The organism is Jidongwangia harbinensis (assembly GCF_020216025.1).
In the GTDB taxonomy this organism is placed as follows: domain Bacteria; phylum Actinomycetota; class Actinomycetes; order Mycobacteriales; family Micromonosporaceae; genus Actinoplanes; species Actinoplanes harbinensis.
In genome coordinates this window covers 114,347-170,271 of the sequence record NZ_JAIWNC010000012.1, presented here as the reverse complement: position 1 = coordinate 170,271, position 55,925 = coordinate 114,347, and the positions used below count along the sequence as shown (strand labels likewise).

Sequence of the window (55,925 nt, the reverse complement as noted above, 5' to 3'; positions counted from 1 at the left end):
GGTGGCCGACTTCGCCGCGTCGATCACCCCGCCCGGCTGGTCCAACTCGCTCGGCCAGAAGCTCGTGCAGCTCGCCATGCCCGGTGTGCCCGACGTCTACCAGGGCACCGAGCTGTGGGACTACTCGCTGGTCGACCCGGACAACCGCCGGCCGGTGGACTTCGCCGCCCGGCGCGAGCTGCTGCGCCGGATCGACGACGGCTGGCTGCCGCCGGTGGACGAGACCGGCGCCGCCAAGCTCCTGGTCGCCAGCCGTACGCTGCGGCTGCGCCGGCAGCGGCCGGAACTGTTCACCGGGTACCGCCCGCTCTTCGCCGAGGGCCGGGTCGGCGAACACGTGCTCGCGTTCGACCGCGGCGGCGTGGTCGCGGTCGCCACCCGGCTGCCGGTCGGATTGTCACGGCACGGTGGCTGGCACGACACCACGCTGACACTCGACGGCCACACCTGGACGGAAGTCTTCACGAACACCAGCTACGGCGGTAACCGTCTGGCCGTGGCGGAACTGCTGCACTCGTACCCCGTGGCATTGCTGGTGAAGGAATGACGACCTTCGAAGTCTGGGTGCCGGAGAAGACGGTCCAGCTCCGCCTCGACGGGCAGGACCACGACATGGAACGCGGCGACGACGGCTGGTGGCGGCTCGACGTGCCGTCCGCCGGGCCGGGCACCGACTACGCGTACGTGTTACCGGATGGCGACACGCCGCTACCCGACCCGCGCTCGCTGTGGCAGCCTGAGGGCGTGCACGGATCCAGCCGGGTCTATGACCATTCGTCCTTCACCTGGTCGGACGACGCCTGGACCGGCCGTCAGCTGCCCGGCTCGGTGCTCTACGAGATGCACGTCGGCACGTTCACCCTCCAGGGCACGTTCGACGCCGCGATCGCGCGCCTCGACCACCTCGTCGACCTCGGTGTCGACCTGGTCGAACTGTTGCCGGTCAACGCGTTCAACGGCGAATACAACTGGGGGTACGACGGCGTCTGCTGGTACGCGCCGCACGAGGCGTACGGCGGACCGGACGGCCTGAAACGCTTCGTCGACGCGGCCCACGCCAAGGGCCTCGGCGTGGTGCTCGACGTGGTGTACAACCACTTCGGCCCGAGCGGGGCGTACGCGCCGATGTTCGCGCCGTACCTGAGCGCCTCCGGCAGCAACCCGTGGGGCGCCGCGGTGAACCTGGACGGGCCCCGGTCCGACGAGGTCCGCCGCTACATCATCGACAGCATGCTGGGCTGGCTGCGCGACTACCACATCGACGCGCTGCGCCTGGACGCCGTGCACGCGCTGGTCGACGAGACCGCCGTCCACCTGCTCGAACAGATGGCCGTCGAGGTGGAGAGCCTGTCGGTGCACCTGGGCCGGCCGCTGTCGCTGATCGCCGAGTCGGACCTCAACGACCCGACCCTGATCACGCCGCGCGAGGCGGGCGGGTACGGCCTGCACGGCCAGTGGGACGACGACGTGCACCACGCGCTGCACACCCTGCTCACCGGCGAGCGCCAGGGCTACTACGGCGACTTCGGCTCGCTGGAGTGCCTGGAGACCGTGCTGACCGGGGCGTTCTTCCACGCCGGCACGTGGTCCAGCTTCCGTCAGCGCCGGCACGGCCGCCCGGTGGACCGCACCCGGGTGCCCGGGCACCGCTTCGTGGCGTACCTGCAGAACCACGACCAGATCGGCAACCGGGCGGTCGGCGACCGGCTGTCCGCCTCGCTGTCGCCCGGCCTGCTGCGGGTCGGGGCCACGCTGCTGCTCACCTCGCCGTTCACGCCGATGCTGTTCATGGGCGAGGAGTGGGCGGCCAGCAACCCGTGGCAGTTCTTCACCAGCCACCCCGAACCGGACCTGGCCGACGCGGTCCGCACCGGCCGGCGCCGCGAGTTCGCGTCCCACGGCTGGGCCGAGACCGAGGTGCCCGACCCGCAGGACCCGGCCACGTTCGCCCGGTCCAAGCTGGACTGGTCCGAGGTCGACAAGCCCGGGCACGCCGAGATCCTCGACCTGTACAAGCGGCTGATCGCGCTGCGCCGCAGCCACCCCGACCTGTCCGACCCGCGGCTGGACCGGGTCGAGGTGTGGCACGGCGACCAGTACGTGGTGATGCGCCGCGGCGGGTGCGCGGTGGCGGCGAACCTGGCGTCCACGCCGCAGACGGTGAGCCTGCGCGCCACGCCCAGCAAGGTGCTGCTCGCCACCGGGCCGGGCGTGGTGCTGCAACGGGACCGGGTCGAGCTGCCGCCCGAGTCGGCCGTCGTGGTGCGCTGCCGCTGACCGCCGGCCGGCCGGCGGTGGCCGGTTGGGCCGGGCCGGTTGGGCCGGGCCGGCGCGGTCAGCGACGGGTGAACGCCCGGGCCACCTGGTCCGGGTCGGCATCCGCCGGACGGGCGCCACGCCACCGCTGGCCGATCCGGTACGCGAACGCCCGTACCCCGTGGATCGCCCCGGAAGGATGCAGGTCCGGGGTGGTGTTCCGGATCGGGTCGAACGCCAGCGCGGCGTCCGTCCCGGCGGGCAGCGGCGAGTCCAACGTGACCCGGCCGAACGGGCGGTCGTCCGCGGACAGCACGAGCCGCGCGCCGTCCCGCGCGGCCGCCGCCACCACCGACTCCAGCGTCCGGCCCCACGGAGCGCCGTCCGGATCCGGCTGGGCGGCGAGATAGACCTTGCGCCGGGACCCGGTGCGGTACGCCATGATCGAGCCGTACCAGGTGTCGAACGTGGGCCGGGGCACCGGAACGTGCCGCGACCACCGGCCCCGGCCGGCGGTCGACCACAGCAGGTCCCGCCGCTGCCCGGCGCCCGGGCCGTGCACGCGCAACGCCAGGCCGAGCACGTCCGCGCGGCCCGGGCGGGTGCCGGCGCCCTTGGACACCCGTACCGTCACCGGATGCCGGCCCGGCCGGTCGATCAACGCGGAGCCGGTCGGCTCACCGGCGCCCCAGACGTCCAGCAGCCCGCTGAACGAGCGGCCGTCGGGATGCAGGAAACGGCGGTGCCGGGACCGTGCCACCCGCACCCCCAGGGCGGTCGCGGCGGCGGTCGCGGCGAGGGCGACGACAGGTTTCACGACATCGGCGTACCCCTGATCCGGCGGCGGCAACCCGAAACCATGGCCGGCATGGGCCAGGATGGAGGTCGTGTGGGGGCGGAAGAAGAAAAAGCGCCGGAGCCGGTCGAAAGGCCGCTGGTACGACAACTGCGACTGCGACCTGCCGTGCTGCGACTTCGGGCTGCTGTCCACCGCGATGCTGCTGGTCGGCCGGCTCGGCCCGGCGGACCGGGCGGTGCTCGCGGCGATCCGCGGATACCGGCGCGGAATCTCGCCGCGTATCCCGGTGCGCTGCCGCTTCGAGCCGTCGTGCAGCACGTACGGGCTCGAGGCGGTGCAGCGCTACGGGGCCCGGCGTGGTCTGCGGCTCGCCGCGGCGCGGCTGCGGCGGTGCCGGCCGGGGGTGCCGTACGGGACGATCGACGGGGTTCCGTGACGCTGGTGTTCCACGGGTACAGCAGCGCGTGGGGTGCCGGGGACAAAGGGTTGGCGGAGAGGGGTGCGGCCCGTGGACGAGGCGAACGGTGGCCGGTCGCCGGCCGGGCCGATCCGGCGGATCTGGCCGGTGCGGCGCCGGGGCGCGGCCGACGACCTGCCGGCGCCCGCGGAGGTCGCCGCGCCCGAGGACATCGCGGTGCGCGACATCGCCGCCGCCGAGGCCGCGGACCGGCTTCCGGCCCCCGAGCCGGAGCCGTACCAGGAGGAGCCGCCGCCCCGGATGAACCTGGCCGCGGTCCGGCTGGGAGCGCTCGGGCTGGCGCTCGTACTCACCGTCGCGCTCACGCTGGCCCACCTGTTCGTCGGCGGCCCGCCGTCGGTCGCCCAGTTGCGCGCCGAGGCCGGCGTGGACGGGTGGGCGAAGCTCGCCATCGGGGTCAAGGACGACCAGCCCGGCGTCGGGTTCTGGAGTCCAGGAGCGAAATCCTGGTCGGGCTTCGACATCGACATCGCGTACATGATCGCGGAGGACCTCGGGTTCCGCCGGGCCGAGGTGCAGTTCTTCGCGATCGAGAGCGAGGACCGGGTCCGGATGCAGGCCACCGACTCCAACGGCAAGCGGGTGCCGGTGCAGATGGTGATCGCCAGCTACAGCATCACCCCGGATCGGGTGGCGCTACCGGGGGTGCGGTTCTCGGCGCCGTACCTCTACACCGAACAATCGGTCATCACGCTCAAGGGCGGCCGGCCCATCTCCTCCCTGGACGACCTCGACGGCCGCACGGTGTGCACGCTGTCCGCGTCCACGAGCGAGGCCGCGCCGGGGCGGGCCGGCGCCACGGTGCGCCGCAAGAACCGGATCAGCGACTGCATCGCGGCCCTGCGCAAGCGCGAGGTCGACGCGGTCTCCACCGACGCCGCGATCCTGGCGGGCTACAAGGCACAGCATGACGAGGAATTCGACCACTGGGACCTGGGCATCGACGACATCGAGGCGTGGGGCGTCAACACCGGCGAGAACGAGGCGCTGCGCGACCTGGTCGACCTGACGCTGTACCGGTCGCTCAAGGACCCGGCCGACGACCGCTGGGAGACGGCGTACCAGACACGTTTCGCGGCGCTCGAGACGAAGCAGCCGCGCGTCCCGATCGCCCAGGCCCAGCAACCGGACGTGCCGCGCCCCGACGTGCGGCAGCTGCCCTGGGAGAACGTCCTGCCGTGACCGACATCTACGTCAAGGGCGGCGGGATCCCGCCCCGGCGCCGGCGGGCCCAGCTGAACTGGCTGCTCACCGTGCTGCCCGCGTTCCCGCTGGCGCTGCTCGTCCTCCGGCTGTGGTACCTGAGCCGCCAGGACCTGCCGACGATGCTGCTGCTGGTGCAGTACGTGAACCCGCTCGGCATGATCAGCGCCCTGTTCATCACGCTGATCTGGACCGTACCGGCGGTCATCCTGGTGATGCGGGTGCTCGGCGGCATCCTGCTGGTCAGCACGCCCACCGAGGCGGGCCGTTCGCTGCTCGCGGTGACCGCGCTGCGGATGCCGGACTGGGTGGTGCTGGTCGCCGCGGTGCTGGCCGGGTTCACCTGGCAGCTGCGCCTGCTGCCGGTGCTGCTCATGCTCGTGGTGTCCATCATGGGCCTGACCGCGGTGCAACGGTTCCACGCCGAGCGCCTGCTGATGCTCTGGATCACCGTCGGCGTGCCGATTCTGGTGGGCGCGCTGGTCTGGTGGTTCATGTGGCCGGGCGTCCGGGACGCGCTGGCGGCCGGCGAGATCGGCACCGCGCTGCTGCTCGGCCTGCCGCCGCTGCTCGGCCCGCTGCTCACCGGGCCGGTGCCGCCGTGGGCCGCCCGTTTCGCCACGCACTGGCCGGCCGTGGGCGCGGCGCTGGTCGCCCCGATCGTGGTCGGCGTGGTGTTCCTGCGCGCGCCGGTGCTGCCGGACAGCGCGGTCGAGGTGGGCCCGCGGAACGGACCGGTGCAGGTGATCCGCGGGCAACTCATCGCGGTCGACGACACCTCCACCACCGTGCTGCGCCGCGGCGGCGAGGTCACGTTCGTACCCAACGACGAACTGCGCTCCAAGACGCTCTGCCCGCAGCCGGTCCGACCGCCGGACAGCGTCGTGACGGTCCGCGGATGGCCGGTCGAGGCGTCCGCACTGGAGTGGGTGGCACCCACCCGCCGGACCGCGGCCGTCGACCCGCGTTGCCTCGGCCGTCCCCGACAACCGGCCTGACGTGCACTGACAACGTTTTCACTGACGCCATCTGCGGCGCGCCGCATACCACGTGCAGACAGGGTGGACCGGACCTGGCAGGCTGCACGCCATGACCTTGCACCTGCGGTGGGCGGCTGTCACCGACCAAGGACACGTCCGGAGCACCAACCAGGACTGTTTCTACGCCGGTGAGCGACTTCTGGTGGTCGCGGACGGCATGGGCGGGATGGCCGCCGGTGACGTCGCCAGCCGCATCGCGGTCGACGCCATGGTGTCGCTGGACGTGGCGATCGACAACGAGCACCAGATGGACGCGCTGCACAAAGCGCTGGAAGTGGCGAACGGCCGGATCGCCGAGAAGGTCGCCGGAGAGCCCGCCCTGCAGGGCATGGGCACCACGCTGACCGCGGTGATCTTCTCCGGCGAGCGGGCGGCACTGGCCCACGTCGGCGACTCCCGGGCCTACCTTCTGCGCGACGGACGGCTCAACCAGCTCACCAAGGACGACACCTACGTCCAGATGCTCGTCGACCAGGGCCTGATCCGGCCCGAGGAGGCGGCCGGGCACCCGCGGCGCGCGGTGGTCACGCAGGCGCTGCAGGGCGAGCCGGTCTCCCCGTCGTACGTCATCGTGGAGCCCGAGCCCGGCGACCGCTGGCTGCTGTGCAGCGACGGCCTCACCACCGTGGTGCCGCCGGAGCACATCGAGGGCGAGATGCTCGCCCAGCCGGACCCGCAGACCTGCGCCGACCGGCTGCTCGACCTGGCGCTGCAGGGCGGCGGACCGGACAACATCACGGTGATCGTCGCGGACCTGCTGCCCGGCGACTGAGTCGCTCCGGCGCGCCACCCGTCCGGGCCACTTGCCGAAAGGGCAGGCTGCGGTACCTTACTCCGGTCGCGGACCGGCGAGCCGCGGCCCAGCTGCGATGTTCCGCACCGCGCTGGTGTTCCACTGGAGCGCTCCACTGGTACACCAGCGCCGGATACGGCCGTCCCCGCGGTCACGGACCCTCCAGCTGCCGACGACTCTCAGCGGGCGGTGATGACGACGGGACGGCAACTCACGGTGCGCCTGCCCGTGACGCTGGCGCTGGTCGCCGCCGTCATCGCGGTGGGCGAGACCGCCGTCCCGGCCGGCTCCGCCCAGCGGCTCTACATCGACACCGCCCAGTTCCTGGCGGGCGCGGCCGCGGCGGCCATCTGCCTGGCCACCGCACACCGCCACGGTACGGTCGGACGGCTGTGGCGGCGCTGCCTCGGGGCCGGTCTCACCGGGTGGGCGGTGCAGCGCCTCTGGTGGGTGGTGCAGGACGTCCTCGACCCCGACCGGTCCACCACGGCCACCAACGCCGACGTCGGGTTCCTGGTCCTGCCGTTCGGTGTGCTGCTGGCGCTGCTGGCCGGCGCCGCGGCGGCACCCCGTCCGGTGCCCACGTCCAGCCGGCGGGACCTCGTCGTGCTGGTCATCGACAGCGTGATGATCGCCGCGTCGCTGGTGGCGCTGGTCTGGTCCACCGTGCCGGGGCGGCTGTTCCAGCAGGCCGGGGACAGCCCGTACACGGTCGGCGTCGCGGCCGCGTACCCGCTCGCCGACCTCGTGCTCGTCACCATGGCCGTGTTGCTGCTGATCACCCGGCCGACGGTGCCCGGGGTCCGTACCGTGCTCCAGCTGATCATCGCCGCGCTGCTGGCCTTCGGCGTCTCCGACACCGTCCGGCTGCTCCAGGTGCCCGGCGAGGCGATGACGCCGGTGCAGTCCGCCGGCTTCGTACTCGGCGCCGCCCTGATGGGCCTCGCCGCCCTGCACCCGCCGCTGCCCGCCGGCGAACCGGTGAACCGGGGCGCCGACGCCGAGTGGATGCACCTGCTGCTGCCGTACGTGCCGGTGATCGCCACCGGTGTGGTGATCGCGGTACGCACCGGCACCGGCCGCCCGCTCAACTCGTACGAGGCGTACCTCGGGTGGCTCGGCCTGGGGCTGGTGGTGGCCCGGCAGATGTTCACCATCGTCGACAACACGGTCCTGCTCGCCCGGGTGTCCGAGGGGCAGCAGCGGCTGCGCCATCAGGCGTACCACGACCCGCTCACCGGGCTGGCGAACCGGGCGCTGTTCCACGAGCGGCTGGTCGGCGCGCTCGAGGCGCAACGCCGGGACGGCCGGCCGGTCGCCCTGCTCTTCGCCGACCTGGACGACTTCAAACTCATCAACGACAGCTTCGGGCACGCCATCGGGGACCGGCTGCTGCGCGCCATCGGCGAACGGTTGGTCGGCTGCGTACCTCCGGACGATCTGGTGGCCCGGCTCGGCGGCGACGAGTTCGCGGTGCTGCTGGAACACCATCCGGCCGAGGCCGAGCCGACCGGGCACCGGATGCTGGCCGCGCTGCGCCACCCGTTCGTCATCGACGGCCACACCGTCGGCGTCGGCGCCAGCATCGGCCTGGTGGTGCCCGAACCGTCCGACCGCACCCTCGACGCCGACACGCTGCTCCGGCGCGCCGACGCCGCGATGTACGCGAGCAAGCGGCACGGCAAGGGCACCCTGGCCCGGTACGCCGGCGGCGCCGACGGAGGCCCGCACGTCGATCTGCCGCACCTGCTCGCCCAGGCGCTGGCCGGCAGTCCCGCGGCCGCCGGGTTCGAGGTGTACTACCAGCCGATCGTGCGTTTCTCCGACGGTGCCACGGTGGCCGTCGAAGCCCTGGCCCGCTGGACCGATCCGGTGGTCGGCCCGGTCGACCCCGACGTGTTCGTCACGGTCGCCGAACGGACCGGACTGGTCGCCGCGATCGACGACTTCGTGCTGGACCGGGCGTGTGCCGACGCGGCGACGCTGGCCAACACGTACGGGCGGCCGATCGACGTGCACGTCAACGTGTCCGCGGCCCGGCTCGGCCAGGACGGCCTGGAGGACGCGGTTCTCCGGGCCGTCGAGCGGCACGCGGTACACCCGTCCCGGCTGGTCGTGGAGATCACCGAGACCCGCCGCATTCCCGACCTGCCCCGCGCGGCCACGGTGGCGGCGCGACTGCGCGCGTACGGGGTGCGGATCGCCCTGGACGACTTCGGCAGCGGTTACAACGCGCTGGCGCAGCTGCACTCGCTGCCGGTGGACATCGTCAAGCTCGACTCCACCCTCACCGACGTGGACATCGCGCCGGAACGGGCCGGCGTGCTGCTGCGGTCGGTGGTGGGGATCTGCGCGGACCTGAACGTGGCGGTGGTCGCCGAGGGCATCGAGACGCCCGGGCGGGGGCGGGCGCTGGCGAAGCTCGGGTGTCACTTCGGGCAGGGGTACCTGTTCGGCCAGCCGGTGCCCGTCCACCAGCTGGTGGGGACGAAACGGGGTGAGGTGCCGTGGGCGCCGGCGCCGCGTTCACACACCGAAGGCGCTCACACCTAGCCTCCTAGGATGGGCGGGGGTGTGTGCGGCGTTTCGCGCGGCGGGGGCGTGCTGGCCGCGAGCCGGCACTTCGACGCGGAGCCGTGACGCGGGGCGAGCCGGCGGCGTGGGGAGTTGTGGTGCGCTGGGTGCCCGAACTTCGCACGGCGGGTGGACGTTCGGGCGGCGTGTTGAACTGTGGTGCGCTGGGTGGCTGAACTTCGCACGGCGGTTGGGCGTTCGGGTGGCGTGGGGAGTTGTGGTGCGGTGGGTGGCTGAACTTCGCACGGCGGTTGGGCGTCCGGGCCGCGTGTTGAACTGTGGTGCGCTGGGTGCCCGAACTTCGCACGGCGGGTGTAGGCGTCCGAGCGGCGTGGGGAACTGTGGTGCGCTGCGCGCCTCGGCTCGACACGGGTGGTTGGCCGGCGCTGACTTCACGCGGTCAGGCGCGCCGATCTTGTGGACTTCGGGTCGCCATGTGGACCACAGCTGCGCAACATCGCCGCTCACCGCCAACAGCCTGATCACCCGGCCGCGAAGGACGACAGTGCGCGAAAGGATGTGGGACAGGGCGGGCGGCACGTGAGCGGGCGGTGCCTGGAGGCCGGCGGTGCCTGCGGGCGGACAGCGCGGGCGAGCGGTGCGGGCGCGAAAGGGGGTGGGCGGGTGCGCGTCGGCCGTGCGGGAGACTGGCCGGGTGTTGATCGCTGCGGACGCTCTGCCGGATCTGCCCGTGCGGGAGGTGCTGCCGGCCGTGGTCGGGGCCCTCGCCGACGCCGGGGTGGCGGTGCTGGTGGCGCCGCCGGGGACCGGGAAGACCACGCTGGTGCCGCCGGCTCTGGCGGGTGGGCCGCGGGCGCGGGTGGTGGTGGCCGAGCCGCGGCGGGTGGCCGCCCGGGCCGCCGCCCGGCGGATGGCTGACCTGGTGGGTGAGCCGGTCGGGGGCCGGATCGGGTACGCCGTCCGCGGTGACCGCCGGGTGTCCCGGGACACCGAGGTCGAGGTGGTGACCACCGGCGTGCTGGTACGCCGGTTGCAGCGGGACCCGGAGCTGGCGGGTACCGCGGTGGTGATCCTGGACGAGTGCCACGAGAGGCATCTCGACTCCGATCTGGCGCTGGCGTTCCTGATCGAGGTACGCGCCGCGCTCCGGCCCGATCTGCGGGTGCTCGCCACGTCGGCGACGGCCGAGTCGGAGCGTCTGGCGGATCTGCTCGGCGGGACGGAGCCGGCCCCGGTGGTGACCGCGTTCGCGCGGACGTACCCGGTGGAGGTGGTCTGGTCCCCGCCGCCGGCACCGGTGGCGCCGCCGCACGGGCTGCGGGTCGATCCGCGGCTGCTCGACCATGTCGCCGCGACCGTGCGGCGGGCGCTCGCGGACGGGGACGTGCTGGCGTTCCTGCCCGGGGCGGGGGAGATCGCGGCGGTGGCCGGGCGGCTGCACGGCGTCGACGCGGACGTGGTGTCGTTGCACGGGCGGCAGTCGGGCAGTGTGCAGGACGCGGCGCTGCGTCCCGGGCCGCGGCGGCGGGTGGTGCTGGCCACGGCGGTGGCGGAGAGCAGCCTGACCGTGCCGGGCGTGCGGGCCGTGGTGGACGCGGGGCTGAGCCGGGTGCCGCGGATGGATCACACCCGAGGGCTGGGGGCGCTGGTCACGGTGCCGGTGTCGCGGGCCGCGGCGGAGCAGCGCGCCGGTCGGGCCGGGCGGGAGGCGCCGGGGCGGGCGTACCGGTGCTGGTCGGCGGCGCAGCACGAGCGGCTGCCGGCGCGGCCGGAGCCGGAGATTGCGGCGGCGGATCTGACCGGGTTCGTGCTGGATCTCGCGCTGTGGGGGCATCCGGACGGGCGCGGGCTCAGCCTGCCGGACGCGCCGCCGGCCGGTGCGCTGCAGACCGCGCTCGGCACGCTGCGCGATCTGGGCGCGGTGGATTCCGGCGGGCGGGTGACGGCGCGCGGGCGGGCGCTCGCCGACGTCGGCCTGCATCCGCGCCTGGCCCGGGCACTGCTGGACGGCGCGGACGCGGTGGGTGCGCGGCGGGCGGCCGAGGTGGTGGCGCTGCTGGACGACACCCGGGCGGCCGGGGACGACCTGGTCGCGGTATGGCGGCGGGCCCGCAACGACCGCGACGGGGCATGGCGCGCAGAGGTACGACGGCTGACCGAGGCCCTGAACCGGGGCGGCGCGGACCGGGGTGGCGCGGATCGGGGTGGCGCGGACCGGGGTGGCGCGGATCGAGGTGGCGCGGACCGGGGCGGCGCGGACCGAGGTGGCGCGGACCGGGGCGGCGCGGACCGAGGTGGCGCGGATCGAGGTGGCGCGGATCGAGGTGGCGCGGATCGGGGTGGCGCGGACCGGGGTGGCGCGGATCGAGGTGGCGCGGACCGGGGTGGCGCGGACCGGGGTGGCGCGGATCGGGGTGGCGCGGATCGGGGTGGCGCGGATCGGGGTGGCGCGGATCGGGGTGAAGGCAGCGGCGACCGGGGTGGCTGGAGTGATGATCTGGCGGCGGGGCTGGTGGTGGGGCTCGCGTACCCGGAGCGGGTGGCGCGGGTGCGGGATCCGGGCGGGTCGGCGTACCTCATGGTGGGTGGGACCGCCGCGGAGCTGGCGCCGGGCAGCGGCCTGGCCGGGACGCCCTGGCTGGCCGTGGCGGACGCGGACCGCGCGGCCGGGGCACGCACCGCGCGGATCCGCAGTGCCGCGCCGCTGGACGAGGCGACCGCGCTCCAGGCCGCGGCGACGTTACGCACCGCCGGCAGCGAGATCGGCTGGGTGGACGGTGACGTGGTGGCGCGGTCGGTACGACGGCTGGGCTCGATCGTGCTGGCGGAACGGCGGCTCGACGACCCGGACCCGGCGTCGGTGCGGGCGGCGTTGCTGGACGGGTTGCGCCGGGACGGGTTGTCGTTGCTGAGCTGGAGCCGGGCGGCGACCGAGGTGCGGGAGCGGATGGCGTTCGCCCGGGCGGCGCTGGGCGAGCCGTGGCCGGCGGTGGACGACGACGCGCTGCTCGACGCGGCCGGTGACTGGCTGCCGTTGGACCGGGCGCGGCGGCGGGCCGACCTGGCGCGGATCGACGTGGTGTCGGCGCTGCGGCGGTTGCTGCCGTGGTCGGTGGCCGGGCGGCTGGACGAGGTGGCGCCGGAACGGCTGCCGGTGCCGAGCGGGTCGCGGGTGCGGGTGGACTACGCCGATCCGGCGGCGCCGGTGCTGGCGGTGAAGGTGCAGGAGGCGTTCGGGTGGCGGGCGGCGCCGCGGCTGGCCGACGGGCGGGTGCCGGTGCTGCTGCACCTGCTGTCGCCGGCCGGGCGGCCGGTGGCGGTGACCCGGGACCTGGCGTCGTTCTGGGCGGTCGGGTATCCGCAGGTGCGGGCGGAGTTGCGGGGGCGGTACCCGAAGCATCCGTGGCCGGAGGATCCGACCACGGCCGAGCCGACCCGGCGGACCAACCGGCGCGCCCGCTGACCGGAGAAATGTCCGGCGAAGGGGTGCGTGGCACGGCGACGGTTTGCTTGACTTGATCGGCGACGAGGGGGTGGGCGTGGATCAGGTGGAGGCGTTCAACTCGGCTCCCGCCGAACGGCTGCGCGCCGACCTGCACGCCTGCTGTGCGGCCGCGGGGTGGGGCGCCGCGATCGAGACGGGCCGGCCGTACCCGTCGCGTACCGCGATCGTGGCCGCGGCCGACGCGGCGTCGCGCGGGCTGAGCTGGGCCGAGGTGCTGGACGGGCTGTCCGCGCATCCCCGGATCGGGGAGCGGGCGACCGGCGGGTCGGCCGACGCGGCCTGGTCCCGGCGCGAGCAGTCGGCCGCGGCGAGCAGCGCCGACGAGACCACCGCGGCGGCGCTGGTGGCGGCGAACCGGGCGTACGAGCAACGGTTCGGGCATGTGTTCCTGATCTTCGCGAGCGGGCGGAGCAGTGCCGAGATCCTGGCCGCGGCGACCGAGCGGCTGGGCCACGACGAGGCCACCGAGCGGGCGGTGGTGGCCGACGAGCTCCGCAAGATCGCCCTGCTGCGGCTGGAGAGGTTGCTGGATGCCGGCGGTTGAGGGGACGGAAGCGGCGTTGATCTCGACGCACATCCTCGACACCGTGACCGGTGATCCGGCGCGCGAGGTGTACGTGCGGCTGGAACGGCACGACACCGGCGGCTGGCGGACCGTCGGCGAGGGACGCACCGACGACGACGGCCGGCTGCGGTTCCAGGTGCCGCTGCACGACTGGCAGGCCGGCGGCTACCGGCTGCTGTTCTACGTGGAGCCGTACCTCGGTGGCGGGGCCTTCTTCCCGGAGATCACGGTGGCCTTCCACGTGCATGATCCGGACCGGCACTACCACGTGCCGCTGCTGCTGAGCCGGTACGGCTACACCACCTACCGAGGGAGTTGACGCGTGGCGATCGTGCTGGGCCCGAACCGGTACGGCAAGGCGGAGGTGCGGCTGGTCCGGGTCACCCGGGACGGCGACACGCACCACCTGGCGGACCTGACCGTCGGCATCGCGCTCGCCGGTGACCTGGCCGCCACCCACCAGCGGGGCGACAACAGCGGGGTGCTGCCCACCGACACCATGAAGAACACGGTGTACGCGTTCGCCAAGGAGCACGGGGTGGCCGAGCCGGAGTCGTTCGCGCTGCGGCTGGCCCGGCACTTCGTCGCGGACCAGGCGCAGGTGCACACCGCCCGGGTGTCGGTGGAGGCGTACGGCTGGGACCGGCTGGGCCCGCACTCGTTCCAGCGGCAGGGCTCCTGGACCCGCACCTGCACGGTCACCCACGGCGGCGACGGCACCCAGGTGGTCACCGGGATCACCGGCCTGGTGCTGCTGAACACGACCGCGAGCGAATTCCACGGGTACGTGACGGACCGATACACCACGCTGCCAGAGACCACCGACCGCATCCTGGCGACCGCGGTGGACGCCCGCTGGCGGCACCTGACCGACGCCGCACCGTGGGACGATTCGTTCCGCGGTGCCCGGGACGCGCTGGTGGCCGGGTTCGTCGACACGTACAGCTATTCGCTGCAGCAGACCCTGTACGCCATGGGCACCCGGCTGCTGACCGACCGGCCGGAGATCGCCGAGGTGCGGCTGACCCTGCCGAACAAGCACCACTACCCGGTCGACCTGGCACCGTTCGGGCAGGACAACGCCGGCGAGGTGTTCCTGGCCGGCGACCGGCCGTACGGGCTGATCGAGGGCACCGTGACCCGCGACGACGCGCCGCCGGCCAGTGCGGAGTGGTACCTGTGATCCTGATCGAGAACGTCACGGTGGCCACCATGGACGCGGCCGGCACCGAGTACGCCGACGGCCACGTGGTGATCGGCGACGACGGGCGGATCGTCGCGGTCGGCTCCGGGCACGCCGGCCGGTACCGCGGGTCGCTGCGCCAGGTCGACGGCACCGGCTGCCTGCTCACCCCCGGCCTGGTGAACACCCACCACCACCTCTACCAGTGGGCCACCCGGGGGCTGGCGCTGGACGAGACGCTGTTCGGCTGGCTCACCACGCTGTACCCGGTGTGGGGCCGGCTGGACGCCGAGGTGGTGGGCGCCGCGGCCGGCGCCGGACTCGGCTGGCTGGCGCTGTCCGGCTGCACCACCAGCATGGACCACCACTACGTGTTCCCCCGCGACGGTGGCGACGTGCTGGCCGCCGAGATCGAGGCGGCCGGGCGGATCGGGCTGCGGTTCCACCCCACCCGCGGCTCGATGGACCTGGGCCGCTCCGACGGTGGCCTGCCGCCGGACCACGTGGTGGAGGACACCGACGCGGCGCTGGCCGCGACGGAGGCGGCGATCGACCGCTGGCACGACCCGTCGCCGGACTCGATGCTGCGGATCGCGGTGGCGCCGTGCTCGCCGTTCTCGGTGACGTCCCGGCTGATGAGCGAGGCCGCGACGCTGGCGCGCCGCCGGGGCGTGCGGCTGCACACCCACCTCGCCGAGACCGACGACGAGGAGGACTTCTGCCGGTCCCGGTTCGGCTGCACCCCGGTGGAGTACGCGGAGAGCCTCGGCTGGCTCGGCGACGACGTGTGGCTGGCCCACGGCGTGCACCTGGGCGACGACGCGATCGCCCGGCTCGGCGCCACCGGCACCGGCGTGGCGCACTGTCCCAGCTCCAACGCCCGGCTCGGGGCCGGCCTGGCACGGGTCCGGGAACTGCTGGACGCGGGGGTGCCGGTGGGACTCGGCGTGGACGGCGCCGCCTCCCAGGAGGTGTCGCACCTGGGCGCGGAGCTGCGGCAGGCGCTGTACACGGCCCGGCTGCGCGGCGGCCCGACGGCGATGACCGCCCGGGAGGCGCTCCGGCTCGGCACCGTCGGCGGCGCCCGCTGCCTGGGACGGGACGCCGACCTCGGCTCGCTGGAGGTGGGCAAGCTGGGCGACGTGGTGCTGTGGCGGCTGGACGGCCTGGGCCACGACGGCATCGACGACAAGGTGGCGGCGCTGGTGTTCGGCCCGCCGGCCCCGGTGGAGCTGGCGCTGGTCGGCGGCCGGCCGGTGGTGGAACGCGGCGAGCTGGTGCACGCCGACAGCGAGACGCTCGCCCGGGAGGCCCGGCGCGCGCACCGCCGCCTGCTGCGCTGACGCCCCTGCCGGAGTCCGTCCCGACCGTTACGGTGAGGGCATGCCGTGCGAGGGGAGCCGTTGGCCGTGACCGAGATCCTGTCCGAGGAGGCCGTGTCGTTCGTCGCCGATCTGAACCGGCGGTTCCGCCCTCGCCGCGACGAGCTGCTCGCCGCCCGCGCCGAGCGCCGGGCCCACATCGCGAACGGCGGCCGCCTCGACTTCCGGCCCGAGACGGCCGAGATCCGGGCCGGCGACTGGACCGTCCCGGCCGCCCCGGCCGACCTCACCGACCGGCGGGTGGAGATCACCGGCCCGACCGAGCGCAAGATGACGATCAACGCGCTCAACTCCGGTGCCAAGGTGTGGCTGGCCGACCTGGAGGACGCCAACACCCCGCACTGGGCCAACGTGGTCGACGGCCAGCAGAACCTGTACGACGCGGTCCGCCGCACCGTCACGCTGCAGACACCGCAGAAGACGTACGAGCTGAACGGCGGCCCGTACCCGACGATCGTGATGCGTCCCCGCGGCTGGCACCTGGACGAGCGGCACCTGCCGGTGGACGGCAGCCCCGCGGTGGGCGCGCTGGTCGACTTCGGGCTGTACTTCTTCCACAACGCCCGGGAACTGCTGGAGCGCGGCAGCGGCCCGTACCTCTACCTGCCGAAAATGGAGTCGCACCACGAGGCCGCACTGTGGAACGACGTGTTCACCCACGCGCAGCAGGCGCTCGGCATCCCGGTCGGCACCATCCGCGCGACCGTGCTGATCGAGACCATCCCGGCCGCGTTCGAGATGGACGAGATCCTGTACGCGCTGCGCCCGCACGTCTCCGGGCTGAACGCCGGCCGGTGGGACTACCTGTTCAGCATCATCAAGTACTTCCGCGACAACCCGGCCATGGTGCTGCCGGACCGGGCGTCGGTGACCATGACCGCGCCGTTCATGCGCGCGTACACCGAACTGCTGGTCTCCACCTGTCACCGGCGCGGCGCGTTCGCCATGGGCGGCATGGCCGCCTTCATCCCCAGCCGCCGCGACCCGCAGGTCAACGAGGTGGCCCTGGGCAAGGTCCGGGAGGACAAGGAACGCGAGGCCGCCGACGGCTTCGACGGCTCCTGGGTGGCGCACCCCGACCTGGTGCCGGTGTGCCGGGAGATCTTCGACCGGGTGCTCGGCGACCGGCCGAACCAGCTCGACCGGCGCCGCGACGACGTCTCGGTGGACGCCGCCCGGCTGCTCGACGTGGCGGCGACCGGCGGCGCGGTGACCGCGGCCGGGCTGCGCTCGAACGTGTCGGTGGCCCTGCAGTATCTGGAGGCGTGGCTGCGCGGCAACGGTGCGGTGGCGATCAACAACCTGATGGAGGACGCGGCCACCGCGGAGATCTCCCGGTCCCAGGTGTGGCAGTGGATCCACAACGGGGTACGCCTGGACGACGGCACCGAGGTCACCGCGGACCTGGTGACCCGCATCGAGGACGAGGAACTCGCCGCGATCCGGGCGGCGATCGGTGACGAGGCGTGGGCGGGCAGCCGGTTCGACGACGCCCGCAAACTGTTCGAGCGGGTGGCGCTCGTGGACGACTTCGCGGAGTTCCTCACCACCGCCGCCTACGACTCGATCAATTGATGCGGCTCCACGAGACCGACTACGCGGACCTGGACGCCCGGCTCGCCGACCACGACGCGTTCCTGGCCCGCCGCTATCCGGGGGAGCGGCCCGGCCGGCAGCCGGTGCACACCGTCTACGTGCCGGCCGACCGGGTCACCCCCGACCTGCTGGACGTGTGGCGCGCGGACGCGCTGGCCGCGATGGACCGGCAGCCGTTCCCGTTCGACGGCGCCGACCGGGTGCGCGCGAAACTGCGCCGGGAGCCGATCGAGGATCTGCGGATCGACCTGGAGGACGGGTACGGCGTCCGGGACGACGCCACCGAGGACGCCGCGGTGAAGGCCGCCGCCGCCGCGCTCCACGAGGGCGTCCGGCCGCCGTTCGTGGGGCTGCGGATCAAGTCGCTGGAACCGTCCACCCGGCGGCGGGCGCTGCGTACCCTCGACCTGTTCCTCAGCTGCTACGCCGACGAGTTCACCGTCACGCTGCCCAAGGTGAGCGGCCCGGACCAGGTCGCCGCGATGGTCACGCTCTGCGAGAAACTCGAGCGGGGGTACGGCCTGAGCGCCGGCACCCTGCGCTTCGAGATCCAGGTGGAGCTGCCCAGCGCCGTGCTCGCCGCGGACGGCACGGCCACGGTCGCCACGCTGATCACCGCGGCCGGCGGGCGCTGCACCGGCCTGCACTTCGGCACGTACGACTACACCGCGGCGGCCGGGGTGGCGGCCGCGTACCAGGCCATGGACCATCCGGCGGCCGACCACGCGAAGGCGGTGATGCAGGCCGCGGCGGCGCAGACCGGTGTGCGGCTCAGCGACGGCTCCACGAACATCCTGCCGGTCGGCACGGACACCGAGGTGCTGGACGCGTGGCGGCTGCACCACCGGCTGGTCCGCCGGCACCTGGAACGCGGCTTCTACCAGGGCTGGGACCTGCACCCGGCGCAGCTGCCCACCCGGTACGCGGCGACGTACGGGTTCTTCGCCGACGGCCGGGACGCCGCGGTCACCCGGCTGCGGCGCTACCTGGACCGGCGGTCCGGCGGGATCGCGGACGAGCCGGCCACCGCCCGCGCGCTGGCCGGCTACCTGCTGCGCGGCCTGGACTGCGGCGCCCTGGACGACGTGGGCTTCCCCCGCGAGGACCTGCTGGCGCTGGCGTGACGGTGGTGTGCCAGTGGAGCGCTCCACTGGTACACCACGGCTGTTCTCCGGCCGCCATGACGACCGTGGTGTTCCACTGACGAAACCTGCCGGAACCCCGCCGGGGACTAGGCTCGGCGCATGGCCGACCTCGTCCTGCGGTCCCGCCGGGTCATCGCCCTCGACGGCGAACGCCCGGCCGCGGTCGCCGTCACCGACGGCCGGATCGTCGCCGTCGAGTCCTACGGCGCGCCGATCGACGCGGCCGAAGACGTCGACCTGGGCGAGCTCGCGCTGCTGCCCGGCCTGGTCGACACGCACGTGCACGTCAACGAGCCGGGCCGCACCGAGTGGGAGGGGTTCGCCACCGCCACCCGGGCCGCAGCGGCGGGCGGCGTCACCACCATCGTGGACATGCCGCTGAACAGCCTGCCGCCCACGGTCGACACCGAGGCGCTGCGGATCAAGCAGGCGGCGGCGGCCGGGCAGTGCCACGTCGACGTCGGCTTCTGGGGCGGCGTGATCCCGGGCAACGCGGGCGCGCTGCCGGGGCTGCACGACGCCGGCGTGTTCGGGTTCAAGGCGTTCCTGGCCGACTCCGGGGTGCCCGAGTTCCCGCCGGTGGATCCGGATCAGCTCGCCGACGCGCTGGCCGCGGTGGACGCGCTGTTCGTGGTGCACGCCGAGGACCCGTACCACCTGCATCAGGCCGCCTCGTCCCGCGCGTACCCGGACTTTCTCGCCTCCCGCCCGCCGGACGCCGAGCAGGCCGCGGTCGCGACCGCGATCGACGCGGCCCGCACCGCGGGCGCCCGGGTGCACATCCTGCACCTGTCGTCGGCCGCCGCGCTGCCGGTGCTGGCCGCGGCCCGGGCCCAGGGGGTACGGGTCACCGCCGAGACCTGCCCGCACTATCTGACCCTGGACGCCGCGCGGATCCCGGCCGGCGCCACCGAGTTCAAGTGCTGTCCGCCGATCCGGGACGCCGCGAACGCGGACCGGCTCTGGGCGGCGCTGGCCGACGGGCTGATCACCTGCGTGGTCAGCGACCACTCACCGTGCACGCCGGAGCTGAAGCGGCGCGACACCGGTGACTTCGCGGCCGCCTGGGGCGGCATCGCCTCGGTGCAGCTGGGCCTGCCGGTGATCTGGACCGAGGCCCGGCGGCGCGGTCACGGCCTGGCCGACGTGGTGCGCTGGATGGCCCGCCGCCCGGCCGACCTGGTCGGGCTCGCGGGCAAGGGCCGGCTCGCGGTGGGGGCCGACGCCGACCTGGTGGCGTTCGACCCGGACGGCACGTTCACGGTCGACCCGCACCGGCTGCACCACCGCAATCCGGTCACCCCGTACGCCGGGGCGCGGCTGAGCGGCGTGGTGCACACGACGTGGCTGCGCGGCCGGCCGGTGACCGGCGCCGACCCGCGCGGGCGGCTGCTCGTCCGGGAGGCGTGATGGACGAGTTCACCCTGCTGCCGGACCTGGCGTCGCGGGCGCTCGGCGGCGGCGTGGTCCATGCCGACGACGAGTTCTTCGCGGCCGCCGACCATCTGGTGGAGCCGGCCGCGCCGACGTTCACGCCGCAGACCTTCGGGCACAAGGGCCAGGTGTACGACGGGTGGGAGACCCGCCGCCGCCGGCAACCCGGGCACGACACCGCGATCGTCCGGCTCGGCGCGCCCGGGGTGGTGCGCGGCGTGGACATCGACACCGCGTTCTTCACCGGCAACTACCCGCCGTACGCCGCGGTGGACGGCTGCGCCCTGGACGGGTACCCGGACGCGGCCCGCCTCCGGGACGCGGACTGGGTGCCGCTGGTGCCCCGCTCGCCGCTGGCCGGGGACAGCCGCAACCTGTTCGGCGTCGACGTGCCGCGCCGGTTCACCCACGTCCGGCTCACCATCTTCCCGGACGGCGGCGTGGCCCGGTTGCGGGTGCACGGCGACGTGCTGCCCGACCCGGCGCTGCTTCCGCCGGTCTTCGACGTGGCCGCGCTGGAACACGGCGCCCGGATCGCCGGCTGCAGCAACATGTTCTACGGCCACCCGCAACGCATGCTGATGCCCGGCCTGGCCCGGTCCATGGGCGACGGCTGGGAGACCGCCCGCCGCCGCGACGACGGCAACGACTGGGTGCTGGTGCGGCTGGCCGTGCCGGCCGTGATCGGGTTCGCCGACCTGGACACCAGCCACTTCAAGGGCAACGCGCCGGGGCGGGCGTCGCTGCGCGGGGTGGACGAGCGCGACGGCGGGCTGGACGATCCGCGGCGCTGGTTCGATCTGCTGCCGGAGACGCCGCTGGTGCCGGACACCCGGCACCGGTTCCCGCTGCCGGCCGCGCCGGCCGCCACCCACGTGCGGCTGGACATCTTCCCGGACGGCGGCATGGCCCGCCTGCGCCTGCTCGGTCACCCCGACGACGCGGGTGCGGCGGCCTGGCGCGAGCAGTTCACCGCGTACTCCGGCGGCTGATCCCGCCCGCGGTCCACCGGGCCCGCGCCGGACACGTTACGGTCTGCGGCGTGGGTCGCATCGTGACAATGGTTCTGGTCGACGACACCGGCGTGCTGCTGGGTGCCCTGCCACCGCTGGAGGTGGAGGTGCCCTGGTGGCAGGAGATCGGTGACGTGGTCGCGGCGGTCCGCGCCCGGGACGGCCTGGACGTGCAGGTGCTGCGGGTGCTCGACGGCGTCGGGGAGCTGCGGCCCGCGGCCGGCGGCCGGGTCACCTATCTGGCGCAGACCGGCGGCAACCCGGGCGTCGGCCTGGAACCCGCCGACGTGGACCTCTCTCCGCAGCCGCTGCGGGCGGCGTACGCGAAGCCCGGCGGGCCGGCCGCGTCGATCGGCTGGGCGGTCTCCGCGCTGGCCGCCCTCGGGGTGCCCGGCGCCACCGCGACCCAGCACCGCACCTGGAACCTGTCGGCGATCTGGCGGCTCGACGCGGGCGGCGCGCCGGTCGCCTGGATCAAGCAGGTGCCGGCGTTCTTCGGGCACGAACCGGCCGCGCTGGGCCTGGTCGCCGGCGCCGCGCCCGGCCTGGTGCCGCCGCTGCTGGCGGCCGGCGACGAGGGCCGGATGCTGCTCGCCCACGTGCCCGGCGCGGACGGCTACGGCGCCGGCGCCGACGTGTGCACCCGGATCGCCCAGCTCTTCCATCCGGTGCAGGTGCACTTCGCCGACCGGATCGCCGACCTGTTCGCGGCTGGGGTGCCGGACGCGCGACTGCGCGCGGAGCCGTTCGCCCGGGTCGCCGAGCCGTACCTGGACGACATCGACGGACTGCGGGAGCTGATCGCCGACCTGCCCCGGCGGCTCGACGCGGTGGCCGCGTGCGGGCTGCCCGACACGCTGGTGCACGGCGACCTGCACCCCGGCAACGCCCGGCTGGACGGCGCCGGCGTGGTGCTCATGGACTGGGGCGACTGCACGGTCGGGCACCCGGCGCACGACATCCTCCGGGTGACCGGCGAGCTCGCCGACGCCGAGGCGCGCACCCTGGTCGCGGAGTGGGCGTCCTGGTGGCGCGCCGCCGTGCCGGGCAGCGACCCGGAGCGCGCGGTCGAGCTGATGCGGCCGGTCGCCGCGCTGCGCAGCGCCCAGGTGTACGCGGACTTCCTGGCCGCCATCGAACCCGCCGAGCACACCTACCACGCCGCCGACGTGCCGGAGCGACTGAGCGCCGCGGTCGCCGCGGCCCTACCGTAAGCCCATGGGCGACCTCCGGCAGGGCTACGTCGAGCAGATCCGGCGCGACGGCGCGACGGTGTCCGAGGCGCTCGCCGGCGCGTTCGCCACGGTGCCCCGGGAGGCGTTCGTCGCGGACGGGTTCCAGCGTCGCGACGGCACCTGGGTGGTGCCCGGCGACCCGGACTTCCTGCCCACCGTCTACACCGACGAGGTGCTGGTCACCAAGGTCGACGGCCGGATCCCGGTGAGCTCCTCCAGCCAGCCGTCGCTGATGGCGATCATGCTGGAGTCGCTGGACGTCCGGCCCGGCGCGCGGGTCCTGGAGATCGGCGCGGGCACCGGCTACAACGCCGCGCTGCTGGCCTCGCTGGGCGCGGTGGTGACGAGCGTGGACGTGCAGGAGGACGTGGCCGACCGGGCGCGGGCGGCGCTGGCCCGGACCGGGATCAGCGGGGTACGCGTGGTGCACGGCGACGGCTACGCGGGCGCGCCCGGGTACCGCTTCGACCGGGTGGTGGTCACGGTCGGTGTGGCCGGGCTGTCCCCGCACTGGCTGGCCCAGCTGGAGCCGGACGGCCTGGCGGTGGTCCCGGTCGAGCACGCCGGCACCCATCCGGTGCTGGCCGCCCGCGGCCCGGCGGACGGCCCGGTCACCGCCCGGGTGATCTGTCCCTCCGGTTTCATGAGCGCGGCCGGCCCGCTGACCGCCGCGCACCCGCACACCCATCCGGCGCCGGCCACCGCCGGGACGCTGCCCGGCTTCACCCCGGTCGCCCGGCCGCGGTGGAAGCGCCCGCTGGACGCCCTGGCCTACCGCGACCTGTGGTATGCGGCCGGTGTCTGGCACCGCCGGGCCACGCACGCCGCCGTGCCGGGATCCGAGCACAGCTGCCTCGCGCTGCTCGACGCCGACCGCACCGGCGGTGCCGCGATCCTGCCGGACGGCTCGGTGCTGGCCGGCGGACCGTCCGCGGACCGGTTCGCCGCCGACGCCGCGGACCTGCTGGACCGGTGGATCGCGGCCGGCCGGCCGGCCATGCAGTCCTGGACCATCGACATGGACCTGGCCGGGCAGGACGACGCACCGATCTGGGCGCCGGCCCGGTGGACGCTCGACCCCCGCTGAGCCCACCCGCGGCGGAAAACCCATGCAAGTTCTTTAGCTGAGCCCACCCGCGGCGGAAAACCCATGCAAGTTCTTTAGCTGAGCCCACCCGCGGCGGAAAACCCATGCAAGTTCTTTACATAAGCCCCGGCCGTCACGCGGTGGCCCGCAGGTACGCCAGCACGGCCAGCACCCGGCGGTTGGTGTCCTCGGTGGGCGGCAGGTCGAGCTTCGCCAGGATGTTGCCGACGTGCTTGCCGACCGCGGCCTCCGTGACGAACAGCGCCGCGGCGATCGCCGAGTTGGACCGGCCCTCCGCCACCAGCGTGAGGACCTGGCGTTCCCGGGCGGACAGCGGGTCCAGCGGGTCACCGGACCGGCGCAGCAGCCGGCGTACCACCTCGGGGTCCAGCACGGTGCCGCCGGCCCGTACCGCCCGCAGCGCCGCGACGAACTCCGCCACGTCCGCGACCCGGTCCTTGAGCAGGTAGCCCACGCCGCGGCCGGCGCCGGTGGCGAGCAGCGCGTCGGCGTACTCCGGTTGCACGTACTGGCTCAGCACCACCACCGGCCGGTCCGGACGCGCCGTGCGCACCGCCACCGCGGCCCGCAGCCCCTCGTCGGTCCAGGCCGGCGGCATCCGGATGTCGGTGACCACCAGGTCGGGGTCGTGCGCGTCGACCGCGGCGAGCAACGCCCCGGCGTCACCGACCGCCGCCACCACGGTGCAGCCGAACCGGGCCAGCACCCCGGTCAGGCCCTCGCGCAGCAGCACGCCGTCCTCGGCCAGCACCACCCGGGTCAGCTCCGGCACGGCAGCTCCACCCGGACCAGCGTGCCCCCGCCCGCCGGGGTGGCCAGCAGCAGCCGCCCGCCGACCGCCGCCACCCGGTCCGCCAGCCCGGTCAGCCCGGTGCCCGCCGCCGGGTCCGCGCCGCCCCGGCCGTCGTCGGCGACCTGCAGCGTCAGGAGGTCGCCGGTCCACTCCACCCGTACCTCGGCGCGGGACGCGCCGGCGTGCTTGGCCACGTTGCCCAGCGCCTCCGAGGCGACGTAGTACGCGGTCGCCTCGACGAGTTCCGGTGGCCGGCTGACCGTCTGCGGGCCCACCACGGTCACCGGCACCGGCGACTGGGCGGCCAGTTCGCGCAGAGCCGGCAGCAGGCCGACGTCGGCCAGGATCTGCGGGCGGATGCCGTGCACCAGGTCGCGCAGCACCACCATCAGCTCCTTCGCCTGGGTGTGCGCCCGGGTCAGCGGCTCGGCCGCGGGGGAGTCCGCCGGCAGGTCCACCCGGGCCATCCCGAGGTGCAGGGTGAGGCTGGTGAGCCGGTGCTGGGCGCCGTCGTGCAGGTCCCGCTCGATGCGCCGGCGTTCCGTCTCGAACGCGTCCACCAGCCGGGCCCGCGACCGGGTCACCTCCCGCACGTCGGTGCCGTACCCGTCGCCCAGCAGCGCGTGCGCGACGGCGCGCTGGCCGGCCGCGGTCAGCCCGGCCAGGTAGGCGAGCGGCGCGAGCAGGAGCAGCCCCAGCAGCGCGACCGGTACGGACTCGACGACGCCGGTGATCTCGACCGGGCCCAGTTGGAACCGGGCCGCGCCGATCGCGGCGAACAGCGGGCTGCCGAGGAACCCGGCGACCAGCAGCGCGGCCAGGCCCAGCACGCCGTACCAGGCCGGCACCGCCACCGCCAGGAACAACCCGTACAGCACCTCCCGCCAGGTGGCCGCCTCGGCGTAGCGCAGCCGCAGCCAGGCGATCGGGTCGGCGGGGGCGGGCAGGTGTGCGGTGGCCGGCGGCCGGTCGCCCAGGAACTCCAGGCGGCGGCGTTCCAGCGCGGCCAGCGGCACCGCGACGAGCGGCCCGAAGCCGATCAGCAGGGCCGCCCCGACCGCCATCAGCACCAGCACCGGCGGATCCGGGAACCGGCCGGCGCGCACGTCGGTGGCGGCGACCAGCCACGGCAGTCCGAGCGGCCAGACCACGGCCGCGAACGGCGCCGCGACCACCGCCGTGGTGAGCAGGTATCCGAGGCTGCGCCACGGCCACCCCGAGATCAGGAAGCGGCGCCGGCGCAGCGCGGAGGCGAGATTCGACATGCCCGGAACGGTGCCAGCGTCCGGGCCGGCCGGACAGCCGTCGAGGTGTAGTCCTCGGGTGGGCCTGGCACTACCTTTTTCCCATGACGACCACCACGGTGCGGGCCGCCCGCGAGTGGCTGCGCGAGCGCGGCGCGGAACGGATCGGGCACGCCGGCGGCAGCCTCCTCGACCATCTCGGCCGGGTGCACGACCGGATGGCGGCGCTCGGCCTGGACCCGGACGTGCGGCTGGCCGGGCTCACCCACGCCGCGTACGGGACCGACGGCTTCGGAGTCACGCTGCTCGACCCGGCCGACCGGGCGGTGCTGCGCGCGCTGATCGGCACCGACGCCGAGGAACACGTCTACCGGTACGGCGGCTGCGACCGCGGCCGGACCTGGCGGGCGCTGGGCGGTACCGGCCTGGTGCGCAGCCGCTTCACCGGCCACATCGAGTCGCCCGCCGCCCCGGCCCTGCGCGCCTTCGCCGACCTGTGCATCGTCAACGAACTGGACGTGATGACGCACGACCCGGTGCTGCGGGCGAAGCACGCCGGCCACCTCCGCGGCCTGTTCGCCGGCTGGGCGGCACTGGCGTCGCCCAGCGTGACCGCGGAGGCCCGGCGGGTGCTGGGCTGAGCGTCACCAGGTGCCCGCGCGGCGGGCCCGCCACGGCCGGCCGTCCGGGTCGTAGATCAGCCGGTACGCCGGGACCGCCCAGAGCCGCTGGTACCACGGCAGCGGCTCGGTCTCGTGTGGCACCAGCCGCCCCGGCGGGCGGGGACCGGTGCGGCCGCCCGCGTGCCAGTCCCGCAGCGCGTCCGCGGAGGCGCTGACCGTGCGTACCGCGGTCTCCGGGTCCACCAGGTCCGCGTCGTCGGTGTGGTCCAGGTGCTCGCGCATCAACTCCAGCCGCAGGTCACGGGCGAAGCGGCGGGCGCCGTCGCCGAGCCCGGCCGGATCGGCCGGCGCCCGCTCGTCGCGGGTGTCGTCGAGCACCGCGGAGGACAGTTCGCTGTCGTGGGTCCAGGACCGCCGGTTGAAGTTGTCGCTGCCCACGCTCACCCACACGTCGTCGACGACACAGACCTTCGCGTGTACGTACACCGGCGTGCCCGCGTGGTTCTCCACGTCGAAGACGTGCACCCGCTCCGGTGCCGCCCGCCGGCACAGGCTGATCGCCTCCTCCCGCCCCACCTGGTTCGGCGGCAGCGCGAACCGGCCGTCCACGTCCGGGTACCGCGGCACCACCGCGATCAGGTGCAGCTCCGGGTTGGCCCGCAGGGCGTCCGCGAACAGCTGCGCCACCTCCGACGACCAGAGGTACTGATCCTCCAGGTAGATCAGCCGCCGGGCGCGCTTGATCGCCTTGGTGTAGCCGCGCGCCACGGTCTGCTCACCGAGCGGCGCGAAGCCGTAGCGTGGCCGCATCGCCGGATAGGTCCGCAGCACCTGGATGTGGTGCGGCCCGCACGGCGGCGGGTCCGGCGGCTGCGGCGGCAACCGGTCCGCGTGCATGTCGGCGTGCCGCAGCTTGTCCTGCACCGTGGAGATCGGGCCGTGCTGGTCCAGCGGGGTAGGATCGCACCAGCGTTCCCGGAACGTCAGGTCCAGCGCGCCGACCACCGGCCCGCGCAACGCCAGCTGCACGTCGTGCCAGGGCGGGTGCGGACCGTACGCCTTCGCCATGGTCACCGGCTGCCGGTCGCCGTGATGGTCGGCGTCGTCCCGCCGGCTGTGACACAGGTCGATGCCCCCGGCGAACGCGATGTCCCGCTCCGGGTCGTTCGGGCGCCGCAGGATCACCAGCTTCTGGTGGTGTGAACCGCCGCGCCGGACCCGCTGATCGAGCAGCACCTCACCGCCGGCCGCCCGGACGTCGTCGCCGAGCGTGCGGTTCTCCTCCTCGCTGTACTGCAACTTGTCGACGTGCGAACGCCACAGCAGGCCCTTGACCACGACCCCGCGCTTGGCGGCCGCGGCGAAGAGTTCCGCGACGGTCGGCCCGTCGTCCCGCATCTTCTCGTCCGGGTCGCCCCGCCAGTCGGTGAAGAAGAGGTGGTCGCCTTCACCCAGGCTTTCCACTTCCGACACCAGGCGGTCGAAATACGTTCTACCGTGAATCAGAGGTTCGGCCGTGTTTCCCGCGGACCACGTGGGTATGGAGGAGTCCGGGTTGCCACGCTCCTCCGCGGTGAGGAACCAGTCCTGCAGCGGCACGGGCAGCCCCTTCGAGGTCGACGACGCCCTCACGGTATGCCCCACCAGGCCTCACCGCACCCCCAAGACGTTCGCGCTGCCGCGCCCGGCCCCTCCCGGAGGAACGATGACCACCGAGCCGCTGACCCCGACGACCGCCACCACCGATGCCGTCGAGGCCTCCGAGCGCGGGCTGCTCATCGCCGTCCTGCTGATGGTGATTCTGGGAGCGGCCGCCATGCTCCTCATGGCCTAACGGCTCCGGCGTCACCGTCGGCTCCCGCTGGGTGAGACCCGATTGGGGTCGAGAGTCCCTTCGGGCGTCTCGTCGCGGCGATGTCGACGCGGAGCCGCGCCGCCCCCGCGGGCAGTCCCGTTCGCCTCCCGCGCAGCGCCCGAAATATCAGGGCATGTCAGCGAGCCGCACCCAGCAGGCGCGCCTCGTCGGCCTCGGTGAAGCCCCGGGACAACGGTGGCCGCCCCCGGTCGGTATCCCAGGCCAGCACATCGGTCACGGTCACCTCGAGCGGCGTGACCGGCAGACCCGCCGCCCGGGCCGGGCCGGGGTCGCGCCGCTGGGTGTGCCACGCCGGCTCCGGCTTCACCAGGGGAAACGGCTGCGGTGCCGAGTCCAGGGGGACGGGCACCAGCTCGACGGTGGTGCCGGCGGCGGTGGCGCAGAGGTGGATCAGCGCGCCGAGGGACGTGGTGGGACCGACGGCGGTGAACGCGCCGGGACGGTTGTCGAGCAGCAGGTGTACCACGAGGATGGCGAGGTCGCGGGCGTCGACCACCTGCACGGGCTGGTCCGGCCGGCCGGGTACGGCGATCGGGCCGCCGCGGGCCGCGCGCCGCACCCAGTAGGTGAGCCCGTCCTGGTTGTCATGCGGGCCGGCCACCTTGCCGGGGCGGACGATGGTGGCGCGGTCGCCGTACCGGGCCAGTATGTCGTCCTCGCACGCCACCTTCGCCGGGCCGTAGGTCGCGTCGGTGAGCGGGAGAACGGCGTCGCGTCGCAGCGCGCGCCGGGCGGTGGAGCCGCCGTCGAACACGGCGTGACTGGAGATGAAAAGGTACCGGCCGGCGTGCTCGCCCAGCGCGTCCATCGCCTCGCCGACGTGCCGGGGCAGGTAGCCGCTGACGTCGACCACGGCGTCCCAGGCACGCCCGGCCAGCGCGGTGTAGTCGCCGGTGTCCCGGTCTCCGGCCAGGTCCGTGGAGCCGGGGCCGGGGGAGCGGTGGAAGAGCGTCACCGCGGCACCGTCGGAGCGCAGCGCCGCGGCGATCGCCCGCCCCACGAAGCCGGTCCCGCCCAGGACGAGGACCCGCACGTCAGTCCGTGTGCGGTACGCGGCCGGCCGGGATCACCCCGAGGCGCCCCTTCTGGAAGTCCTCGAACGCCTGCATCAGTTCGGCGCGGGTGTTCATCACGAACGGACCGTAGTGCGCCACCGGCTCGCGGATCGGCTGCCCGCCGAGCACGAACAGTTCCAGGGCCGGCGTGTGCGCGTCCTGGGCCGGGTCGGCGGTGACCGTCAGCGCGTCCCCGGGACCGTGCACGGCGAGCTGGCCCTGGTGCAGCGGTCGCTGGTCGGTGCCGACCGTGCCGCGGCCGGCGAGGACGTACACCAGCGCGTTGTAGGCGGGCTGCCAGGGCAGGTCGAGCCGGGCTCCGGGCTGCAGCGTGACGTGGGCCAGGTTGATCGGGGTGTGGGTGGAGCCGGGGCCGTGGTGGCCGGCGATCTCACCGGCGATGACCCGGATCAGGGCGCCGCCGTCCGGCGTGGTGAGCAGCGCCGCCTCGCGGCCGCGGAGGTCCTGGTACTTCGGCGCGATCATCTTCGCCGCCCGGGGCAGGTTGACCCAGAGCTGCAGTCCGTGGAACAGCCCGCCGCTGGTGACCAGCCGCTCCGGCGGCGCCTCGATGTGCAGGATGCCGCCGCCGGCGGTCATCCACTGGGTGTCGCCGTCGGTGATGGTGCCACCGCCGCCCATCGAGTCCTGGTGGTCCATCACCCCGTCGATCATGTAGGTGACGGTCTCGAAGCCGCGATGCGGGTGCCACGGCGTGCCCTTCGGTTCGCCGGGGGCGTAGTCCACCTCGCCCATCTGGTCCAGGTGGATGAACGGGTCCAGCTCGGTCACGGGTACGCCGGCGAACGCCCGGCGCACCGGGAAGCCCTCGCCCTCGTAGCCGCTCGGCGCGGTGGTGAGCCGGCGGACCGGGCGGTACGCCGTGGTGGCCTGGTCGAGGCGGGGGAGCCGGGGCAGGACCAGGACGTCGTCTACGGTGATCGCGGGCATGGTTCAGGCCTCCCTGATTCGCGCGAACACCCGGCCGATGACGGCGAGTTCGTCGTCGTCCAGGTGGTCGATGAAGCTGTCCCGTACGGTCTTGAGGTGCAGCGGCGCCGCGGCCACGAGCGCGTCCATGCCGGCGTCGGTGAGCACGGCCTCCTGGCCGCGGCCGTCGTCCGGGCACGCCTGCTTGAGGACCAGGCCGCGTTTGACCATGGAGCCGATCTGGTACGTCAGCCGGCTCGGCGAGAAGACCAGGCGACTGGCCAGCTCGCCCATCCGGGCGCGGTGTCCGGGCGACTCGGAGAGCACTACCATGACGTGGTAGTCGGACATGCTCAATCCGGTGGCGGCGCGCAGTTCGTCCTCAAGCCGGGTGTGCAGCGCCCAGCTACTCTCGACGAAGGCTCGCCAAGATACCTGTTGCTTCTCGGTCAATGGTTCGGCCACGTACCAGACAATAACTGTTTCAAATCTTAAATACTAGGGTTCTCGCACACGGATACGTGATCCGTGCCCGGTCCCGGCCCGCGGGACGCCGCACCGGCGCGGCCGGCGAGCCGCGCCATCGGGCCCGGCCCCGCCCGGCCGGCGGCGCCGATGCGCCACCGGGACCGGCGGTCATCGGCTCAGGAACGGGCGTCCCGGTAGTAGATCCGCAGCTCGTGCCCGCCGCCCGGTACCGGCTGCCAGCTCACGTCGGTGACCGTGAGCACCGGCGTCCGGGCACCCAGCCAGACCGCGGCGGCACCGAACGCCTCGGCCGGGGTGATGCCGGGAAAGGACACCCGCCGTACCCAGCCGTCGGTGTCGTCGCCGGTGCCGCCGTCGACCTGCCCGGCCGCCACCGGCTCCGGGCCGGTGACCACCGCGGTGGGGCCGATCGGCGTGCCGTCCCGCACGCCCTGGACGAACCAGTCGTTGATCGTCTCGTCGTGTTCCACGGTCCAGCCGCTGATCGGCCCGACGTCCGCCGCGATCGCGTGCTTGGCGTTGTCGAGCGCCGCGTCCAGCGTGCTGACCTCCAGGTCGCCGCCGTTGTACTCCACTCGATAGGTCATGCGGTTCCTTCCGGGGTGCACCAGGGCTGCGCCGCAGCTGTACCCCGGTGGGCCCGGCGGGAATCCCGCCTCCGGGCCGGCGTCAGGCCGCCTGGTCCCGGAGCGCGCGGGTGGCGTCCGCCCGGAGCCGGTCGAAATCCACGCCGGCCGCGGCGAGGATCTGCGCCGCCAGGCCGTTCCCCTCGCGGAGCAGGCCCAGCAGGATGTGCTCCGGCGCGATGAAGTTGTGCTTCAGGCGGACAGCCTCGCGCAGCGACAACTCCAGGACCTTCTTCGCCCGCGGCGAGAACGGGGTGTGCCCGCCGCCGTAGAGCCGGCCGAACAGGCCACGCCGTTTCCGCGGCACGTCCCGGGGCAGCCGCAGCGCACCGGGGCCGAAGTTCTGCTCGATGGCTCGGCGGACCGCGTCCAGGTCGATGCCGATCGCCTTGAGTGCGGCCGCGTCCTCGGCGTCCGCGTCGGTGGGCGGCGGCCCGTCGCCCGGCGGGCCGGGGTCGACGCGGCGCATGATCTCGGCCCGGACGTACCGCTGGTCGACGCCGGAGTCGCGGAGCGCCAGGGCGATCGGGCCGGTGTGGTCGGCCAGCAGCGCGAGCAGGACGTGTTGCGTGCCGATCGGGGACTGCCCGAGCTCGCGGGCCTCGTGCTGTGCCCCGATCACGGCCTCCCGGGCCGCGTGGGTGAATCGCTCGAACATCTCAGCCCTCCCGTGGGTCCTGCATGGGCACGCGACCGGCGTGCTTCTTGTGTACGCCCTGGCGGGTCACCTCGAGTGCGTCGGCGATCTCCTGCCAGGACCAGCCCTTGCGGCGGGCGTTGGCCACCTGCAGCTGCTCGAGGCCCTCCAGCAGCCGGCGTAGCGCCACGACCGCCCGCAGGCCGACGCGGGGGTCGGCACTTCCGGCGGCGGCCGCCAGATCCGTTGCTTCGGTCATGACGTCAACCTACGTTGACACGCCCGGTGCTGTCAACCTTGGTTGACGTACCCGGGCATGCGAAAGGGCCGCCCCGCTCCGGGGCGGCCCTTTCGGTGCGAATGACGATCAGCGGCCGCGGCCGGTCTTCTCCTGCAGTTCGTCGATCATGCGTGACGCGTCCGCCTTGCTGAGGCCCTCGGGTACGTCCTCATGCGCTTCCCCGGCCAGGGTGTGCAGGTACGACTCCTGCGCTCCGGTGGCCGGCTCGTCGCCCGTGGTCCAGTCGTCCGGGTCCTTGATCGTGTTCGAGCCCGTGTCGTTCTCGACCGTGGGGTCGGCCATCACGCCCGCCCTTCCTCGCTGTGGTATTCGTACAGGCGTACCACTACCCCGGGAAGGTCAGTTCCATTCCGGTCAGCGCGTTCCACGACAGGGTGAGTTCGACCGGCCGGCTGGTCGGCGCCGCCACCGCGAACGGGGCGCCCCACGGGTCGAGCAGCTCGGCGTAGCTGCCGATGCCCATCTCGGTCGGGTCGACCAGCACCCGGGCACCGAGCTCCTCGGCCGCGGCCACCGCGGCGGTGCAGTCGGCCACCTCGAACGCGCAGCGCCACCGCCCGGTACGGCCACCGGAGGCGAGGCCCGCCACCGCGTCGTGCGCCGGGTTGAGCCACTCCGTGCCGTCGCGCAGCAGCCACCCGAGCGCCCGCCCGTAGAAGTCGGCCGCCGCGACCGGGTTGTCGGTGAGCAGCTCGGGCCAGGCCATGGTGCCGGGCTCGCCGGCCACCTGGGCGCCGGTGAAGCCGGCCGCCTGCCAGAGCCCGAGCGTGGCACCGGACGGGTCGGCCACGATCGCACCCTGACCGCCGTGGCCGGCCACCGGGCCGCTCAGGCACCGGCCGCCGGAGGTGGCGAACCGCTGCACCGCCGCGCCGAGGTCCGGCGTGGCCAGATAGGTCAGCCAGCCGGCCGGGCGTCCCGGCCGGGTACGGGTCAGGCCGGCCACCGCGCGCCCGCCGAGCCGGAAACGGTCACCGGCGGGTTCCCACCCGAACAGGGCGGCATAGAAGTCCTGCGCCCGGCCGGGTTCTGCGCTCGCCAGTTCGACCCAGCAGGGGGTCGCCGGCGCGAAGCCTCTGATCCGCATGTACTGCTCCATGGTGGACGTCGCCGATTGCCGATCACCTTACGTCACCAGATACGGTCCGCAACCATGTCGGGGTTCAATGTCGGAAATCTATTCTTACTCAGGCCGATTTGCTCACTGGCTGTGCTGATTCGGTGCGCTCATTGGCACGATCGAGGAGTCGCATGACCGGCGTGGCGGCTACTCCGTGCAACACCACAGACACCAGCACCACGAACCCGATGGTCGCCCACACCAGATCGGCGCCCGGGAACGGCGCGTGCGTGAGGGCGTACGAGAGGTAGTAGAACGACCCGATGCCACGGATTCCGAACGACGCGATCACCCAGTGTTCCGCGGTGTGCCCGGGGGCACCGCGCAGCGACACGAACCCGGACACCGGCCGGATCACGAAGATCAGGGCCAGCCCGGCCAGCGCCGCCGGCCAGGTCAGCGGCGCCAGCAGGCCGCCCACCACGGCGCCGCCGAACAACAGCAGCAAGAGGACGGTCAGCAGCCGCTCGGTCTGCTCGGCGAAGTCGTGCAGCACCTGGTGGAACTCGTGCGAGCGCTCGGCCGCCCGGATCGCCCGCGCGGCCACGAACACGGCCAGGAAGCCGTACCCGCCGATCACCTCCACCAGGCCATAGGCCAGGAACGTCGCGGCCAGCGCCAGGAAACCCTCGGAGTGCCGGGCTAGGCGCAGGGCCTCCTTCCGGGCCCGGAAGAAGAGCTTGCCCAGCAGCCGGCCGACGACCAGGCCGCCCACCACGCCCGCGGCGATCTTGTAGAGCACGTCCTGCCATGCCCACTCGCCGACCCAGCCCACGCCGGCGGTACCGGCCATCGCGATGGCCGCGTACACGAACGGGAACGCCAGCCCGTCGTTCAGCCCGGCCTCCGAGGTCAGCGCGAAACGCACCTCGTCCTCGGAGTCCTCGGCGTCGGTGGGCTCGCCCACCTGCACGTCCGACGCGAGCACCGGGTCGGTCGGCGCCAGCGCGGCGCCCAGCAGCATCGCGGTGGCCGGCACCAGGCCGGCCCACCACCAGCCCAGCAACGCCATGGCCGCGATGGTCACCGGCATGGCGATGGCGAGCAGGCGCCAGGTGGAGGTCCAGCCGCGCCGGGTCAGCGGCCGGTCGATCTTCAGGCCGGCGCCCATCAGCGCGACGATCACGCCGATCTCGGTGAGGTGCTCGGTCACCTTGGGATGGGCCAGCGGGTCGGCGTCGGGCAGGCCCAGCGGCAGCGCGAAGACCAGCATGCCGAGCGCCAGGAACGCGATCGGCATGGACAGCGGCCGGCGTTCCAGCAGCCGGGGCAGGATCCCGGCGAGCAACGCGCCGAGACCGATCACCGCGAAAACCACATCAGACGTCTGCACAGGTGGGGTCTGCCCAGCGTGCCGGCAAAACATGCCCCCGCGCGGCGGCCGGCCCCCGGTGATTGGGTACGGCGTGGGCGGGTACCGGGCGCACATGAGCGGGTACCGCACGGAATATCCCACGATCGCGATCGTCACCGGTTCCGAGTCGGGCATCGGCCGGGCCGTCGCGGTGGCGCTGGCCGGGCACGGGTACGACATCGGCGTCACCCGGCACCGCGACGACGCGCACGCCGAGGACACCGCCGCGGAGGTACGCCGGGCCGGCCGGCGCGCCGAGATCCGGGACCTCGACCTCACCCGCCTGCCCGAGGCGGCCGACGTGGTCGACGAGCTCGCGGACGCGCTGGGCGGCGTCGGCGTGCTGGTCAACTGCGCCGGCGTCGGCTTCGCCACCCCGGTGCTCGAGACCGGCTGGGCGGACTGGCGCCGGGTGCTCGCGGTCGACCTGGACGGTCCGTTCCTGTGCGCCCAGCGGGCCGCGCGGCGGATGGTGGCGGCCGGCCACGGTGGGCGGATCATCAACATCACCAGCGTGCACGAGACGCAGCCGCGGGTCGGCGCGGGCGCGTACTGCGCCGCCAAGGGCGGACTCGGCCTGCTCACCAAGGTGATGGCGCAGGAACTCGGTGCGTACGGCATCACCGTGAACGCGGTGGCCCCGGGCGAGATCGCCACGCCGATGACCGGGCAGGAGGACGTCGATCCGGCCACTCAGGACCGTCCCGGCGTGCCGCTCGGCCGGCCCGGCGACGCCCGTGAGGTGGCCGCGGTGGTCGCGTTCCTGGCCGGTCCGCACGCGTCGTACGTGACCGGCGCGTCCTGGCCGGTGGACGGCGGCATGCTGCTGATGGGCCCGCAGGGCGGCTCACACCTGACCGGGAACGGGTGGCGTCAGCCCTGAACCGGGCCGCCGTCGTGCGTGGTCACCGCGGCCGGGAGTCGCGCAGCAGCATCTCGAACCAGACCGTGGAGCCGCGCACCGTCGGGTCGGTGCCCCACGAGTCGCTCAGTTCCTCGATCAGGCCGAGACCACGGCCGCGGCTGCTCAGCGCGTCGGTGTGGGCCCGGGTGACGCTGCCCCGGGTGCCGGTGTCGGCCACCGAGACCAGCAGCCGTTCCGCGCTCAGGTCCACATGCACCTGTGCCGGTGTGCCCGCGTGCAGCAGGGCGTTCGTGGTCAGCTCGCTGGTGCACAGGACGGCGGCGCCGATCACCGTCTCCGGGACGCCCCACTCGCGCAGCCGGGTGGACATCCAGTGGCGTACCCGGCTGGGCCCGGTCGGCTCCGCGGCCACCTGCATGGTGGCCGAGCGGCTCATGGTCACCGCCCGCTCCACCGCGAGCACCGCCACGTCGTCGTCGGTCGGCCCGGCCACCGCCGCGGTGGCCAGCGCGCACAGGTTGCGCGGATCGCCACTGGACGCGCGGGCGGTCGCGGTGACCAGGTCGTCCAGGCCGTCGGCCAGGGTCCGGCCGCGGCGCTCCACCACCCCGTCGCTGAACATCAGGATCGAGTCGCCGGGCTCCAGGCGTACCTGACCGGTCTGCCACCGGCCGCCCAGCCCGAGCGGCGCACCCGGCGGCACCTTCACCAGCTCGGCCGTGGCCCGTTCCTCCGCCACGCCGGTGCGGCGCAGCACCGGCGGCGGGTGTCCCGCGCTGGCCAGCGTGATCGTGCCGTCGTCGGTGTCCAGCACGCCGTACACCACGGTCACGAAGATCTCGTTGTTGCGCGACTCCGCGCCCAGCGAGCCGACCAGCCGGTCCAGGCCGGCCAGCACGCTCGGCGGGGCCGGATCGGTCAGGGCGAGCGCGCGCAGGGCGGCCCGGACCTGGCCCATCACCGCGGCGGCCCGCACGTCGTGCCCGGCCACGTCGCCGAGCACCATGGCGAGCCGGCCGTCGGCCAGCTCGAACGCGTCGTAGAAGTCGCCGCCCGCGGCGTTGCCGTCGACACCCACGTCGTAGCGCGCCGCGATCCGGAAGGTGTCCAGCTCGGGCAGGTGCTCCGGGAGCATGCTGCGCTGCAGCAGCTGGGCGGTGCCGTGCTGCGCCTCGAACCGCCGGGCCCGCTCGGCGGCCTGCCCGACCAGTTCCGCGGCCGCGTTCAGCAGCGCCCGCTCGGCCGGCGGCCAGGCGTGCGCCGAGCGGTAGCCCATGGTCAGCGCGCCGCGCAGCGACGGCGGGCGCAGCGGCAACGCGGCCAGCGCCCGGATCCGCCGCTCGTGCCGGTCGGTGGCCACCTCGGCCAGCGGTGCGCCGTCCGCCTGGAAGCTGGACCGGCCGGACTCGGCCGCGACGGACAGCGGCGACTCGACGCCCGGCCGGGTGCGCTTCCAGACCGGGGGCAGGCGCTCGTCCGCCTCGTCCAGCATCTCGCCGCGGATCCGCCGCACGTACCGGTAGGCGGTGCCGTCGTCGACCGCGAACACGCAGTGGTCCACGTCGAAGGACGCCATCGCGTACGACAGCACCACCCGGGCCACGTCGTCGATGGTGAGCGCGCCGGCCAGCTGGGCGGTGAGCTCGCCGAGGCTCTGCAGCCGCCGGGTCACCTGGGTGGTCTCGGCGGCCACGGTGAGCACGCCGACCACGGTGCCGTGCCGGTCGCGCACCACGGAATGGCCGCGGGTGAAGAACGCCTGCTCGATCCGGCCGGCCGCGCCGCGGGCCACCGAGACCGGGGTCTCCGCCTCGAGGAACGACTGGCCGCTGCGGTACACGTCGGCGATCACCGGGCCGACACCGGGCGCCCGCCACAGGTCACCGAACACGTCGGCGGCCGGGCGGCCCATCGCCTCCGGGTGCCGGGGGCCGATCAGGTCCGCGTAGGCGTCGTTGTAGATCAGCACGTAGTCGTCGCCGTAGACCAGGGCCATCGGTACCGGGGACGCGAGCAGCACCTCGACCGTCCCGCGAACCACCGAGTCCCAGGTGTCGATGGCTCCGAGCGGGGTATCCTGCCAGGCGAACGAGCGGACCAGCGCTGCGCAACCGGGTGCGTCGCGGTCCGCCACGTCTGCCTGGCTGGGCAGCGCGGTCATCGCGGAAGTACCCCCGCCTCCCGTGCCGGCCATGGGAAGAGCGTATCCCTCCTCGTCCGTTTGGACGATGCCGCACTAGCCGACCGTCCGATTACTGACTGTACGACAGGCTCCGGCGGATCCGTACCCGGTGCCCGGATCACCCGCATCCGGTGACCGGCAACGATCTTTTCGATCGTTTCTGCGTGCCGCGCTGAGCTGCGCGGATACCCCCGTCCAGGGGTGAAGCGCGATGGGTACACGGCGCGGTGGATGACCGGTCCGCCTATCGTTCGGTGTGGGCCGGCGGTTCGTCGGCCGCGGGCCGGCGTCTCGTCGCCCGCAGACGGACGTGAGGAGTGCAGATGACCGGGGACGGCCTTGGCCAAGGGTTGAGCGACATGTGGCGGAGCGTGTTGCTGTTCCTGCCGGCGGCGCTCGCCTTCCTCGCGATTCTGATCATCGGGTACGTGCTGGCCCGCCTGGCCCGCACCGTGGTCGCGAAGTCCCTGCACCGGGTCGGCTTCGACCGTGCGGTGGACAAGGGCGCGGTCGGCCGGACCCTGCGCGGCAGCAACATCACCGCCAGTGACCTGTGCGCCAAGATCGCTTTCTACGCGGTGCTGCTGTTCGCGCTCCAACTGGCCTTCGGCATCTGGGGCCCGAACGCCGTCAGCGACCTGCTCACCTCGGTCATCGCCTGGCTGCCCCGCGCCTTCGTCGCGATCGTCATCATCGTGGTCGCCGCCGCCGTCGCCGGCGCCGCGCACGACCTGATCATCAGCGCCCTGGGCGGCCTCACCTACGGCCGGCTGCTGGCCCGGGCCGCGTCCATCCTGATCATCGCGCTCGGCGTGATCGCCGCGCTGGACCAGGTCCGGATCGCCACCGCGGTCACCCAGCCGGTCCTCATCGCGGTCCTGGCCACGGTCGCCGGCGTGATCATCGTGGGTGTCGGTGGCGGCCTGATCCGGCCCATGCAGCACCGCTGGGAGGCGTGGCTGGAGAAGGCCACCGCCGAGTCCGCGGTCATCCGGGAACAGGCCCGCGCGTACACCGAGGAGAAGGCCCGCGCGGCACAGGCGGCCGAGGCGGAGCGGAAGGCGGCGGAGGAGCGGCGGGCCCGCGAGGCGGAGGAGGCGCGCAAGGCCGAGGAGGAGCGCCGCGCCCGCGAGGCCGAGGAAGCGCGGAAGGCCGAGGAGGCCCGCCGGGCCGAGGAAGACCGCCGGGCCGAAGAGGCGCGCAAGGCCGAGGAGGAGCGCCAGGCGGCGGCCCGCAAAGCTGAGGAGGAGCGCCAGGAGGCGGCCCGCAAGGCCGACGAAGAGCGCCGGGAGGCGGCCCGCAAGGCGGAGGAGGAGCGCCAGGAGGCGGCCCGCAAGGCCGACGAAGAGCGCCAGGCCCGTGCCGCCGAGGCGGAGCGGAAGGCGGCCGCCGACCGGCAGGCGGAGGAGACCCGCCGGGCGGACGAGGCCCGGCAGGCCGCCGCGCGGGAGGCCGAGGCGGAGGCGGCCCGGCAGCGCGCGCTGGACGCGGCCGCGGCCGAGGAGACCCAGGTGATCTCCGTGGCCGAGGCCGAGCGCAGCCGCCGGCTCACCGATACGGCCGTGGACCTGCCGCTGGAGGACGAGCGACCGCACCTCATTCCCGGCTTCGACCGCGAGGACGACTTCGACACCGCCGAGGTGCGGATCGACGACGAGAGCGAGCGGACCCAGGTCGTGCCGACCGCCGACGCCGACGACACCCAGGTGGTGGTCCGGCAGGCGGACGAGACGCAGGTGCTGCCGCCGGCCGGAGCGACGGCCGCCGACGACACCATGACCCTGCCGGACGACGACACCGATCCGCCCAAGGCGCCCCGCAAGCGGCGCTGACGGCCGCTACGTCCAGCCCCGCGCGTCATTGCGGGAGCCGCGGGCCTATCGGGTCTGCTCCCACTACGGTCGCCTCGGCCTTGTCGCCCGTGCGCGGCTGAGGGTGGGGCACCGTCATCCCGTCCGGGTCGACCACAGCGTGCGCTTCGGTTGCCGGTAGATCTTGTGACGTTGAGGTCGGATATCGACCACAGCTGCACGACTTCGCCGCTTCCACCGGCGACGCAGCCCGATGTGTCCGTTTTCGGCTGTGGCGTGTGGCGTAGCGGTGCGCTGCGTGCCCGGAAATCACGCGGGGGTGTCGCGGGGGTGTGGTGTGTGGCGTAGCGGTGCGCTGCGTGCCCGGAAATCACGCGGGGGTGTCGCGGGGGTGTGGTGTGTGGCGTAGCGGTGCGCTGCGTGCCCGGAAGTCACGCAGGGGTGTCGCGGGGGTGTGGCGTGTGGCGTAGCGGCGCGCTGCGTGCCCGGAAACCACGCAGGGCGTCGCCCGACAGTGGTGTGGCGCAGTTGGCGCACCCGGAAGTCACGCAGGGGCGTCGCCGGGCGATACGGCGTGTGGAGTTGCGGCGCGCTGCGCATCTGGAGGTCACGCAGGGCGTGGCGGGGGTGTGGCGTGTGGTGCAGCGGCGAGCTGCGTGCCCGGAAGCCACGCGCGGGGCGTGGCGGGGGTGTGGCGTGTGGTGCAGCGGCGAGCTGCGTGCCCGGAAGCCACGCACGGGCGTGGCGGGGGTGCGGCGTGTGGAGTTGCGGCGCGCTGCGCGCCCGGAAGTCACGCAGGGGGTGTCGCCGGGCGGTGCGGCGTGTGACGTAGCGGCGCGCTGCGTGCCTGGGGACCACGGACGGGCGTCGCCCGGGTCGTGGCGGACAGACGGAGGGCCGGCCCGGTGAACCCGGACCGGCCCTGTGTGCAGGAAGAACAGCCTGTGGCGGACGACGAACAGATCAGGCGGACAGGCCGCGGGACAGGGCGCACACGGCCAGCAGCCGGTGCAGGACCCAGTCCGGGCGGGACCAGTCGATCTCGCCGGCCGGCGCGGTCCAGCCGTGCTTGAAGGCGGCGTCGCGCACCCCCTCGGCGTACGCGGCGAGGATCACCGCGGTGAGCGGCCGGGTGTCGCCGGAGAGGCTGTCCCGGATGCCGGCGGCGTGCTGGTCGATCGCGGCCAGCAGGGCCGGGTCGTGGGCACTGGCCGCGAAGCCGGTGCGGCCGACCGTGGCGGTCAGCTCGTCGAGGCAGGCGTGGGCGGAGCGCATTGCAGCGCGGGCGGCAGCGCCGCTGAACAGGCCATTCATGAGAAGAAACGTTAGGGAGGCCGGGGTAGCCAACGGTTCTCCCGACCGGTGCAGTCCGGTTGAAGTGCGGCCGGGCGGGAAAGGAGGAGCGGAGCTACGGAGCGGACGAGAGGCGACAACCATGGGGAACCCGGACGGGCCGGACGCGGCACACCGCCGGCCGGACGGGCTGGACGACGTCACGGTGGAGGCGCTGGGCAAGCTGAGCGAAGCGCTGGAGACCGTCGAGCGGGTACGCGGACACCTGTACTCGATGCACCAGCTCACCGGCACGGCCGACTTCATGCTGGACGAGGCGGTGTCGTTGTTCCGCAAGGCCGGGCACCAGGCGACGGCGGACCGGATCGAGCGCGACCTGATCGGCCGTAACGTGATCCCCGGCCACTGGACGTTCCAGATCGTGGAGGAGTACGACGACACCTACTACGCGGAGTTCCGTGACGTGGAGAAGGCCGCGCGGGACGAGCTGGCCGGCGGGCGGCGGCACCTGTACGAGGCGGAGCTCAAGGAGCGGCGCCGTACCCACGGCCGTGCCGGCCACGAGGCGCGTTGACTACTACTCCGCCTCCACTCCGGCGGGGCGGCGGCGGGCCGAGTCGTCGGCGATGATGACCGTCGCCACGAGAAGGGCCACCACGACGGCGAAGAGCCAGGAAGCGTCGTCGATGAGCTTGGCCGCCATCGGGGCCTGGAACGCGGCGAGGAGGAAGCCGAGCCAGGCGAAGCGGCGCTGACGCTCGGAGAGGAAACCGGCAGGTCGCATCCGGACAGTCTGGCCTGATAAGGGCGGATCGCCGTCACCCGTTCGGCCGATTCTGCGTTGTCCGATGGTGCCCTATGCGCTGAGTCGCCGCCGCTCAACCCTTCGCTCCGCGACGGCATCCGTGCTGGTCGCAACGCTCACCCTGACCGGCTGTACGCCCCGGAACACGCAGCGCCCGCCGGTACGGCCCGCCACCGGCCCGGCACCGTCCGCAACCGCGGCGGTGGAGCGGGTGCTGGCCGGCTCGTTGCACGGCCGGACCGGCGCCTATCTGGTGGTACGGGACGCCGCTTCCCGGGTCGAGGTGCGCCTGGCCGACCTGCCGGGCCTGCTGTACCGGGTCAGCACGCCCGCGGACTCCGGCCTGGCGCCGCGGGTCACCGGCGCACCGGGCCGGGTGCGGCTGGGGCTGCGGTCGACCGGCGCGGACGGGCCGGACATCGTGACCATCCTGCTGAACCGGGAGGTGCGCTGGGACATCCGGCTGCCGGCCGGCGCCGGTGAGCAGCGGCTGGACCTGGCCGAGGGCCGGGTGACCCGGGTCGACCTGGGCGCGTCCGGGCTGGTGGATCTGCGGTTGCCGGACCCGGCCGGTACGGTGCCGGTGACGTTCACCGGCGGTGTGGGCAGCGTGGAGATCGCCGGTCCGCCGGCCGCGCCGGTGCGGATCCGGTTGCGCGAGGGGGCCGGTGCGGTGGTCACGCCATGGACCGCGAACAACGGCACCCCCGCGGGGGCGGTGCTGGTGGCGCCGGGCTGGGGCGCCTCGTCGAACCGCTACACGGTCTACGCCCGCGCCGGCCTGGGCACCCTGACCCTCCGCTGACCCCGGCGCCACCCTCGCCCGGCCGGCCGGGGCACCCTCACCCTCAGCCGAACCCGGCGCCACGCTCGCCCGGCCGGCCGGGGCACCCTCACCCTCAGCCGAACCCGGCGCCACGCTCGCCCGGGAGGATCAGTGCGGGCCGGACCGGCCCGTCGTGCTGGGGCGGAACTCGCGGTCCGGGTCGGTCTGGCCGGCCTCGTCCGGAACCTGGGCGTCGTGGCCGAAGGCCTGTTCCGCGCCCGCGTCGTTGTCCGTGGGGTCGCCCTGGCCGTCCAGGTCCCAGCTGGCCATCGCCTTGCCCAGTTCGGAGACCGGGAGCTTCTCCTCGTCGCGCCACACGCCGTCGTCTGCTCGATCAGTCATGGTTCTGGCCTACCCACGAAACGGCCGCCGGAATCCCGGCGGCCGTCTCGATCAGATCGGTGCAGTGGATCACGGGTTCGGGCGGTCCACCTCGCCGCGCCAGGCGCCGGTCTCCATGCCGCGGCCCTCGATGTACTCCTTGAACCGCTTCATGTCGCCCTTGACCTGCCGGTCGAGGAAGCCCAGCTTGTCGCCGGCCTGCTCCACCACGCCGTCCGGCTCGAAGTCCATCTGGCAGGTGACGCGCGTGGTGCTCTCGTCGATCCGGTGGAACGTCACGACGCCGGCCTGCTTGCTGCCCTCGGTCGACGTCCAGGCCACCCGCTCGTCCGGAAGCTGCTCGGTGATCTTCGCGTCGAACTCACGCTTGACCCCGTCGATGCTCGTCTTCCAGTGCGTGGTGGTGGGGTCGAGTTGGCGGATCTCGGTGACGCCACTCATGAAGCGAGGGAACTCCTCGAACTGGGTCCACTGGTTGTACGCGGTGCGCACCGGCACCTTCACGTCCACGGACTCGGTCACGGTACTCACGGTGTAGTCCTCCTGTTGCGTTTGCCCGCCTCTACTCCACGGTCGATGACTATGGGGTGCCCGGGCGTCCGGTGGCTAAACCCGCCGCCGGCTGCCGCGGGGCCAGCGGCGCCGCCGGTTCCGGCTCCCCGGCCTGCCGCAGCCGGGCACGCTGGACCTGGGCGTTCACCTGCACGCCGAGCAGGACCGCGGTGTTGGACAGGTACAGCCAGACCAGGAACGCCATGATCGCGCCCAGGCTGCCGTAGGTGCGGTCGTAGGAGCCGAAGTTGGCCACGTACAGCCCGAAGAAGAAGGACACGACGGCCCACACGGTGAGCGCCACGGCGCCGCCGACGGTGAGCCAGCGGAACCGGGGCTGCTTGACGTTCGGCGCGATCCAGAACAGCAGCGACAGCAGCAGCGTGGCGATCGCCACGAGGGCCGGCCAGCGCCCGACCGAGTACACCGTGCGGGCGGTCTCGCCGGCGCCCACCGCGTTGCCGACCGCGTCCACCAGCGGACCGCTGATCACCAGGGCCGCCGCGGCGATCGCCATCAGCACCAGGGCGACCGCGGCCAGCAGGATCTCCAGCAGTTGCAGCCGCCACCAGGACCGGCCCTCGCGGACGCCGTAGATGGTGTTCGAGGCGCGGGTGAACGTCGACACGTACCCGGAAGCGCTCCAGACCGCGACCAGCAGACCGAGGCTGAGCAGCGCCTTCGCCGAGCCGTCCCGGACCAGCAGGGAGTCGATCACGCTGGTCAGGCTGGGGCTGCCGACGATCGAGCCGAGGCCCAGGTCACGCAGGATGCCGAGCACCGCGGACACCGCGGCCTGCCCGTCGGTGACCAGGTTGACCAGCGCGACCACCACCACCGCGGACGGGATGAGCGCGGTCACCACGCTGTAGGTCATGGCCGCCGCGTAGTCCGAGCAGCTGTCGTCCACATAACCGACGAGGCTGCGCCACAGCACGCCGCGCCACGCCGGCCAGCGGAGATGTCGCAGCCGGAGGGGCACTGGACGCGGCATCACGGCGTCGGCGATCATCTCGTCCTCGGTGTTGACGGTCGGCTCGATCGCCATGACGCTGTGCTACCCCGGTGGGGTTTGCACAAAACCCAGGAGGGTACGGCCTCGGCGTGGACGGTGCGGACGCGATTGTCATCGGGGCGGGACACAACGGGCTGGTCGCCGCGAACCTGCTGGCCGACGCGGGCTGGGACGTCGAGGTGCTCGAGGCGGCGCCGCAGCCCGGCGGTGCGGTGCGCTCCGGATACGTGACCGCACCCGGATACCTGAGCGACCTGTTCAGCTCGTTCTACCCGCTGGGTTACGCCTCGCCGGTGCTGAAGGGCCTCGGGCTCGGCGGGTACGGGCTGCAGTGGACCCACGCCCCCGACGTCCTCACCCACCTGCTGCCGGACGGCCGGGCCGCCACCGTCAACCGCGACCTGGAAACCACCATGGCGTCCATGGAGCAGTTCGCCGCCGGCGACGGCGAGCGGTGGAAGCACGCGTACGACGACTGGCGTGGCGTCTCGCAGCAGATGCTGGACACCCTGTTCACCCCGTTCCCGCCGGTCCGTAGCGGCCTCGGCCTGGTCCGCCGCCTGAAGGTGGGCGGGTCACTGCGGCTGGCCCGGCGGCTGGTGCTGTCGGTGCGCGAGATCGGTGCCGAACTGTTCGAGGGCGAGGGCGCGATGCTGGCGCTGGCCGGGTGCGCCCTGCACACCGACCTGTCGCCGGAGGAGGCGGGCGGCGGCGTGTACGGGTGGCTGCTCGCCATGCTGGGCCAGGAGTACGGCTGGCCGGTCCCGGTCGGCGGCGCCCAGAAGATCACCGACGCGCTGGTGGACCGGCTGACCGCCCGCGGCGGCCGGATCACCTACCGGGCGCCGGTGGAACGGGTGCTGGTCGCCCGCTCCCGCGCGGTCGGCGTGCGCACCGCCGACGGCCGCGACTGGCGCGCCCGCCGCGCGGTGCTGGCCGACGTACCGGCGCCCGCGTTGTACCTGAACCTGGTCGGCGAACGCTGGCTGCCGCCGCGGCTCGTCGAGGACCTGGAGTTCTTCCGCTGGGACGGCGCCACCGTCAAGGTCGACTGGGCGGTCAACGGCAAGATCCCGTGGAAGAACCCGGCCGCCGCTGGCGCCGGCACCGTGCACCTGGGCGCCGACCTGAACGGCCTGACCCGGTACTCGGCCCAACTGGCCACGAACGAGATGCCGGCCGACCCGTTCCTGCTGCTCGGCCAGATGACCACGGCCGACCCGACACATTCCCCGGAGGGCACCGAGTCGGTCTGGTCGTACACCCACCTGCCGCATCGCGCGCACTGGTCCGCCGACGACATCGCCCGGCACGTGGAACGGATGGAGGCGGTGCTGGAGCAGCACGCGCCCGGCTTCGGCCGCCTGGTGGTGGGCCGCAACGTCTACTCGCCGGCCGACATGGAACGCGAGAACCCCAGCCTGGTCGGCGGTGCGCTGGGCGGCGGCACCGCGGCCGCGTACCAGCAGCTCTTCCTGCGTCCGGTCCCCGGCCTGGGCCGGCCGGACACGCCGGTGGACCGGTTGTTCCTGGCCAGCGCGTCGGCGCACCCCGGCGGGGGAGTGCACGGCGCACCCGGGGCGAACGCGGCGCGGGCGGCCATGGTGCGGGACCGGGCGCTGAGCGGCGACCTGTACCAGGCGGTCATCGCCGCGGCGCACCGGTCCATCTACCGCTGAGCCCGGCCGCCGCGCTGCGACCGGGCCCGTCGGACGGCTACGGCCGGTTCGCCGCCGGACGGTCGAACGAGCCCGGCCGCCGCGCTGCGACCGGGCCCGTCGGACGGCTACGGCCGGTTCGCCGCCGGACGGTCGAACGCGGGGTCCCGGCCGTGGGCCGGATTGATCGGCCACTCCAGCCCGCGCGCCCGGCGGAACGCCGCCTCCCGGTCCCGGTGGACCGCGAGGCGCTGTTCCCGGCGGGCCACCACGGCGGTGCGCAACGCCGGCCAGAGCCGCAGCCGGCGCGAGTTGTCACAGGTGGCGAGCAGCCGGGCCAGGCTGTCCCGCTCCTCCGGCGGCACGAAGATCAGCACGATGAGCAGCGGCAGCACCGCCGCCGCGACCTCGGCGAACACGATGACCAGCAGGGTGCTCGCCACTGCGGCGAGCACGGTGAGTTCGGTCATGGATATCCCTCCACTCCGTCCGGTACGGACGGTCCAGCGGCGCGGCCCGGGACGAACGGGCGGCGCGGCACCAACGAGTAGGCAGGATGTGGCGGTCAGCGGCGACCGAGGGGAACCGCAGGGAACTTCCGATCCGCGCCGGTTCCGACCAGGACGGTGGTGGTGGCGACGGCCTGGGGGCTGCTGACGGGCAACGGCGCCCGCTTCCGGAACAGCCGCGCGGCGACCCGGGGCCGAGTCGGGCGACCGGGCGACATGCGGACGGTGCGCCCGGGCTCGCCGGTGAGGTGGGGAGGCGGGAGCATGGCGACCTCCAATCCGAGGCATCGCGCTGGATGTGCGATGCGGCCCGCAACCGGAGCACGTGCGGCTCGGCTGGGCCGTCCCTCGGATTCAGACTCGGTCACCCCGGCAACCAGCGCAACGAATAATTCGCCGGTTGCGAATAGCGCGTCCTTATGTCGCTGATCCGACAGCTTTCCTGGACACGGTGTCCGATGACCAGGCCGCTCGCTATCGGTAGATAACAACGGGCACCGTGCTTCTGATCATTCTCGTTTAGGGTGAGCAATGACGTGCGCGCGCGCCCACGTTGGGGTGAATAATTCACGCTCAGTGCAACTTCGTTTAGGGTGATTTGTCCGTTTCTAACGTCTTAGGAGTGTTGCCATGATGGAGACCGAAAGCTTGACCCTGGAACACGTCACCACCCTCTGCGGTGCCGGCACCTGTCCCACGGTCTACAAGACCAATCGCGGCACCCTGGTGGTACAGGGCTACGCCGTCACCGGCGATCAGGTCGGTGTCGATCTGCCCGACGGCGAATTGCTGGTGGAGATCCCCGTCGGGTTGATCGAGCAGGCGGCTCGGACGGTGTCGTAACCGGGCCAGGTCAGGCGGGAGGGCGAAATTGACCGAGCATCCGCCATCAACTTCGCCCGGCCCGGCCGAACCGTCGGTGGGGACGGTCCTGGCCCGCATGCGTCGGCGCGCAAAGCTCACCGGGCATCAGCTCGCGCAGCGGGTCGACATGAGCCAGACGAAGATCTCGCGTATCGAGAACGACGTCGGCCACACCACCCCCGAGGACGTCAAGGTCCTCGCCGAAGCGCTCGGGGCTTCCAGCGACGTGGTCGCGGATCTGGTGGAGCGGGCCGAACGGGCGCATGACCGGATGACCGACTGGCGGGCCACTCCGGGCGCCGTCGCCGACATCCAGCAAGAGGTGGAACAGCTCGAGAAGGCAACGCGCGTCTTCCGGGTATTCCAACCGGCGGTGGTTCCCGGCCTCGCGCAGACGAGCGAATACGCGAGGGCCGTGTTAGGGGTGACCCACCGGGTGCGCACCGGCGTGAACCCCGAGGATTCGGTCGCTGCGGTTCCCCAGGCGGTATCGGTGCGGCTGCGTCGCCAGATCGCCCTCGCGGATCAGACCAAGGAATTTCACTTCGTCATCACCGAAGCGGTACTCAGCAACCGGTTCGGCCGCCCGGACAACATGCCCCCGCAGATCGAACGTCTGCGCGAGCTCGCCGGTCAGGCAAATGTCACGCTGGCCGTCATTCCCGCAACCGCTGCGCTGGAGATCCCGCCGTATCACGGGTTCGAGCTGTTCGACGATCGCATGGTCGGCGTGGACACCGTCAACACGCTGCTGCGGACGCGCGGAAGCTCGGACGTCGAGCTGTACCGCCTGGTGTTCGACGCGCTGGCGCGGAGCGCGACGACGGACATCGACCCGATACTCGACCACTACTACCACCTGTACCTCGAACTGTCCTTGTCGCGGCGGGGTCGTCCCGGAGGTCAGGCCTGATCCGCCTTCTCGCGGGTCGCGATGTCCGACAGCCGCCGCAGCGACTCCACGTTGCGCCGGTGCAGGACGAGGTCGTTGAGCTTGTTGCGCAGCATCAGCAACGGTCCCGCCTCGAAGTCCTCCTCGATGGTGACCCTGGTCGAGGTCGTACCCTCCGGTTCCAGGAGGATTCGCACGCGCGCCTGACCCAGCGGCCACAGCCCGGCCTTCAGCGTCAGCTCCCGGTCCGGGGTCATCGACACCACGGTGGAGCTGTCCTGCAGGGAGAACGGCCACGGTCCGGCCTTGTGGTGCAGCCGGGACCCCGGCTCGGGCCAGGACGGGTCGACGTCGCGGATGTGTACGGTGCCCACCACCCAGTCGCTGTAGCTCCAGCCGTCCGCGAGGACGGCGAAGACCCGGGCGGGCGGGGCTGGAACGGTACGCTTGACGATAGCCACGAGCAGCACTTACCCCGGGCACGGGATCTGTAACGAGAGCGCCATGTTTGAGCTCTGGGCCTCCGGGCATGCTGCACCGCGTATCACAGCGTCCACTCCGGTCCTCTCCCGGACTCGAGCTGTTGGAGGAGGATCTTCCGTGCGCATCGCGATGATCTCGGAGCATGCCAGCCCGCTGGCCACCGGCGATGACGCGACCGGCGGCGAGCAGCGGCGCCACGTCGCCGACCTGTCCGCGGCGCTGACCGAGCTCGGTCATGACGTACGGGTGTACACCCGGCGGGACAGCCCGGACCTGCCCGAGGTGGCGGCCCTGTCCGACGGGGTGCGGGTCGTGCACGTGCCGGCCGGACCGCCCCGGCAGATTCCACCGGACCTGCTGCTGTCGTACATGGGGGACTTCGCGCAGTGGCTGGGCGCGCACTGGCGCGACGGCGACTGGATCCCGACCGTGGTGCACGCCCACTTCTGGACCAGCGGCCTGGCCGCGGTGACCGCCGCCCGTCAGGTCGGCATCCCGGTCGTGCAGTCGTTCCACGAACTCGGCTCCGGCGAGAACGACCGCCAGGGCCCGTCGCGGGCCGGCTACGAGCGCGCCCTCGGCCGCGCGGTGGACCGGGTGGTGGTGCAGAGTCAGGACGAGGTACGCGGCCTGGTCCGGATCGGGGTACCGCGCACCCAGCTCACGCTGGTGCCGGTCGGCGTCGACAGCGACCGGTTCACCCCGGACGGCCCGGTCGCCGACCGTGACCCGGAACGGCCCCGGATCCTGTCGGTGGGCCGGCTGGTGGAGCGCAAGGGCTTCGGCGACGTGATCCAGGCGATGCGGTACGTGCCCGGCGCCGAGTGTGTCGTGGTGGGCGGGCCGCCGGCCGATCAGCTCGCCACCGACCCGCAGGCCCGGAAGTTGCGGGCGATGGCCGAGCAGTTCAAGGTGGCGGACCGGGTGCGCCTGGTCGGCGGGGTACCGGCGAAGGACATGCCGCGCTGGTACCGCTCCGCCGACCTGCTGGTGGCCGCGCCGTGGCAGGACCAGTTCCAGCTGGCGCCGCTGGAGGCGATGGCCTGTGGCGTACCGGTGATCGGTACGGCCGTGGGTGGCCTGACCGAGACCGTGGTGGATGGGCTGACCGGCGACCTGGTCCCGGCGCGCGATCCGCGTGCGCTGGGCGGCTCGCTGCGCCGCCTGGTCAACGACAAGGTCCGCCGGTTCGCGTACGCCACCGCGGCGCTGGACCGGGCCCGGCAGGCGTACTCGTGGAAGCGGGTCGCGTCGCAGCTCGGCTCGGTGTACTCGACCGTAGCGGGCCTGCGCCGGTCCAGCACTCCGGAACCGGCCGCCTGACCGGAGCCGGCATCCCCCGTCCGTGATACCGGCCGTGCACCGCGCGGCCGCCGGGACGCGGTGGAGCCGGGCTTCTATCCGGTGGGCGGCACCGGGCGGGGATCGCCGGGGTACGTGCCGAACTGCCAGAGGTTGCCCTCCGGGTCCCGCACCGTGAAGTCGCGTGAGCCGTAGTCGGTGTCGTACGGCTTGCGGACCACCTCGGCACCGGCCGCCACCGCGCGCTCGTAGCGGGCGTCGATGTCGTCGGCGACCACGTACCCGCCGAACGTGCCGGGGGTCAGGGCCCACGGGTCGTCCGGGCCGCCGCGCGCCGAGCCGAGCATGACGCCGCCGCCGAGGGGCCAGGACAGCTGGGCGTGGAACACCGTGTCGCCGTCGCCGTGCACGACGGTCTCGTGGAATCCGAACACGTCCACCAGGAACCGGATCAGGGCGCGGGCGTCGCGGGCCCGCAGCGTCGGCCACACCTGCGGCGGCGGGGTCTGCATCTCAGTCATGGGGTCCATCGTCGTCGCCGGCGAGCAGCCCGGCTTGGACGAATCCGAACTCGTCGGCCAGCCAGCGGGACGGCGGGACGCCGGCCAGCGCCCGGAACTCACGGGCCAGGTGGGCCTGATCGAAGTATCCGGTGGCGGCGGCCACGTCGCCCAGCCGGACCGCGCGGGTCAGCCGGCGGCGGGCCCGGTCGAAGCGCACCACCCGGGCCGCCTCCTTCACCCGCAGCCCGACCTCGGTGCGGAACCGGTTGGTGAGGTGCCGGGTGCTCCAGCCGACCTCGGCGGCGAGCCGGGCGACCGTCACCGTGCCGCCGCTGTGCAGGACCCGGTCGAACGCGTACGCCACATCGGGGTGCACGGTGCCGGCCCGCTCGGCCAGCGTGTCCAGCAGCACCCGGTCGATCCGGGCGAAGCGGCCCGCCCAGGTGTCCGCGTCGTGCAGTGCGGCCCGCAGCCGTCGTACCGGGGCGTCGCCCAGCACCGCGGCCAGGTCGGTGTCCAGGCCGCCGAGTTCGCCGGCGGGCAGGCCGAACAGCGCGCGGCAGCCCAGCGGGTGCACGGCCACCTGGACGCCGGACTGGCGGCCGTCGTGGGTGATCAGCGCGGGCGTCAGGTGCAGCCCGCCGAGCAGCGCGTCGTACCGGCCGGGTGCCTGGCCCGGGTCCGGGTGCGCGGTCACGACCAGCGGCTCGTCCAGGGTGAGGATCAGCGTCAGGTACGGCGAGGGCAGGCCGCGGTGGACCGCCGGCGGGAGGCCACGCTGCCGGTACCCGCTGTAGTAGGCGACGTACCGGCGCAGCGCCGGTGCGGGCCGCGCGCGGACGTACTCGTTGACCTCCATGTCCTCAATATCGCACCCATGCGACCATGCAGCGATGACACGTGCGGTCGTGATCGGCGCGGGGGTGGGCGGGCTCGCCGCGGGCGTGGCGCTGCAGCGCCGCGGGTGGGACGTGACGGTGCTGGAACGCGCGGCCGCCCTGGAGAACGTGGGCGCCGGCCTGGCGGTGGCACCGAACGCCCTGAAGGCGCTGGACGCGCTCGGTCTCGGGGACGAGATCCGGTCGCTGGCCGCGTTGCAGGGCGAGGCCGGGATCAGCCGGCCGGACGGCCGGTGGATCGCGCGGACCGACGCGGCGCGGGCCGAGGCCCGGTACGGCGACCCGACCGTGGTGATCCACCGGACGGCGCTGGTCGGGCTGCTGGCCGGCGCGCTCGCGCCGGGCACGGTACGCACCGGCGTGCCGGTCACCGACGTGGACGCGGACGCCGGGCGGGTGGTCACCGCGGACGGGACGCACGAGGCCGATCTGGTGGTGGCGGCGGACGGCATCGACTCGGCGGTGCGCGGCAAGCTGTTCCCGGACCATCCCGGGCCGGTGTACGCGGGCGTGACCAGCTGGCGCATCGTGGTGGAGCATCCGGGTGGCACGCTGCGCCCGAGGGAGTTGTGGGGCCGGGGGACCGTGTTCGGCGTCACCGCCCTGGGCGACGGCCGGGTCTACTGCTACGCCACCGCGCCGGCCGCGCCCGGGCAGCGGGCCGCCGACGAGAAGGCCGAGTTGCTGCGCCGCTTCGGGCGGTTCGCCGAGCCGGTGCCGCAGCTGATCCGGGCGGCGGACGCGGTGCTGCGGACCGACATCCGGTGCCTGGACCGGCCGCTGGAGCGGTTCCACTCCGGCCGGGTCGCGCTGCTCGGCGACGCCGCCCACGCGATGACCCCGAACCTCGGCCAGGGCGCCTGCCAGGCGCTGGAGGACGCGGTGGTGCTCGCGGTGAACGCGGACCGCCCGGCCGGGCTGGCGGTGTACTCGGCGGCCCGGGTGCCGCGGACCACCGAGGTGGCCGCGGCCTCCCGGCGGATCAGCCGGATGACGCAGCTGAGCAGTCCGGCGGCGGTGTGGGCCCGGGACACCGGCATGACGCTCGCCGGTCGCCTCGGGCCCGACCTGGTGCTCCGGCAGATGGACCCGGTCCTCGGGTGGCATCCGCCGGAGCCCTGAGCGGTCAGCCGGCCAGCACCTTGGCGAGCCGGTCCCGGAAGTTGCGCTCGTCGTCGGTCACCGACTCGGCACCGATGCCGAGCACGCCGCCGCTGGACGCCGCGCCCACCACGGTGTCGGTGATCTCGACCAGCCAGTGCTTGTACGTCTCGGCGTCCTGCTCGGTGGCCTTCGCGGCGAGCAGCGCGTTCGCCTCGGCCGCCCGGTTGACCACGTCCTCGGCGTACCCGATCGGGTCGCTCGGCTCGATGACCGGTGGCTCCTCGCCCAGTTCCGGGTCGCCGGCCTGGGCCAGCGCCGCGGTGGCGACCGCGAGCACCAGCGGGCTCGCCGAGGCCCGCGCGTCGGAGATCTTGTCCTGCCCGGCGGCGCTCTCCGCCCGGGTCTTGCGGGCACTGTCCGGAGTGGCCACGCTGGCCGCGGTCAGCACCGCCTGCGGCAGGCCGACCAGCAGCCCCCACTCGGAGTCGGTGAAACCCCACTGCGCGTACAGCGGTACGTCGGTCACGTCTTCTCCCTCGACTTTCTATTTTTGCTCGGCGACCAGCAGAGCATGCTCGCGGACCACCGGCACCGAGAGGGTCTTGTAACCCACCTCGTCGAAGAGCACCGTCATCCGGTCCTCCTCGTACCCCATCACCATGCCAACACCCCATTCGCCGTGCCGGACGTGGCTGTGCACGGCGAACAGCTCCGCGGTCCCGGGCGCCGCCTCCTCCGCCGTACCCTCGGCGCAGTTGTCGCAGTGCCCGCACCGTTTGGTCAGTTCCTCGCCGAAGTAGGCGAGCAACGTCTGGGTCCGGCAGGCCCGGGTCTCGGCGAAGGCGCGCATCATGTCGGTCCGGGACCGCTGCACGGTCTGCCGCCGCTCGTGTTCGGCGATCGCCGCCGCGGCCGCGGCCGCGGGCAGCGGCGCGTACCGGGGTGCGGTCCACCGGTTGCCGGTGCCGGCGGTGGCCGCGCCGACCTGTTCCAGCAGCCCGAGCAGCTGGCCCAGTTTGCGCGGGCCCAGCCCGGTCGCCTCCTTCAGCGCGGTCTTGGTCTGCGGCCCGGTACGCAGGGCCGCGGCCAGCTCCCGTACCTCCACCTCGTCGGGCGCGCCGCCGGTGAAGAACCGCTGGATCGCCTCGTCCTCGGCCCGCCAGAGCAGCAGCGCGTGGGCCGGCTCGTCGTCGCGGCCGGCCCGGCCGATCTCCTGGAAGTAGCTGTCCGGGGAGTCGGGCAGCGCCACGTGCGCCACCCACCGGATGTTCGCCTTGTCGATGCCCATGCCGAACGCGGACGTGGCGACCATGATGTCGATCTTGTCGTTGGTGAAGTCCTCGTGCCGCTGTTCGCGCAGGCCGGCCGCCATGCCGCCGTGGTAGAACTCGGCCGGGTAGCCGGCCTCGGTGAGCCGCGCGGCCAGTTCCTCGGCGGCGCGCCGGGTGGCGACGTAGATGATGCCCGGCCGGGTCACCCGGTCCAGCAGCGCGGTGAGCTGCCGCCACCGGTATCCCTCGTCCGGGCTGTACGCCACCTCCAGGAACAGGTTGCGCCGGTCCAGGCCGGACACGTGGATCTCCGGCTTGTGCAGGTGCAGCCGGGCGATGATGTCGTCGCGCACCGGCGGCGACGCGGTGGCGGTCAGCGCCAGCACCGGCGGGCGGCCGATGCCCTTGATCAGGTGCCCGAGCGACAGGTAGTCGGGCCGGAAGTCGTGACCCCAGGCCGAGATGCAGTGCGCCTCGTCCACCGCGACCAGGCCGGGCCGGAGCGCGCGCACCTCGGCCATCCGGTCCGGGTCGCTGAGCTGTTCCGGCGTGATGAACAGGAACTCGGCGCGGCCCTCGCGCAACTCCGCGATCGCCTCCCGCTGCTGGGCGGGCGTCTCGGCGGAGCTGACCCGGACCGCGCGCAGTTTCGGGTCGTTCCGCTCGTTGAGCGCGGCGATCTGGTCCTGCTGCAACGCGAGCAGCGGGGAGATCACCACGGTCGGCCCGGGCAGCAGCACCGCCGGGATCTGGTAGATCGCCGACTTGCCCGCGCCGGTGGGCAGGACGACCAGGGCGTCGCGGCGCCGCAGCACCGCACGCATCGGCTTGAACTGGCCCGGACGCAGCGAGGGCCACCCGAACTGGTGCCGGGCGACCCTGCGCAGGCGCGGACCGTAGATCGGAAGTTTCATCGAGCGGCCATGTTGCCCGACCGCCGCCCGCCGCAAACGGAAATCACGAGTGCTTCGGGATCACGTGTTTCGCGTACAGGTCGAACAGTCCCGCCCAGTGCGGTCCGGTGTTGGCCACGTACACCTCGTCGAATCCGGCCCGGGCGTACTCGTCGATCTGGTCCAGGTGTGCCTGCGGGTCGTTGCCGCAGACGAACGCGTCCTTGACCATGTCCTGGGTGACCAGCTGCGACGCCTGCTCGAAGTGCTTCGGCGACGGCAGCACCTGGGACAGCTCGCCGGGCACGCCGGCGTTGGGCCACTTCTGGTACGCGAGCCGCGCGCCCTCCTCCTCGCTGTCCGCGTACGCGGCCTTGAACCCGGCCTGGCACACCCGGTCGCCGCCGCCCTGTGTGCGGAACTGCTTGACCGCGTCGCCGTCCGGCATGGTGCTGACGAAGCCCTCGCCGATCCGGGCGGCCACCTCGATCGCCTTCGGCCCGAAGCCGGAGACCAGGATCTCGACCGGCTTCTCCGGCAGCGTGTAGATCCGGGCGTTCTCCACGGTGTAGTGCTTGCCGCGGTGCGAGACGGTGCCGCCCTTCCACAGTTCCCGCATGATCTCCACGGCCTCCTCGAGCATCTCCAGGCGGACGTCGGCCTCGGGCCACGCGTCGCCGAAGATGTGCTCGTTCAGGGCCTCGCCGGTGCCCACGCCGAGCCGGAACCGCCCACCGGTGAGCACCGCGCTGGTGGCCGCGGCCTGGGCCACGACGGCCGGGTGGATGCGGACCGTGGGGCAGGTGACGGCGGTGGTGATCGGTAGCGAACAGACCTGGCTGAGCGCCCCGATGGTGGACCAGACGAACGGGCTCTGGCCCTGCGCGTCGGTCCACGGGTGGTAGTGGTCGGAGATCCACAACGCCGAGAAGCCGGCCTGTTCGGCGCCCTGGGCCTGGGCGATCAGCTCGGCCGGCGAGTATTCCTCACTGGACAGGAAATATCCGATTTTCATGGTGCCGGAATACCCCTACTTGCGGCCTCCGAACATGCGGCGGATGGCCCACAGCAGGATGAGCGCGCCCAGCGCGAGGCCGAGCAGGCGGACCGCGTGGACCTCGGACCAGTCCACGCCGGACGTGGCGGCGAGAGGCGTCTGCACCCCCGCACTCTATCGAGCCGCCCTACCGCCCAGTTAATAGGAAGGTTTGTTGACTGAACCGGGAGAGGGTGTGACCATGGGTCGTCCGCCGCGCCCATGACGGAGGTACGTGACCCCATGCCGGAAAATGGCGAATTATCCGAACTCGCCCTGACGGTGCTCCAGCCCGGTTTCGTCGGCACGACCCCGCCCGACTGGGTGCTGCGCCGGCTCGGCGAGGGGCTGGGCGGGGTGGCACTGTTCGCCCGCAACGTGGAGTCGCCCGCCCAGGTGGCCGCGCTCACCGCCGGCCTGCGCGCCGAGCGACCCGACGTGATCGTGGGCATCGACGAGGAGGCCGGCGACGTCACCCGGTTCGAGTCGCGGCACGGCAGCT

Annotated in this window: 57 protein-coding genes (2 of these 57 running past the window's edge); 30 read left to right on the top strand and 27 right to left on the bottom strand. The window is 73.6% G+C overall.

Annotated elements, in window-relative coordinates; translation table 11 throughout:
- On the top strand, positions 1–547 hold the final stretch of the coding sequence (gene treY / locus LDL48_RS18280) for a malto-oligosyltrehalose synthase (RefSeq protein ID WP_225256356.1). 1,766 nt of this gene lie to the left of the window's left edge; the window shows 547 of its 2,313 coding nt (coding positions 1,767–2,313); its start codon lies beyond the left edge, outside the window; it ends in the stop codon at positions 545–547.
- Positions 544–2,277: a malto-oligosyltrehalose trehalohydrolase gene (treZ, locus tag LDL48_RS18275; protein WP_225256355.1), complete on the top strand. Its 1,734-nt coding sequence runs from the start codon at positions 544–546 to the stop codon at positions 2,275–2,277. The genes treY and treZ overlap by 4 nt, the downstream gene beginning before the upstream one ends.
- Before the next feature lie 58 nt (positions 2,278–2,335).
- Here the strand turns inward: treZ and LDL48_RS18270 are convergent, their stop codons facing one another.
- Positions 2,336–3,073 carry a hypothetical protein gene (locus tag LDL48_RS18270; RefSeq protein ID WP_225256354.1) on the bottom strand — a complete coding sequence of 246 codons (738 nt, stop codon included), beginning with the start codon at positions 3,071–3,073 and terminating at the stop codon, positions 2,336–2,338.
- 70 nt (positions 3,074–3,143) lie between these two features.
- Here LDL48_RS18270 and yidD point away from each other — a divergent pair, with 70 nt between their 5' ends.
- The 16 genes from yidD (at position 3,144) to LDL48_RS18190 (ending at position 23,249) form a co-directional block, all read left to right on the top strand.
- The gene (gene yidD, locus LDL48_RS18265; RefSeq protein ID WP_372472139.1) at positions 3,144–3,491 is read left to right on the top strand and encodes a membrane protein insertion efficiency factor YidD; all 348 of its coding nucleotides are present in this window, start codon (positions 3,144–3,146) and stop codon (positions 3,489–3,491) included.
- A 72-nt stretch (positions 3,492–3,563) separates the two neighbouring features.
- Complete coding sequence (locus LDL48_RS18260; protein WP_225256352.1) at positions 3,564–4,715, top strand: transporter substrate-binding domain-containing protein; 1,152 nt, start codon at positions 3,564–3,566, stop codon at positions 4,713–4,715.
- Positions 4,712–5,734, top strand: a complete 1,023-nt coding sequence (locus LDL48_RS18255; RefSeq protein ID WP_225256351.1) for a hypothetical protein — start codon at positions 4,712–4,714, stop codon at positions 5,732–5,734. Before LDL48_RS18260 ends, LDL48_RS18255 begins: the two co-directional genes overlap by 4 nt.
- A 91-nt stretch (positions 5,735–5,825) precedes the next feature.
- Positions 5,826–6,548 (top strand): PP2C family protein-serine/threonine phosphatase, encoded by a 723-nt coding sequence (locus LDL48_RS18250; protein ID WP_225256350.1) that lies wholly within the window; start codon positions 5,826–5,828, stop codon positions 6,546–6,548.
- Positions 6,549–6,761: 213 nt separating this feature from the next.
- Positions 6,762–9,122 (top strand): putative bifunctional diguanylate cyclase/phosphodiesterase, encoded by a 2,361-nt coding sequence (locus LDL48_RS18245; protein WP_225256349.1) that lies wholly within the window; start codon positions 6,762–6,764, stop codon positions 9,120–9,122.
- A gap of 682 nt (positions 9,123–9,804) precedes the next feature.
- On the top strand, positions 9,805–12,567 hold the full coding sequence (locus LDL48_RS18240; RefSeq protein ID WP_225256449.1) for an ATP-dependent helicase C-terminal domain-containing protein: 2,763 nt from the start codon (positions 9,805–9,807) through the stop codon (positions 12,565–12,567).
- 43 nt (positions 12,568–12,610) lie between these two features.
- Complete coding sequence (uraD, locus tag LDL48_RS18235) at positions 12,611–13,153, top strand: 2-oxo-4-hydroxy-4-carboxy-5-ureidoimidazoline decarboxylase (protein WP_225256348.1); 543 nt, start codon at positions 12,611–12,613, stop codon at positions 13,151–13,153.
- The gene (uraH, locus tag LDL48_RS18230) at positions 13,140–13,493 is read left to right on the top strand and encodes a hydroxyisourate hydrolase (RefSeq protein ID WP_225256347.1); all 354 of its coding nucleotides are present in this window, start codon (positions 13,140–13,142) and stop codon (positions 13,491–13,493) included. Before uraD ends, uraH begins: the two co-directional genes overlap by 14 nt.
- A gap of 3 nt (positions 13,494–13,496) precedes the next feature.
- On the top strand, positions 13,497–14,357 hold the full coding sequence (pucL, locus tag LDL48_RS18225) for a factor-independent urate hydroxylase (protein ID WP_225256346.1): 861 nt from the start codon (positions 13,497–13,499) through the stop codon (positions 14,355–14,357).
- A complete protein-coding gene (locus tag LDL48_RS18220) occupies positions 14,354–15,700 on the top strand; it encodes an 8-oxoguanine deaminase (protein ID WP_225256345.1) in 1,347 nt (448 codons plus the stop codon). Before pucL ends, LDL48_RS18220 begins: the two co-directional genes overlap by 4 nt.
- A gap of 66 nt (positions 15,701–15,766) precedes the next feature.
- The gene (aceB, locus tag LDL48_RS18215; protein WP_225256344.1) at positions 15,767–17,314 is read left to right on the top strand and encodes a malate synthase A; all 1,548 of its coding nucleotides are present in this window, start codon (positions 15,767–15,769) and stop codon (positions 17,312–17,314) included.
- Positions 17,314–18,459 carry a DUF6986 family protein gene (locus LDL48_RS18210; protein WP_225256343.1) on the top strand — a complete coding sequence of 382 codons (1,146 nt, stop codon included), beginning with the start codon at positions 17,314–17,316 and terminating at the stop codon, positions 18,457–18,459. The genes aceB and LDL48_RS18210 overlap by 1 nt, the downstream gene beginning before the upstream one ends.
- 120 nt (positions 18,460–18,579) lie before the next feature.
- Positions 18,580–19,890 carry an allantoinase AllB gene (allB, locus tag LDL48_RS18205; RefSeq protein WP_225256342.1) on the top strand — a complete coding sequence of 437 codons (1,311 nt, stop codon included), beginning with the start codon at positions 18,580–18,582 and terminating at the stop codon, positions 19,888–19,890.
- Entirely contained in the window at positions 19,890–20,906 is a 1,017-nt protein-coding gene (gene alc, locus LDL48_RS18200) for an allantoicase (RefSeq protein WP_225256341.1), read from the top strand. The genes allB and alc overlap by 1 nt, the downstream gene beginning before the upstream one ends.
- 50 nt (positions 20,907–20,956) lie before the next feature.
- Positions 20,957–22,141, top strand: coding sequence for a phosphotransferase family protein (locus LDL48_RS18195; protein WP_225256340.1), 1,185 nt, complete (start codon positions 20,957–20,959; stop codon positions 22,139–22,141).
- A gap of 4 nt (positions 22,142–22,145) precedes the next feature.
- The gene (locus tag LDL48_RS18190; RefSeq protein ID WP_225256339.1) at positions 22,146–23,249 is read left to right on the top strand and encodes a protein-L-isoaspartate O-methyltransferase family protein; all 1,104 of its coding nucleotides are present in this window, start codon (positions 22,146–22,148) and stop codon (positions 23,247–23,249) included.
- Positions 23,250–23,382: 133 nt separating this feature from the next.
- Here the strand turns inward: LDL48_RS18190 and LDL48_RS18185 are convergent, their stop codons facing one another.
- A complete protein-coding gene (locus LDL48_RS18185) occupies positions 23,383–24,042 on the bottom strand; it encodes a response regulator (protein WP_225256338.1) in 660 nt (219 codons plus the stop codon).
- Complete coding sequence (locus tag LDL48_RS18180) at positions 24,030–25,328, bottom strand: sensor histidine kinase (RefSeq protein WP_225256337.1); 1,299 nt, start codon at positions 25,326–25,328, stop codon at positions 24,030–24,032. The genes LDL48_RS18185 and LDL48_RS18180 overlap by 13 nt, the downstream gene beginning before the upstream one ends.
- Before the next feature lie 83 nt (positions 25,329–25,411).
- Between LDL48_RS18180 and LDL48_RS18175 the strand changes: the two genes are divergently transcribed.
- A complete protein-coding gene (locus LDL48_RS18175; RefSeq protein ID WP_225256336.1) occupies positions 25,412–25,948 on the top strand; it encodes a DUF6817 domain-containing protein in 537 nt (178 codons plus the stop codon).
- A 3-nt stretch (positions 25,949–25,951) separates the two neighbouring features.
- Here LDL48_RS18175 and LDL48_RS18170 read toward each other — a convergent pair whose 3' ends face one another.
- Entirely contained in the window at positions 25,952–27,529 is a 1,578-nt protein-coding gene (locus LDL48_RS18170; RefSeq protein WP_225256335.1) for a phospholipase D family protein, read from the bottom strand.
- Positions 27,530–27,635: 106 nt separating this feature from the next.
- On the opposite strand from LDL48_RS18170, the gene LDL48_RS43535 reads away from it, so the two are divergent.
- Positions 27,636–27,764 (top strand): hypothetical protein, encoded by a 129-nt coding sequence (locus LDL48_RS43535; protein WP_255628399.1) that lies wholly within the window; start codon positions 27,636–27,638, stop codon positions 27,762–27,764.
- Between the two features lie 157 nt (positions 27,765–27,921).
- Here the strand turns inward: LDL48_RS43535 and LDL48_RS18165 are convergent, their stop codons facing one another.
- The 9 genes from LDL48_RS18165 to LDL48_RS18125 all read right to left on the bottom strand — a co-directional run bounded on the left by LDL48_RS18165 (position 27,922) and on the right by LDL48_RS18125 (position 34,297).
- Entirely contained in the window at positions 27,922–28,839 is a 918-nt protein-coding gene (locus LDL48_RS18165; protein ID WP_225256334.1) for an NAD-dependent epimerase/dehydratase family protein, read from the bottom strand.
- A gap of 1 nt (position 28,840) precedes the next feature.
- Positions 28,841–29,812 carry a pirin family protein gene (locus tag LDL48_RS18160; RefSeq protein ID WP_225256333.1) on the bottom strand — a complete coding sequence of 324 codons (972 nt, stop codon included), beginning with the start codon at positions 29,810–29,812 and terminating at the stop codon, positions 28,841–28,843.
- Between the two features lie 3 nt (positions 29,813–29,815).
- The gene (locus LDL48_RS18155; RefSeq protein WP_225256332.1) at positions 29,816–30,256 is read right to left on the bottom strand and encodes a MarR family winged helix-turn-helix transcriptional regulator; all 441 of its coding nucleotides are present in this window, start codon (positions 30,254–30,256) and stop codon (positions 29,816–29,818) included.
- A 179-nt stretch (positions 30,257–30,435) separates the two neighbouring features.
- Positions 30,436–30,867 carry a hypothetical protein gene (locus tag LDL48_RS18150; RefSeq protein ID WP_225256331.1) on the bottom strand — a complete coding sequence of 144 codons (432 nt, stop codon included), beginning with the start codon at positions 30,865–30,867 and terminating at the stop codon, positions 30,436–30,438.
- Between the two features lie 82 nt (positions 30,868–30,949).
- A complete protein-coding gene (locus LDL48_RS18145; protein WP_225256330.1) occupies positions 30,950–31,564 on the bottom strand; it encodes a Clp protease N-terminal domain-containing protein in 615 nt (204 codons plus the stop codon).
- 1 nt (position 31,565) lies between these two features.
- The gene (locus LDL48_RS18140; protein ID WP_225256329.1) at positions 31,566–31,802 is read right to left on the bottom strand and encodes a helix-turn-helix domain-containing protein; all 237 of its coding nucleotides are present in this window, start codon (positions 31,800–31,802) and stop codon (positions 31,566–31,568) included.
- Between the two features lie 108 nt (positions 31,803–31,910).
- On the bottom strand, positions 31,911–32,126 hold the full coding sequence (locus tag LDL48_RS18135) for a DUF3072 domain-containing protein (RefSeq protein ID WP_225256328.1): 216 nt from the start codon (positions 32,124–32,126) through the stop codon (positions 31,911–31,913).
- Positions 32,127–32,169: 43 nt separating this feature from the next.
- Positions 32,170–32,931 carry a VOC family protein gene (locus LDL48_RS18130; protein WP_225256327.1) on the bottom strand — a complete coding sequence of 254 codons (762 nt, stop codon included), beginning with the start codon at positions 32,929–32,931 and terminating at the stop codon, positions 32,170–32,172.
- 100 nt (positions 32,932–33,031) lie between these two features.
- Positions 33,032–34,297, bottom strand: coding sequence for a cation:proton antiporter (locus tag LDL48_RS18125; RefSeq protein ID WP_225256326.1), 1,266 nt, complete (start codon positions 34,295–34,297; stop codon positions 33,032–33,034).
- 94 nt (positions 34,298–34,391) lie between these two features.
- On the opposite strand from LDL48_RS18125, the gene LDL48_RS18120 reads away from it, so the two are divergent.
- Entirely contained in the window at positions 34,392–35,201 is an 810-nt protein-coding gene (locus tag LDL48_RS18120) for an SDR family oxidoreductase (protein ID WP_225256325.1), read from the top strand.
- A gap of 22 nt (positions 35,202–35,223) precedes the next feature.
- Here LDL48_RS18120 and LDL48_RS18115 read toward each other — a convergent pair whose 3' ends face one another.
- A complete protein-coding gene (locus LDL48_RS18115; RefSeq protein ID WP_225256324.1) occupies positions 35,224–37,377 on the bottom strand; it encodes an ATP-binding SpoIIE family protein phosphatase in 2,154 nt (717 codons plus the stop codon).
- A 311-nt stretch (positions 37,378–37,688) separates the two neighbouring features.
- On the opposite strand from LDL48_RS18115, the gene LDL48_RS18110 reads away from it, so the two are divergent.
- Entirely contained in the window at positions 37,689–39,197 is a 1,509-nt protein-coding gene (locus LDL48_RS18110; RefSeq protein ID WP_225256323.1) for a mechanosensitive ion channel family protein, read from the top strand.
- A gap of 942 nt (positions 39,198–40,139) precedes the next feature.
- Here LDL48_RS18110 and LDL48_RS18105 read toward each other — a convergent pair.
- A complete protein-coding gene (locus LDL48_RS18105; RefSeq protein ID WP_225256322.1) occupies positions 40,140–40,490 on the bottom strand; it encodes a DUF6401 family natural product biosynthesis protein in 351 nt (116 codons plus the stop codon).
- A gap of 121 nt (positions 40,491–40,611) precedes the next feature.
- On the opposite strand from LDL48_RS18105, the gene LDL48_RS18100 reads away from it, so the two are divergent.
- Positions 40,612–41,043 (top strand): hypothetical protein, encoded by a 432-nt coding sequence (locus LDL48_RS18100; RefSeq protein WP_225256321.1) that lies wholly within the window; start codon positions 40,612–40,614, stop codon positions 41,041–41,043.
- A gap of 3 nt (positions 41,044–41,046) precedes the next feature.
- On the opposite strand, the gene LDL48_RS18095 is transcribed toward LDL48_RS18100, so the two are convergent.
- Positions 41,047–41,253, bottom strand: coding sequence for a hypothetical protein (locus LDL48_RS18095; protein WP_225256320.1), 207 nt, complete (start codon positions 41,251–41,253; stop codon positions 41,047–41,049).
- A gap of 121 nt (positions 41,254–41,374) precedes the next feature.
- Here LDL48_RS18095 and LDL48_RS18090 point away from each other — a divergent pair, with 121 nt between their 5' ends.
- The gene (locus tag LDL48_RS18090) at positions 41,375–42,079 is read left to right on the top strand and encodes a toast rack family protein (protein ID WP_225256319.1); all 705 of its coding nucleotides are present in this window, start codon (positions 41,375–41,377) and stop codon (positions 42,077–42,079) included.
- 129 nt (positions 42,080–42,208) lie between these two features.
- On the opposite strand, the gene LDL48_RS18085 is transcribed toward LDL48_RS18090, so the two are convergent.
- From LDL48_RS18085 to LDL48_RS18075, 3 genes are all read right to left on the bottom strand, one after another.
- On the bottom strand, positions 42,209–42,442 hold the full coding sequence (locus tag LDL48_RS18085) for a hypothetical protein (RefSeq protein WP_225256318.1): 234 nt from the start codon (positions 42,440–42,442) through the stop codon (positions 42,209–42,211).
- Positions 42,443–42,511: 69 nt separating this feature from the next.
- Positions 42,512–42,973 (bottom strand): SRPBCC family protein, encoded by a 462-nt coding sequence (locus tag LDL48_RS18080; protein WP_225256317.1) that lies wholly within the window; start codon positions 42,971–42,973, stop codon positions 42,512–42,514.
- 49 nt (positions 42,974–43,022) lie between these two features.
- A complete protein-coding gene (locus tag LDL48_RS18075) occupies positions 43,023–44,042 on the bottom strand; it encodes a YihY/virulence factor BrkB family protein (RefSeq protein ID WP_308016467.1) in 1,020 nt (339 codons plus the stop codon).
- 56 nt (positions 44,043–44,098) lie between these two features.
- On the opposite strand from LDL48_RS18075, the gene LDL48_RS18070 reads away from it, so the two are divergent.
- Positions 44,099–45,688 (top strand): phytoene desaturase family protein, encoded by a 1,590-nt coding sequence (locus LDL48_RS18070; protein ID WP_225256316.1) that lies wholly within the window; start codon positions 44,099–44,101, stop codon positions 45,686–45,688.
- A 107-nt stretch (positions 45,689–45,795) separates the two neighbouring features.
- Here the strand turns inward: LDL48_RS18070 and LDL48_RS18065 are convergent, their stop codons facing one another.
- Positions 45,796–46,137: a hypothetical protein gene (locus LDL48_RS18065; protein WP_225256315.1), complete on the bottom strand. Its 342-nt coding sequence runs from the start codon at positions 46,135–46,137 to the stop codon at positions 45,796–45,798.
- A 669-nt stretch (positions 46,138–46,806) separates the two neighbouring features.
- Between LDL48_RS18065 and LDL48_RS18060 the strand changes: the two genes are divergently transcribed.
- Positions 46,807–47,019 carry a hypothetical protein gene (locus LDL48_RS18060; RefSeq protein WP_225256314.1) on the top strand — a complete coding sequence of 71 codons (213 nt, stop codon included), beginning with the start codon at positions 46,807–46,809 and terminating at the stop codon, positions 47,017–47,019.
- A 28-nt stretch (positions 47,020–47,047) separates the two neighbouring features.
- Positions 47,048–47,953 (top strand): helix-turn-helix domain-containing protein, encoded by a 906-nt coding sequence (locus tag LDL48_RS18055; protein WP_225256313.1) that lies wholly within the window; start codon positions 47,048–47,050, stop codon positions 47,951–47,953.
- Here the strand turns inward: LDL48_RS18055 and LDL48_RS18050 are convergent.
- Entirely contained in the window at positions 47,944–48,393 is a 450-nt protein-coding gene (locus LDL48_RS18050) for an SRPBCC family protein (protein ID WP_225256312.1), read from the bottom strand. The two genes, LDL48_RS18055 and LDL48_RS18050, sit on opposite strands and share 10 nt — an antisense overlap.
- Positions 48,394–48,532: 139 nt before the next feature.
- On the opposite strand from LDL48_RS18050, the gene LDL48_RS18045 reads away from it, so the two are divergent.
- Positions 48,533–49,738 carry a glycosyltransferase gene (locus LDL48_RS18045; protein WP_225256311.1) on the top strand — a complete coding sequence of 402 codons (1,206 nt, stop codon included), beginning with the start codon at positions 48,533–48,535 and terminating at the stop codon, positions 49,736–49,738.
- Positions 49,739–49,812: 74 nt separating this feature from the next.
- Here LDL48_RS18045 and LDL48_RS18040 read toward each other — a convergent pair whose 3' ends face one another.
- Both LDL48_RS18040 and LDL48_RS18035 read right to left on the bottom strand, forming a co-directional pair.
- Positions 49,813–50,238, bottom strand: a complete 426-nt coding sequence (locus LDL48_RS18040; RefSeq protein WP_225256310.1) for a VOC family protein — start codon at positions 50,236–50,238, stop codon at positions 49,813–49,815.
- On the bottom strand, positions 50,231–51,079 hold the full coding sequence (locus LDL48_RS18035) for an AraC family transcriptional regulator (RefSeq protein WP_225256309.1): 849 nt from the start codon (positions 51,077–51,079) through the stop codon (positions 50,231–50,233). The genes LDL48_RS18040 and LDL48_RS18035 overlap by 8 nt, the downstream gene beginning before the upstream one ends.
- Positions 51,080–51,113: 34 nt before the next feature.
- On the opposite strand from LDL48_RS18035, the gene LDL48_RS18030 reads away from it, so the two are divergent.
- Positions 51,114–52,241 carry an FAD-dependent monooxygenase gene (locus LDL48_RS18030; protein WP_225256308.1) on the top strand — a complete coding sequence of 376 codons (1,128 nt, stop codon included), beginning with the start codon at positions 51,114–51,116 and terminating at the stop codon, positions 52,239–52,241.
- A gap of 4 nt (positions 52,242–52,245) precedes the next feature.
- Here the strand turns inward: LDL48_RS18030 and LDL48_RS18025 are convergent, their stop codons facing one another.
- Genes LDL48_RS18025 through LDL48_RS43530 form a run of 4 tightly spaced genes read right to left on the bottom strand, consistent with a single transcriptional unit; the run spans position 52,246 to position 55,549 of the window.
- A complete protein-coding gene (locus LDL48_RS18025) occupies positions 52,246–52,749 on the bottom strand; it encodes a hypothetical protein (protein ID WP_225256307.1) in 504 nt (167 codons plus the stop codon).
- Between the two features lie 18 nt (positions 52,750–52,767).
- Positions 52,768–54,408 carry a RecQ family ATP-dependent DNA helicase gene (locus LDL48_RS18020; RefSeq protein ID WP_225256306.1) on the bottom strand — a complete coding sequence of 547 codons (1,641 nt, stop codon included), beginning with the start codon at positions 54,406–54,408 and terminating at the stop codon, positions 52,768–52,770.
- Between the two features lie 43 nt (positions 54,409–54,451).
- Positions 54,452–55,402 (bottom strand): TIGR03557 family F420-dependent LLM class oxidoreductase, encoded by a 951-nt coding sequence (locus tag LDL48_RS18015; RefSeq protein WP_225256305.1) that lies wholly within the window; start codon positions 55,400–55,402, stop codon positions 54,452–54,454.
- A 15-nt stretch (positions 55,403–55,417) separates the two neighbouring features.
- Positions 55,418–55,549 carry a hypothetical protein gene (locus tag LDL48_RS43530; protein ID WP_255628398.1) on the bottom strand — a complete coding sequence of 44 codons (132 nt, stop codon included), beginning with the start codon at positions 55,547–55,549 and terminating at the stop codon, positions 55,418–55,420.
- 117 nt (positions 55,550–55,666) lie between these two features.
- Between LDL48_RS43530 and LDL48_RS18010 the strand changes: the two genes are divergently transcribed.
- Positions 55,667–55,925 carry the 5' portion of a glycoside hydrolase family 3 protein gene (locus LDL48_RS18010; RefSeq protein WP_225256447.1) on the top strand. 1,316 nt of this gene lie beyond the right edge of the window, so the window shows 259 of its 1,575 coding nt (coding positions 1–259); the start codon lies at positions 55,667–55,669; its stop codon lies beyond the right edge, outside the window.

Excerpts from the sequence above, each read along its gene's own strand:
- treZ (WP_225256355.1), top strand. The coding sequence starts at position 544 with ATGACGACCTTCGAAGTCTGGGTGCCGGAGAAGACGGTCCAGCTCCGC.
- LDL48_RS18250 (WP_225256350.1), top strand. The coding sequence starts at position 5,826 with ATGACCTTGCACCTGCGGTGGGCGGCTGTCACCGACCAAGGACACGTC.
- LDL48_RS18245 (WP_225256349.1), top strand. The coding sequence starts at position 6,762 with ATGACGACGGGACGGCAACTCACGGTGCGCCTGCCCGTGACGCTGGCG.
- uraH (WP_225256347.1), top strand. The coding sequence starts at position 13,140 with ATGCCGGCGGTTGAGGGGACGGAAGCGGCGTTGATCTCGACGCACATC.
- LDL48_RS18210 (WP_225256343.1), top strand. The coding sequence starts at position 17,314 with ATGCGGCTCCACGAGACCGACTACGCGGACCTGGACGCCCGGCTCGCC.
- allB (WP_225256342.1), top strand. The coding sequence starts at position 18,580 with ATGGCCGACCTCGTCCTGCGGTCCCGCCGGGTCATCGCCCTCGACGGC.
- alc (WP_225256341.1), top strand. The coding sequence starts at position 19,890 with ATGGACGAGTTCACCCTGCTGCCGGACCTGGCGTCGCGGGCGCTCGGC.
- LDL48_RS18190 (WP_225256339.1), top strand. The coding sequence starts at position 22,146 with ATGGGCGACCTCCGGCAGGGCTACGTCGAGCAGATCCGGCGCGACGGC.
- LDL48_RS18180 (WP_225256337.1), bottom strand. The coding sequence starts at position 25,328 with ATGTCGAATCTCGCCTCCGCGCTGCGCCGGCGCCGCTTCCTGATCTCG.
- LDL48_RS18175 (WP_225256336.1), top strand. The coding sequence starts at position 25,412 with ATGACGACCACCACGGTGCGGGCCGCCCGCGAGTGGCTGCGCGAGCGC.
- LDL48_RS43535 (WP_255628399.1), top strand. The coding sequence starts at position 27,636 with ATGACCACCGAGCCGCTGACCCCGACGACCGCCACCACCGATGCCGTC.
- LDL48_RS18160 (WP_225256333.1), bottom strand. The coding sequence starts at position 29,812 with ATGCCCGCGATCACCGTAGACGACGTCCTGGTCCTGCCCCGGCTCCCC.
- LDL48_RS18150 (WP_225256331.1), bottom strand. The coding sequence starts at position 30,867 with ATGACCTATCGAGTGGAGTACAACGGCGGCGACCTGGAGGTCAGCACG.
- LDL48_RS18145 (WP_225256330.1), bottom strand. The coding sequence starts at position 31,564 with ATGTTCGAGCGATTCACCCACGCGGCCCGGGAGGCCGTGATCGGGGCA.
- LDL48_RS18140 (WP_225256329.1), bottom strand. The coding sequence starts at position 31,802 with ATGACCGAAGCAACGGATCTGGCGGCCGCCGCCGGAAGTGCCGACCCC.
- LDL48_RS18135 (WP_225256328.1), bottom strand. The coding sequence starts at position 32,126 with ATGGCCGACCCCACGGTCGAGAACGACACGGGCTCGAACACGATCAAG.
- LDL48_RS18130 (WP_225256327.1), bottom strand. The coding sequence starts at position 32,931 with ATGCGGATCAGAGGCTTCGCGCCGGCGACCCCCTGCTGGGTCGAACTG.
- LDL48_RS18120 (WP_225256325.1), top strand. The coding sequence starts at position 34,392 with ATGAGCGGGTACCGCACGGAATATCCCACGATCGCGATCGTCACCGGT.
- LDL48_RS18115 (WP_225256324.1), bottom strand. The coding sequence starts at position 37,377 with ATGGCCGGCACGGGAGGCGGGGGTACTTCCGCGATGACCGCGCTGCCC.
- LDL48_RS18110 (WP_225256323.1), top strand. The coding sequence starts at position 37,689 with ATGACCGGGGACGGCCTTGGCCAAGGGTTGAGCGACATGTGGCGGAGC.
- LDL48_RS18105 (WP_225256322.1), bottom strand. The coding sequence starts at position 40,490 with ATGAATGGCCTGTTCAGCGGCGCTGCCGCCCGCGCTGCAATGCGCTCC.
- LDL48_RS18100 (WP_225256321.1), top strand. The coding sequence starts at position 40,612 with ATGGGGAACCCGGACGGGCCGGACGCGGCACACCGCCGGCCGGACGGG.
- LDL48_RS18095 (WP_225256320.1), bottom strand. The coding sequence starts at position 41,253 with ATGCGACCTGCCGGTTTCCTCTCCGAGCGTCAGCGCCGCTTCGCCTGG.
- LDL48_RS18085 (WP_225256318.1), bottom strand. The coding sequence starts at position 42,442 with ATGACTGATCGAGCAGACGACGGCGTGTGGCGCGACGAGGAGAAGCTC.
- LDL48_RS18075 (WP_308016467.1), bottom strand. The coding sequence starts at position 44,042 with ATGGCGATCGAGCCGACCGTCAACACCGAGGACGAGATGATCGCCGAC.
- LDL48_RS18065 (WP_225256315.1), bottom strand. The coding sequence starts at position 46,137 with ATGACCGAACTCACCGTGCTCGCCGCAGTGGCGAGCACCCTGCTGGTC.
- LDL48_RS18060 (WP_225256314.1), top strand. The coding sequence starts at position 46,807 with ATGATGGAGACCGAAAGCTTGACCCTGGAACACGTCACCACCCTCTGC.
- LDL48_RS18040 (WP_225256310.1), bottom strand. The coding sequence starts at position 50,238 with ATGACTGAGATGCAGACCCCGCCGCCGCAGGTGTGGCCGACGCTGCGG.
- LDL48_RS18035 (WP_225256309.1), bottom strand. The coding sequence starts at position 51,079 with ATGGAGGTCAACGAGTACGTCCGCGCGCGGCCCGCACCGGCGCTGCGC.
- LDL48_RS18030 (WP_225256308.1), top strand. The coding sequence starts at position 51,114 with ATGACACGTGCGGTCGTGATCGGCGCGGGGGTGGGCGGGCTCGCCGCG.
- LDL48_RS18020 (WP_225256306.1), bottom strand. The coding sequence starts at position 54,408 with ATGAAACTTCCGATCTACGGTCCGCGCCTGCGCAGGGTCGCCCGGCAC.
- LDL48_RS18015 (WP_225256305.1), bottom strand. The coding sequence starts at position 55,402 with ATGAAAATCGGATATTTCCTGTCCAGTGAGGAATACTCGCCGGCCGAG.